This window comes from Streptomyces sp. NPDC047072, from assembly GCF_040643855.1.
Taxonomy (GTDB): Bacteria; Actinomycetota; Actinomycetes; order Streptomycetales; family Streptomycetaceae; genus Streptomyces.
Genome location: NZ_JBEYVC010000020.1, coordinates 57,672 through 103,613 on the forward strand (window position 1 = coordinate 57,672; position 45,942 = coordinate 103,613).

The 45,942-nt window shown below is 70.8% G+C and carries 44 protein-coding genes, 2 pseudogenes and 1 riboswitch; of the genes and pseudogenes, 27 read left to right on the forward strand and 19 right to left on the reverse strand.

The genetic code is table 11. The features are described 5' to 3' along the window. The first annotated feature begins 62 nt into the window (after positions 1–62). The 6 genes from sdhC (at position 63) to ABZ896_RS12015 (ending at position 4,575) form a co-directional block, all read left to right on the forward strand. Positions 63–443, forward strand: coding sequence for a succinate dehydrogenase, cytochrome b556 subunit (gene sdhC / locus ABZ896_RS11990; RefSeq protein WP_007384241.1), 381 nt, complete (start codon positions 63–65; stop codon positions 441–443). A 5-nt stretch (positions 444–448) separates the two neighbouring features. Next, the gene (locus ABZ896_RS11995) at positions 449–931 is read left to right on the forward strand and encodes a succinate dehydrogenase hydrophobic membrane anchor subunit (protein ID WP_360925919.1); all 483 of its coding nucleotides are present in this window, start codon (positions 449–451) and stop codon (positions 929–931) included. A gap of 23 nt (positions 932–954) precedes the next feature. Continuing rightward, on the forward strand, positions 955–2,709 hold the full coding sequence (gene sdhA / locus ABZ896_RS12000; protein WP_360925922.1) for a succinate dehydrogenase flavoprotein subunit: 1,755 nt from the start codon (positions 955–957) through the stop codon (positions 2,707–2,709). Beyond that, positions 2,709–3,470, forward strand: a complete 762-nt coding sequence (locus tag ABZ896_RS12005) for a succinate dehydrogenase iron-sulfur subunit (protein WP_360925925.1) — start codon at positions 2,709–2,711, stop codon at positions 3,468–3,470. Before sdhA ends, ABZ896_RS12005 begins: the two co-directional genes overlap by 1 nt. Before the next feature lie 232 nt (positions 3,471–3,702). Then, complete coding sequence (locus ABZ896_RS12010) at positions 3,703–4,242, forward strand: hypothetical protein (RefSeq protein WP_360925928.1); 540 nt, start codon at positions 3,703–3,705, stop codon at positions 4,240–4,242. A gap of 3 nt (positions 4,243–4,245) precedes the next feature. Beyond that, a complete protein-coding gene (locus tag ABZ896_RS12015; RefSeq protein WP_360925931.1) occupies positions 4,246–4,575 on the forward strand; it encodes a hypothetical protein in 330 nt (109 codons plus the stop codon). Between the two features lie 10 nt (positions 4,576–4,585). Here the strand turns inward: ABZ896_RS12015 and ABZ896_RS12020 are convergent, their stop codons facing one another. Next, a complete protein-coding gene (locus tag ABZ896_RS12020; RefSeq protein WP_360925935.1) occupies positions 4,586–5,491 on the reverse strand; it encodes a hypothetical protein in 906 nt (301 codons plus the stop codon). Between the two features lie 146 nt (positions 5,492–5,637). On the opposite strand from ABZ896_RS12020, the gene ABZ896_RS12025 reads away from it, so the two are divergent. Next, positions 5,638–6,921, forward strand: a complete 1,284-nt coding sequence (locus ABZ896_RS12025) for a M48 family metallopeptidase (RefSeq protein ID WP_360925938.1) — start codon at positions 5,638–5,640, stop codon at positions 6,919–6,921. 9 nt (positions 6,922–6,930) lie between these two features. Here the strand turns inward: ABZ896_RS12025 and ABZ896_RS12030 are convergent, their stop codons facing one another. From ABZ896_RS12030 to ABZ896_RS12040, 3 genes are read right to left on the reverse strand one after another with little or no spacing between them, the layout of a single operon-like run. Then, positions 6,931–9,402 carry a DUF4132 domain-containing protein gene (locus tag ABZ896_RS12030; protein WP_360925941.1) on the reverse strand — a complete coding sequence of 824 codons (2,472 nt, stop codon included), beginning with the start codon at positions 9,400–9,402 and terminating at the stop codon, positions 6,931–6,933. Positions 9,403–9,406: 4 nt separating this feature from the next. Next, a complete protein-coding gene (locus ABZ896_RS12035) occupies positions 9,407–9,799 on the reverse strand; it encodes a hypothetical protein (RefSeq protein ID WP_360925944.1) in 393 nt (130 codons plus the stop codon). Positions 9,800–9,856: 57 nt separating this feature from the next. Beyond that, complete coding sequence (locus tag ABZ896_RS12040; protein ID WP_360925947.1) at positions 9,857–10,288, reverse strand: DUF2752 domain-containing protein; 432 nt, start codon at positions 10,286–10,288, stop codon at positions 9,857–9,859. 48 nt (positions 10,289–10,336) lie between these two features. On the opposite strand from ABZ896_RS12040, the gene ABZ896_RS12045 reads away from it, so the two are divergent. Next, positions 10,337–10,471 carry a hypothetical protein gene (locus ABZ896_RS12045; protein WP_360925950.1) on the forward strand — a complete coding sequence of 45 codons (135 nt, stop codon included), beginning with the start codon at positions 10,337–10,339 and terminating at the stop codon, positions 10,469–10,471. Positions 10,472–10,505: 34 nt separating this feature from the next. On the opposite strand, the gene ABZ896_RS12050 is transcribed toward ABZ896_RS12045, so the two are convergent. After that, positions 10,506–10,922 carry a TM2 domain-containing protein gene (locus tag ABZ896_RS12050; protein ID WP_360925952.1) on the reverse strand — a complete coding sequence of 139 codons (417 nt, stop codon included), beginning with the start codon at positions 10,920–10,922 and terminating at the stop codon, positions 10,506–10,508. A 126-nt stretch (positions 10,923–11,048) separates the two neighbouring features. Between ABZ896_RS12050 and ABZ896_RS12055 the strand changes: the two genes are divergently transcribed. The 4 genes from ABZ896_RS12055 (at position 11,049) to ABZ896_RS12070 (ending at position 13,217) form a co-directional block, all read left to right on the forward strand. After that, entirely contained in the window at positions 11,049–11,459 is a 411-nt protein-coding gene (locus ABZ896_RS12055) for a VOC family protein (RefSeq protein WP_360925955.1), read from the forward strand. A gap of 107 nt (positions 11,460–11,566) precedes the next feature. Continuing rightward, positions 11,567–11,962 carry a hypothetical protein gene (locus tag ABZ896_RS12060; protein WP_360925958.1) on the forward strand — a complete coding sequence of 132 codons (396 nt, stop codon included), beginning with the start codon at positions 11,567–11,569 and terminating at the stop codon, positions 11,960–11,962. Next, on the forward strand, positions 11,959–12,468 hold the full coding sequence (locus ABZ896_RS12065) for a DCC1-like thiol-disulfide oxidoreductase family protein (protein WP_360925961.1): 510 nt from the start codon (positions 11,959–11,961) through the stop codon (positions 12,466–12,468). Before ABZ896_RS12060 ends, ABZ896_RS12065 begins: the two co-directional genes overlap by 4 nt. Before the next feature lie 11 nt (positions 12,469–12,479). Continuing rightward, positions 12,480–13,217: a TetR family transcriptional regulator gene (locus tag ABZ896_RS12070; RefSeq protein ID WP_360925964.1), complete on the forward strand. Its 738-nt coding sequence runs from the start codon at positions 12,480–12,482 to the stop codon at positions 13,215–13,217. Positions 13,218–13,235: 18 nt separating this feature from the next. Here the strand turns inward: ABZ896_RS12070 and ABZ896_RS12075 are convergent, their stop codons facing one another. Beyond that, entirely contained in the window at positions 13,236–15,644 is a 2,409-nt protein-coding gene (locus tag ABZ896_RS12075; protein ID WP_360926048.1) for an MMPL family transporter, read from the reverse strand. A gap of 166 nt (positions 15,645–15,810) precedes the next feature. Between ABZ896_RS12075 and ABZ896_RS12080 the strand changes: the two genes are divergently transcribed. Further along, the gene (locus tag ABZ896_RS12080; RefSeq protein WP_360925966.1) at positions 15,811–16,509 is read left to right on the forward strand and encodes a response regulator transcription factor; all 699 of its coding nucleotides are present in this window, start codon (positions 15,811–15,813) and stop codon (positions 16,507–16,509) included. Beyond that, a complete protein-coding gene (locus tag ABZ896_RS12085; protein ID WP_360925969.1) occupies positions 16,506–17,966 on the forward strand; it encodes a HAMP domain-containing sensor histidine kinase in 1,461 nt (486 codons plus the stop codon). Before ABZ896_RS12080 ends, ABZ896_RS12085 begins: the two co-directional genes overlap by 4 nt. Before the next feature lie 30 nt (positions 17,967–17,996). Here the strand turns inward: ABZ896_RS12085 and ABZ896_RS12090 are convergent, their stop codons facing one another. The 4 genes and pseudogenes from ABZ896_RS12090 to ABZ896_RS12105 form a co-directional block, all read right to left on the reverse strand. After that, on the reverse strand, positions 17,997–18,398 hold the full coding sequence (locus ABZ896_RS12090) for an ATP-binding protein (protein WP_360925972.1): 402 nt from the start codon (positions 18,396–18,398) through the stop codon (positions 17,997–17,999). Between the two features lie 122 nt (positions 18,399–18,520). Then, entirely contained in the window at positions 18,521–20,077 is a 1,557-nt protein-coding gene (locus ABZ896_RS12095) for an ABC transporter substrate-binding protein (protein ID WP_360925974.1), read from the reverse strand. Between the two features lie 222 nt (positions 20,078–20,299). Continuing rightward, positions 20,300–21,624, reverse strand: a pseudogene (locus ABZ896_RS12100) (metallophosphoesterase). Between the two features lie 15 nt (positions 21,625–21,639). Beyond that, the gene (locus ABZ896_RS12105) at positions 21,640–21,882 is read right to left on the reverse strand and encodes a hypothetical protein (protein WP_360925977.1); all 243 of its coding nucleotides are present in this window, start codon (positions 21,880–21,882) and stop codon (positions 21,640–21,642) included. 91 nt (positions 21,883–21,973) lie between these two features. On the opposite strand from ABZ896_RS12105, the gene ABZ896_RS12110 reads away from it, so the two are divergent. Beyond that, a complete protein-coding gene (locus ABZ896_RS12110; RefSeq protein ID WP_360925980.1) occupies positions 21,974–23,335 on the forward strand; it encodes a D-alanyl-D-alanine carboxypeptidase in 1,362 nt (453 codons plus the stop codon). Here ABZ896_RS12110 and ABZ896_RS12115 read toward each other — a convergent pair. Further along, positions 23,283–24,191, reverse strand: coding sequence for a YihY/virulence factor BrkB family protein (locus tag ABZ896_RS12115; protein ID WP_360925983.1), 909 nt, complete (start codon positions 24,189–24,191; stop codon positions 23,283–23,285). The genes ABZ896_RS12110 and ABZ896_RS12115 overlap by 53 nt on opposite strands. Positions 24,192–24,371: 180 nt before the next feature. Between ABZ896_RS12115 and ABZ896_RS12120 the strand changes: the two genes are divergently transcribed. After that, a complete protein-coding gene (locus ABZ896_RS12120; RefSeq protein WP_360925986.1) occupies positions 24,372–25,127 on the forward strand; it encodes a decaprenylphospho-beta-D-erythro-pentofuranosid-2-ulose 2-reductase in 756 nt (251 codons plus the stop codon). Between the two features lie 86 nt (positions 25,128–25,213). Here the strand turns inward: ABZ896_RS12120 and ABZ896_RS12125 are convergent, their stop codons facing one another. The 3 genes from ABZ896_RS12125 to trpS all read right to left on the reverse strand — a co-directional run bounded on the left by ABZ896_RS12125 (position 25,214) and on the right by trpS (position 27,729). Then, positions 25,214–25,843, reverse strand: coding sequence for a DUF6518 family protein (locus ABZ896_RS12125; protein ID WP_360925989.1), 630 nt, complete (start codon positions 25,841–25,843; stop codon positions 25,214–25,216). Between the two features lie 115 nt (positions 25,844–25,958). Next, the gene (locus ABZ896_RS12130) at positions 25,959–26,537 is read right to left on the reverse strand and encodes a 2'-5' RNA ligase family protein (RefSeq protein WP_360925992.1); all 579 of its coding nucleotides are present in this window, start codon (positions 26,535–26,537) and stop codon (positions 25,959–25,961) included. Positions 26,538–26,715: 178 nt separating this feature from the next. Continuing rightward, the gene (gene trpS / locus ABZ896_RS12135) at positions 26,716–27,729 is read right to left on the reverse strand and encodes a tryptophan--tRNA ligase (RefSeq protein ID WP_360925995.1); all 1,014 of its coding nucleotides are present in this window, start codon (positions 27,727–27,729) and stop codon (positions 26,716–26,718) included. Between the two features lie 142 nt (positions 27,730–27,871). On the opposite strand from trpS, the gene ABZ896_RS12140 reads away from it, so the two are divergent. From ABZ896_RS12140 to ABZ896_RS12155, 4 genes are all read left to right on the forward strand, one after another. Next, the gene (locus ABZ896_RS12140) at positions 27,872–28,432 is read left to right on the forward strand and encodes an RNA polymerase sigma factor (protein WP_360925998.1); all 561 of its coding nucleotides are present in this window, start codon (positions 27,872–27,874) and stop codon (positions 28,430–28,432) included. Further along, positions 28,425–29,366 (forward strand): hypothetical protein, encoded by a 942-nt coding sequence (locus tag ABZ896_RS12145; RefSeq protein ID WP_360926001.1) that lies wholly within the window; start codon positions 28,425–28,427, stop codon positions 29,364–29,366. The genes ABZ896_RS12140 and ABZ896_RS12145 overlap by 8 nt, the downstream gene beginning before the upstream one ends. 97 nt (positions 29,367–29,463) lie before the next feature. Beyond that, positions 29,464–30,213: a hypothetical protein gene (locus ABZ896_RS12150; protein ID WP_360926004.1), complete on the forward strand. Its 750-nt coding sequence runs from the start codon at positions 29,464–29,466 to the stop codon at positions 30,211–30,213. Positions 30,214–30,409: 196 nt separating this feature from the next. Next, positions 30,410–31,009 carry a hypothetical protein gene (locus ABZ896_RS12155; RefSeq protein ID WP_360926051.1) on the forward strand — a complete coding sequence of 200 codons (600 nt, stop codon included), beginning with the start codon at positions 30,410–30,412 and terminating at the stop codon, positions 31,007–31,009. A gap of 39 nt (positions 31,010–31,048) precedes the next feature. Here ABZ896_RS12155 and ABZ896_RS12160 read toward each other — a convergent pair whose 3' ends face one another. The 4 genes from ABZ896_RS12160 to ABZ896_RS12175 form a co-directional block, all read right to left on the reverse strand. After that, on the reverse strand, positions 31,049–32,500 hold the full coding sequence (locus ABZ896_RS12160) for a glycine hydroxymethyltransferase (protein ID WP_360926007.1): 1,452 nt from the start codon (positions 32,498–32,500) through the stop codon (positions 31,049–31,051). A gap of 41 nt (positions 32,501–32,541) precedes the next feature. Continuing rightward, a riboswitch (ZMP/ZTP riboswitch) is annotated at positions 32,542–32,631 on the reverse strand. Positions 32,632–32,741: 110 nt separating this feature from the next. Continuing rightward, positions 32,742–33,593 carry an LLM class flavin-dependent oxidoreductase gene (locus tag ABZ896_RS12165; RefSeq protein ID WP_360926010.1) on the reverse strand — a complete coding sequence of 284 codons (852 nt, stop codon included), beginning with the start codon at positions 33,591–33,593 and terminating at the stop codon, positions 32,742–32,744. Between the two features lie 246 nt (positions 33,594–33,839). Continuing rightward, positions 33,840–35,024 carry a glutathionylspermidine synthase family protein gene (locus tag ABZ896_RS12170; RefSeq protein ID WP_360926013.1) on the reverse strand — a complete coding sequence of 395 codons (1,185 nt, stop codon included), beginning with the start codon at positions 35,022–35,024 and terminating at the stop codon, positions 33,840–33,842. Positions 35,025–35,083: 59 nt separating this feature from the next. Beyond that, positions 35,084–35,470 (reverse strand): hypothetical protein, encoded by a 387-nt coding sequence (locus ABZ896_RS12175; protein WP_360926016.1) that lies wholly within the window; start codon positions 35,468–35,470, stop codon positions 35,084–35,086. 138 nt (positions 35,471–35,608) lie between these two features. Here ABZ896_RS12175 and ABZ896_RS12180 point away from each other — a divergent pair, with 138 nt between their 5' ends. After that, positions 35,609–36,499: a hypothetical protein gene (locus ABZ896_RS12180; RefSeq protein ID WP_360926054.1), complete on the forward strand. Its 891-nt coding sequence runs from the start codon at positions 35,609–35,611 to the stop codon at positions 36,497–36,499. Positions 36,500–36,981: 482 nt separating this feature from the next. On the opposite strand, the gene ABZ896_RS12185 is transcribed toward ABZ896_RS12180, so the two are convergent. Next, positions 36,982–37,761: a DUF3050 domain-containing protein gene (locus ABZ896_RS12185; RefSeq protein ID WP_360926019.1), complete on the reverse strand. Its 780-nt coding sequence runs from the start codon at positions 37,759–37,761 to the stop codon at positions 36,982–36,984. A gap of 228 nt (positions 37,762–37,989) precedes the next feature. Between ABZ896_RS12185 and ABZ896_RS12190 the strand changes: the two genes are divergently transcribed. The 6 genes and pseudogenes from ABZ896_RS12190 to ABZ896_RS12215 all read left to right on the forward strand — a co-directional run. Then, entirely contained in the window at positions 37,990–38,568 is a 579-nt protein-coding gene (locus tag ABZ896_RS12190; protein ID WP_360926057.1) for a hypothetical protein, read from the forward strand. 29 nt (positions 38,569–38,597) lie between these two features. Continuing rightward, positions 38,598–41,150: an aminodeoxychorismate synthase component I gene (pabB, locus tag ABZ896_RS12195; RefSeq protein WP_360926022.1), complete on the forward strand. Its 2,553-nt coding sequence runs from the start codon at positions 38,598–38,600 to the stop codon at positions 41,148–41,150. After that, positions 41,147–42,778, forward strand: a complete 1,632-nt coding sequence (locus tag ABZ896_RS12200; protein WP_360926025.1) for an AMP-binding protein — start codon at positions 41,147–41,149, stop codon at positions 42,776–42,778. Before pabB ends, ABZ896_RS12200 begins: the two co-directional genes overlap by 4 nt. A gap of 23 nt (positions 42,779–42,801) precedes the next feature. Next, the gene (locus ABZ896_RS12205) at positions 42,802–44,394 is read left to right on the forward strand and encodes a class I adenylate-forming enzyme family protein (RefSeq protein WP_360926028.1); all 1,593 of its coding nucleotides are present in this window, start codon (positions 42,802–42,804) and stop codon (positions 44,392–44,394) included. Then, entirely contained in the window at positions 44,391–45,560 is a 1,170-nt protein-coding gene (locus ABZ896_RS12210; RefSeq protein ID WP_360926031.1) for an FAD-dependent oxidoreductase, read from the forward strand. The genes ABZ896_RS12205 and ABZ896_RS12210 overlap by 4 nt, the downstream gene beginning before the upstream one ends. A 22-nt stretch (positions 45,561–45,582) precedes the next feature. Beyond that, a pseudogene (locus ABZ896_RS12215) lies at positions 45,583–45,942 on the forward strand (hypothetical protein); the annotation flags it as partial.

Genomic DNA, 45,942 nt, shown 5'->3' on the forward strand with positions numbered 1-45,942 from the left:
GCCGGGCCCACCGACCGCACAAGCCGGCGCGGCCCCGACACCCCGCTCCCGGAGGGACTTCCGTGCCGGCTGGAACGCTGTACCGCGGCCGGGAAGGAATGTGGTCCTGGGTGGCTCACCGAGTCACCGGCGTCCTCATCTTCTTCTTCCTGTTCGTTCACGTGCTGGACACCGCTCTCGTCCGTGTCTCCCCCGAGGACTACGACAAGGTCGTAGCCACGTACAAGACCCCACTCGTCGCGTGCCTGGAGTACGGCCTCGTCGCCGCCATCCTCTTCCACGCGCTCAACGGCCTGCGTGTCATCGCCGTCGACTTCTGGTCGAAGGGCCCGCGCTACCAGAAGCAGATGCTCTGGTCCGTCGTAGGCCTGTGGGTCGTACTCATGATCGGGGCGATCTACCCCGTCCTCGGCCACGCCGCTCGTGAACTGTTCGGGAGCTGAGACTGATGGCGACCACTGAAACCACCGCGTCCGGCATCGGCCCCGTCGAGGGCGGTTCCGGCTACGGCGTCGACAACCCGGCGCCCCTCATCGAGGCCCCGCGCAAGCGCACCAAGAAGACCCCCAAGTCCACCCGGGGCAACTTCGAGATGGTCGCGTGGCTGTTCATGCGGCTGTCCGGCATCGTGCTGGTCGTCCTGGTCATCGGGCACCTGCTGATCCAGCTCGTCCTCGACGGCGGCGTCTCCAAGATCGGCTTCGCCTTCGTGGCCGGCCGCTGGGCGTCCCCGTTCTGGCAGGTCTGGGACCTGCTGATGCTGTGGCTCGCGATGCTGCACGGTGCCAACGGCCTGCGCACGGTCATCAACGACTACGCGGAGCGCGCGAACACCCGGCTGTGGCTGAAGGGCCTGCTCTACATCGCCACGGTGTTCACCATCCTGCTGGGCACGCTGGTGATCTTCACCTTCGACCCGAACATCCGCTAGGCACGGGGCTGAGGAATTTCCTGATGAAGATCCACAAGTACGACACCGTCATCGTCGGCGCGGGCGGCGCCGGCATGCGCGCCGCGATCGAGTCGACGAAGCGCAGCCGTACCGCCGTGCTGACCAAGCTCTACCCCACCCGCTCCCACACGGGCGCCGCGCAGGGCGGCATGGCCGCCGCGCTGGCCAACGTGGAGGAGGACAACTGGGAGTGGCACACCTTCGACACCGTCAAGGGCGGTGACTACCTGGTCGACCAGGACGCCGCCGAGATCCTGGCGAAGGAGGCCATCGACTCGGTCCTCGACCTGGAGAAGATGGGCCTGCCGTTCAACCGCACGCCGAACGGCACGATCGACCAGCGCCGCTTCGGTGGGCATTCGAGGAACCATGGTGAGGCGCCGGTCCGCCGGTCCTGCTACGCGGCCGACCGCACCGGCCACATGATCCTCCAGACGCTGTACCAGAACTGCGTGAAGGAGGGCGTGGAGTTCTTCAACGAGTTCTACGTCCTGGACCAGCTGATCACCGAGGTCGACGGCGTCAAGAAGTCGGCCGGTGTCGTGGCGTACGAGCTGGCGACCGGCGAGATCCACGTCTTCCAGGCGAAGGCCGTGATCTACGCGTCCGGCGGCTGCGGCAAGTTCTTCAAGGTGACGTCGAACGCGCACACGCTGACCGGTGACGGCCAGGCCGCGGTCTACCGTCGCGGGCTGCCGCTGGAGGACATGGAGTTCTTCCAGTTCCATCCGACCGGCATCTGGCGCATGGGCATCCTGCTGACGGAGGGTGCCCGCGGTGAGGGCGGCATCCTCCGCAACAAGGACGGCGAGCGCTTCATGGAGAAGTACGCGCCGGTCATGAAGGACCTCGCGTCCCGTGACGTCGTGTCCCGCTCCATCTACACGGAGATCCGTGAGGGCCGCGGCTGCGGTCCCGAGGGCGACCACGTCTACCTGGACCTCACGCACCTCCCGCCGGAGCAGCTGGACGCCAAGCTGCCCGACATCACGGAGTTCGCGCGGACGTACCTCGGTATCGAGCCGTACACGGACCCGATCCCGATCCAGCCCACCGCGCACTACGCGATGGGCGGCATCCCGACGAACGTCGAGGGTGAGGTCCTCAGCGACAACACGACGGTCGTGCCGGGCCTGTACGCGGCGGGAGAGGTCGCGTGCGTTTCCGTCCACGGCGCGAACCGTCTCGGCACCAACTCACTGCTGGACATCAACGTGTTCGGTCGCCGGGCGGGCATCGCGGCGGCGGAGTACTCGCAGAAGGCCTCGTACGTCGAGCTGCCGGAGGACCCCGCTTCGCTGGTCGTCTCCCAGGTGGAGGCGCTGCGTACGTCCACGGGCAGCGAGCGCGTGGCGGTCCTGCGCCGCGAGCTGCAGGAGACCATGGACGCCAACGTCATGGTGTTCCGCACCGAGCAGACGATCAAGACGGCGGTCGAGAAGATCGCCGAGCTGCGCGAGCGCTACAAGAACGTGTCGATCCAGGACAAGGGCCGGCGTTTCAACACCGACCTCCTGGAGGCGATCGAGCTCGGCAACCTGCTCGACCTCGCCGAGGTCATGGCGGTCTCCGCGCTGGCCCGCAAGGAGTCCCGCGGCGGTCACTACCGCGAGGACTACCCCAACCGCGACGACGTCAACTTCATGCGCCACACCATGGCGTACCGCGAGGTGGGCGACGACGGCACCGAGTCCATCCGTCTCGACTACAAGCCGGTCGTCCAGACCCGCTACCAGCCGATGGAGCGTAAGTACTGATGGCTACCCCTGTTCTGGACAAGGTGGAGGCAGAGTCCGCCGCGTCCCCCTACATCACGGTCACGTTCCGGGTCCGCCGCTTCAACCCGGAGGTCTCGGCCGAGGCGGTCTGGGAAGACTTCCAGCTGGAGATCGACCCCAAGGAGCGGGTGCTCGACGGCCTCCACAAGATCAAGTGGGACGTCGACGGCACGCTGACCTTCCGCCGGTCGTGCGCGCACGGCATCTGCGGCTCGGACGCGATGCGGATCAACGGCAAGAACCGCCTGGCCTGCAAGACGCTGATCAAGGACATCAACCCCGAGAAGCCGATCACGGTCGAGCCCATCAAGGGCCTGACGGTCCTGAAGGACCTGGTCGTCGACATGGAGCCGTTCTTCCAGGCGTACCGGGACGTGATGCCCTTCCTGATCACGAAGGACACGAACGAGCCGACGCGGGAACGCTTCCAGACGGCGGAGGACCGCGAGCGCTTCGACGACACGACGAAGTGCATCCTCTGCGCGGCCTGCACCTCCTCGTGCCCGGTCTTCTGGAACGACGGCCAGTACTTCGGCCCGGCGGCGATCGTGAACGCCCACCGCTTCATCTTCGATTCGCGTGACGAGGCCGGCGAGCAGCGCCTGGAAATCCTGAACGACCGCGACGGCGTCTGGCGCTGCCGCACCACGTTCAACTGCACGGACGCCTGCCCCCGAGGCATCGAGGTCACCAAGGCGATCCAGGAAGTGAAGAGGGCGCTGATCACCCGCCGCTTCTGACCTTCCCCACTTGACCTCAGGCCCCCGTTTCCGTCACTTCGGAAACGGGGGTCTCTGGTGTTTTTGGCGTGTTCGCGCCACTACTGAAGGAGGCATTCCGCCGTCACACTCCGAACCACCTGGTCCGAAACCTTCGGGAGGGGGAGGCGTGGCGGAGGAGTTCAAACCCCCGGAGCAGGGGGACATCCCTTGGATTGCGCCGACACCTCTCGGATACGGACCAGCCGACTCCATGGCGCTCTTCGTCGCCGCCCCGCTACTGACGGCCGCAGCGCTCTCCCTGGCCGGGGTGGTCGGTGGAGCCGACGACCATTTCCGCTGGCCCGGGCCGATTCTGCTGCTGCTCGTGATCTCGGCGCTCCTGCTCATCGCAAGCATTCAGCTCAGTTACCACTCAAGGCTCTACCTGTATTCGTATGCGGATCTAGTCGACTGGCTGTCCGAAGGCTACGTCGGCAAGAACTTCGCCTCGCTCCACGCCAAGCAGGAACGGGACCACGCCAAGTGGAAGACATACGCCCGCGCGGCCGTGTGGTGTTTCAATCTGGGCACCGTGCTCCTGGGGTTCGGAGTGGCCGCGGCACTCGTCCCACCGCCCGGGGCCGTGCAGTCCCCCTGGCGTTGGGCCGCCGCGATCGTCGCCTTTGTGGCGACCGCCCTGGACACGGTCTGGATCGCGCGTCTCTACCGCAAGGCGACCTCCGATCCCGTCGGCGTGAATCTCCGCCGCTCCGCCGCCCGCATCCGTCGCTTCATCAGCAGAGGGAGCTGATCGATGATCACCCAGTTCGAACTTCCAGGATTCCCCTTTCCGCTTGACGCCCCTCTCTGCCCTGGTTGCCGGGTGGAGGTTCCCACGGGAACCGGTAATGGCTACAAGGAGCGCTACACGGAGGCCGAACGAGCCGCGTGGCTGGACGGCATCCGACCGTACGAAGCTCCCACAGAGGCTGCGCTCAGAGATCCTCGCGGATTCGCCTTCGTCCACGACCGGGACGACTGCCGCTACCTCGAACTCCCTCCGGTCGTCCTCCAAGACGGATTCCAACCCGCGGAAGAGGCTCTGAAGAAGGTGTGGCTCGCCAGGCAGCAGCGGCCCTCGTAGGTCCCACCGATCAGTCCCCGCCCCCTTCCCGCCGTTGTCGATGCGTCCTGGCGCCGTGGTCGTATCGCACGTCGGCACCCCCTCTTCCGGTGACCAGGTCCGAGATCCCGGCGAACAACTCCAGTTCCTCTCCCCGGTCGTCAGGCAGCCGATGGTGCAGCGCCTCCGCCAGGTCGAACCGGTGCAGGTCGTACACGACATGCATCAGACCGGAGTACGACTGGGCGGCGATGACTGCCCCTTTGTAGGCCACCCCGGCCGACACCAGGGTGGCCCCGCACAGCCACCAGGCGGACGGCTCGTCGTACAGGGCCACCGCCCCTGCCCCGGTGAGTGCCAGGAAGGACCAGCAGAGATTGACCGCGGTGTCCAGCGCATCCCTGGTGGAGCGCAATGCCTCGCCCAACCGGTCCGACACCTGCGGATAGATCCGCGGCCAGGAGGAGAGGGTGGTCAGTCCGTAGCGCTCACCCGCGCTCAGCTCACCCGCGCGCAGGGCGTTTCCGAGCGCGGTGGGCAGAAGAGCCTCGGCCGGCGGCCGGGCCGCAAGACGGCGCCGGGCATCTGCCCGCATCCGGAGGGCGGTATCACCACGGACCGCCCTCTCTGCCTTCTTCCGCAACACCTGCCACCGCCTGCGTTGCACTCGGACCAGCAACCCGGCGAAGCTTGCCGTGAGGGCCCATCGGTCCCAGTAACCTTCGAGGACCCTCACCGCCCGTACCTGAAACGGATCTAGCAGCAGGCCGAGCAGGGAGGCGAAGACAACGACCGACGTGGTCAGGCTGAAGGCTGCTTCCGGGCGCTGCGGCCACACCGCACCCCAGGCGCTCCGCCCCGTGAAACTCCCCGCCCGTACCAGCGCGAGCACCCCCGCGACGAACAGCGCGCACGGCGCGAAATGCACCGTCAGCACCCGTCGCACGATGCCCGCCCTCCCCGTACGTCACTTGAGTGCTGTTCAGTATGGGGTTTACCCGGCCGATCCCGTATCGTCCACTGCGTCGATCATGTACACAACGACTTCTGGGGAGAGGTCGTCGCAAGGGGGGAACGCGGCCGATGCATGCCGTAGGGGAGCAGACACGGCAACCGTGTCCGGAGTGCGGGGCGGAGATCCGTACGGACCGCCGTTTCACCACGTGGTGCGCGGTCTGCGACTGGAACGTGGATCCGCAGCGGCCGGACGAGCCCGCGCGCGGTCTGAAGAGCATGCGGCGCAAGGTCGCACAGCGCTACGGCGAGCGGCTGTTCGGTGAGTTGAGTTCCACCGACGCTCCGGAGCCGACGGGGCGGACGGCCGTCGGCCTCGCGGCCTCTGCGGTCGCGCTCGCCGTGCACGGACTGACCGCCGCCCTCGCCGCCGCCGGCATCGGCCTGCTGGCCAGCGGCTGGGGTGGCCCCAGCGTGCTGCTCGGGCTGGTCCTGCTGGCACTGGCGTGGTCGCTCCGCCCCCGGCTGAACCGGCTGCCCAAGGACGCCCGCGTCCTGCTGCGGCACGACGCGCCCGAACTGTACGCGCTCATCGACGAGATCGCCGCCGCCATGGGCACCCGTGGCGTGGACGCCGTCGTCGTCGACGACGAGCCCAACGCGAGCGTGACGCACCTCGGTGTCCGCCGCCGGATGCTGACGCTGGGGCTGCCGTTGTGGGAGGTGCTGACCCCGCAGCAGCGGGTCGCGCTCCTGGGCCACGAGCTCGGCCACTTCACCCACGGGGACACCCGGCGCGGGATGGTGGTGGGCACCGCCTACCGGTCGCTGTCGACCTGGTACTACTACGTCTCCCCCATCCGGCATCCGAAGCCCCTCGAAGTCATCGCCAACCTGTTCTACATCCTGCCCCGCACCCTGATCACCGGCGTGGTCGCGCTGCTCGACCTGCTCACCGCCCGGGCCTCCCAGCGCGGCGAGTACCTGGCCGACACGGCGGCCGCCCGTGCCGGCTCCACCGAGGCCGCGACCGGGCTGATGGACCGTCTCCTCGCGGCCGACTCGATCACCACCGTTCTGACCCGCGAGGCCAACAGCCGCCGCATACGCGGCCGGAGCCGGATCTCCGAAAGCGACGCCGACGGTCTGTGGGAGACGCTCGCCGCCCACATGGACTCCATCCCGGAGTCCGAGCGGGAACGCCTTCGCCGGGTCGGTGCGCTCCGCGGCCACAGCGTCGACGCGAGCCACCCGCCGACCCATCTGCGCCTGAGGCTCCTGCTCGACAGCAAGCCCGCGGACGCCTCGGTCACTCTCGGCGCCGACCGCTCCGAGCGAATCGCCGGTGAACTGGCCGATGCCCGCAGAGCGGTGGCGAAGGAGATCGTCAGGGACGGGTTCGTGCACCTCTGACGGCTCGCGTCACAGCTGGCTCAGGATCGTCGGGTCCGTGATCTTCGTGTCGTTCGCCAGCATCATCGCCTTGCTCAGGATCACCGCCAGCCCCCGGTCCCCCTCGAAGGGGAGGTAACCCGCCTGGGGAGTCGTGGGGTTGGCGGTCGGGACTATGCAGAGGTACTGGTCGTTCGGGGTGCGGAGGATGTTCGTCGAGCCGAGGTGGATCCTGTACGTGTGGCGGTCGCCCTTCACCTGGAGGAAGCGGCCCTCCAGGGTGCAGCGGTCGGCTATCGCGAGGCGGGGGATCAGGCGGGTCAGCAGGGTGCGGCGGGTTTCGGCGGTGGCGCTCAGGTCGCCGAAGCCGTACGACGTCCAGTACTCGCGGAAGCGGCCTTCGGGGCCGCCGTCCTGCCAGGTGGGGTCGTTGCCGATGCTCGCGACGCCCACGAACAGGTCGACGTCGCGCAGGACTTCGGAGAGGACCAGGGGCGGGACCGAGGCGAGCGGGACGGGGTCCACCGGGGCCGCGCCGTCGCGGAGCCACATGTGGTACTCGCCGCCGGAGCAGTGCGCCGAGTTCTCCGGGGCGTCGATCGGGTAGAAGCGGACCTGGTCGGTGCGCAGGCGCAGGAAGCTGCCGGAGTCGGTGCTGTCCACGCCGTAGTGCTCGCCGTCGCCCTCGATCCAGTACTCGGCGCGCAGTCCCCAGCGCGGCAGTTCGCGCACGGCCGGCGGTGCCGTGTCGTCGACCATCAGGCGGAGCCGGTTGCGCCAGCCCCTCGCCGCGGCCAGGGAGTGGAACTGGTGCTGGCGCAGGATGTGGGCCGCGAAGCGGTTGGAGTAGGTGCCGGTGGTGCGTTCGGCGTCCGTCAGCAGGTAGACCTCGCGGTGGGCCTGCTTGAACGGCTGCGTGACGCCATGGCGTTCCAGCCAGTCGCGCCAGGCGACGATCTCGGCGGGTTCGTGGTCGACGGGGTGCCAGAGACGGACCTTCGCGCCGTCGCTCACAGGGTCGTCGGCGAGGGTGCGCAGCGTCCCGTCGGCGTACCCGACCGTGGTGCCGTCGACCGTCCACAGGAGACGGCGGGCCAGGGTGCCGACCAGGGGGTGGTCCACGTAGCGCTCGCGCCAGGTGTCGTAGGACCAGGTGCGGTCCGCGAGGAACTGGCGGTCCAGGCGCTCGCTCTGCGCCGAGAGCATCTTGTCGATGTCCTTGACGGCCGCCTTGAGGTCCTTGAGGGCGTCGGGGTGGTCGCGCCTGACCGACGCCGGGACGCTCTTCACCGCCTTCCCGGTGGCGTTGTTCCAGGTCAACTGGGCTTTCGTACCCCGTACTTCGAGTACGGCGGTCGCCTCGCCGAGCTGCTGTCGCGACCGGCCGACCTCCGTCAGGCCGTAGGCGGGCACGGCCAGTTCCTCGATCTCCTCGCGGCCGAGGCCCATCGCCGCCGCCCGGGCGTCCAGGCTCGTCTCGAGGAGCTTGAGCGTGCCCTTGAAGGTGACGCGGGTGGCGAGGCGGGCCAGTTCCGCAAGGGCCGCTTCGCTGTCGATGCGGGCCAGGGCGTTGACGCCGGCGTTGGCGACCTTCGGGTTGCGCGGGCCGACGCCGGGGACCTTCTTGAGGGACGTCTCGACGAGGGCGCCGAGCACGCGGGCCGTGTCCGGGTGGGGCGGGAGGAGGGAGAGCAGCCAGGTCAGACCGCGCAGGGCGTTCGCGTTGTACGGGTCGTAGACGCTGTTGACGTGCGGGTCGTACGGGCCACTCTCCAGCTCGAAGGTGCGGGGCCGGCCGACGAGGGCGAGCCAGCCGGTCACCGCCTCGCGGACCCGGTCGGGACCGAGCGTCCCGGCCAGCGCGGCGGCCCGCTGGTCCCACTTGGCGGAGGGCTTGGCGGCGGTGGCGGTCGCGGCGAGCGTGAACAGCTCGTGCCAGGCGGGGTGGCCGGACTCCGTGTCCCTCAGGGCCTGTTCGGCCCACTCCTCGCCGACGTTGAGCGCCGGCTCGGTCAGTTTCTTCGCCGTCCTGGGGAGGTCCTCGTTCTGGTAGGCGTGCAGGACGGAGCGACGGACGGTGGCGACGACACCGGGCGCGATCGGGCGGCCCGCGGCCAGCTCGGCCTCGATGAGGTTCTCGTAGCGGGCGCCGTACCAGAAGGAGTGCTGCCCGGCTACCCGGTCGAGCAGGGCGAGGCGTTCCGCGAGGAGGCGGTCGTGGGGCGGCAGGTCCCGGGAGACGATACCCAGCAGGACCAGCGCGTTCTCCCGGGCGATCGGGCCCGCCTGTTGCGAGTGGTACTGGGTCACCAGGCCGTCGGCGACCCTGGACCGCGCCTCCGGCGGCAGTTCGAGCAGCCGGGCGAGCACGCCGTCCCACAGGCCGGTCCAGTTGCCGTCGTTGACGGCGGCCGCCTTGAGCAGGTCGACGGCGAGTTCTTCGAGTTCGTCGTCGGCGCTCCGTTGCCGGATCAGGTCCTTGAATCGCTGGATCTGGCCCATGTCGTCATCCCCCCACCAGTGGTACGAGCTTCAGGAACGTGACCTCCGTGCCGAGCGGCAGATCTATCTGCTCGTCGAGGTCGGTGACCTGGCGGTCGCCCACCAGCACGAGGAAGCCGTTGCCTGTGAAGGCCTTGAGGGCCAGGGCCGTCTGGGTCTCGGGGTCGATGGGGCGGGGAGTACGCAGCGCGTAGCCGTTCAGCACCCGCTCCGTGTCCTCGGGCTGGACCAGGCCCTGGAACACGGCGGGTGTGCGCGCGTTGAACTCGGCGGCCTCCTGGAACACCCGGCGGCGGATCAACTCCCGTACCGCAAGGCGCTCCTCGGCGATCTCCAGACCCCAGCCGTCGCTGCGGCCACCGCTTGTCGTCTCGTCGACGAACGTCACGATTCCCATGCCGAGACAGTACGGGGCACCACTGACAACGGGGTGGGGCAGGCGCTCCACGGTCCGTCAGAAGACGTTGCGTACGACCGTCCAGGCCACGGCGAGCGCGAGGACGACGATCTGGGCGCGGGGGCCGAGCGCCGGGTGCCAGCGGCGGCCGTGCAGGCCCTCCCAGGCCCATCGGCCCAGCAGGGCGAGGGCGTACGGGGACGCCAGCAGCAGGGCCCGGTTGTCCAGCCAGGCCTCGGTGAAGTGGCCGTGCATCAGGTCGTACACCATGCGGGTGCCGCCGCAGGCCGGGCAGAGCAGACCGGTGACCATCCGGAACGGGCAGCGGGGCAGCAGGTGCCCGGGCTCGTGCGGATCGGCACCGTAGAGATAACCGGCCCCGACCGCTCCCGCGACGAGTACGGCCGCGGGTCCGGCGGCGGGGTGCCGCAGCGGGGACAGCAGCCGGGACAGCGGGCCGGGCGCCGACGCCGGGCTCCGGCCGTGCACCGGCTGCCCACCGGAAGCCGACACGGAACCGGCCGGCGGCTGCTTCCGATGCTCGAACTCAGACCACGGCTGCGGCTGCGGCTGCGGCTGCGGCTGCGGCTGCGGCTGCGGCTGCGGCTGCGGCTGCGGGGCGAACGGTGGCCCGTCCGCAGAGACTCCGCCGCCGCTCTCCCCGTCGCCTGAACCCCGACGCACTTCGGCTCGACGCCCCCCGCCCCTAACTCCGAAGAACCCGGCCCTGCGCATCGGTGTGGTCGTTCCCGGTGAGGAGGAGGATGCCGTCGATCAGGGCCCAGATGCCGAAGCCGCCGCACGTGAACAGCTGGGCGAGGCCCAGGCCGACGTCACCCAGGTAGAAGCGGCCGACGCCGAACGTGCCGAGGGTGAGCTGGAGGATGCCCGCGATGACCTTCGACTTGTCGGAGTACGGACGCCCGTAGGGGTCGTAGCCGTAGGGCGCGTTCGGGTCGCCGGTGTACATCCCGGGAGGGAGGTAGCCGGGCGGCGGGTAGCCCTGGTACCCCGGCGGCGGATACCCGGGGCCCGGCGGCGGGTGTCCCGGCTGCTGCGCACCCGGCGGCTGGTTCGGATAGCCGTACCCGGAAGGGTCGGGCTGCGGCGGCTGCTCGCTCAAGGGGAACTGCTCCTGGGGACCGAAGCGGGAGGACCCGCGAAAAGACGACAATGAGCCCGGTCATCATGCACGACGGACCCCGCGTCGCAGAAGCCCGTTTCGCCGGGACCGCTCTAATCTGACGACATGTCAGATGACCAGTCGTACGAACTGCTCGGCTTCGACAACGTCCTGCTCCCCGTCGGCGACCTCGGCGAGGCCGTCGCCTTCTACGAGCGCGCGGGCTTCACCGTGGGGTTCCGCCTCGACGAGGCCGGCATCGCCCTGCTGCGGGTCGGCGGCGAGACGCCCGGGATCCTGCTGCGCCAGGAGGACGCATGCGGGCACCGTCCGCCGCCGTGGCCCGCCACGCGCGTGTGGCTGGAGGTGCCGGACGCGCGGGCAGCCGCCCGCAGGTTGCACACCGCGGGCGTTCCCCTGCTGGACGCACCGTTCTCCGTGGCCACCGGCTGGACCGTCGAGGTCGCCGACCTCTGGGGCAACGTCATCGGATTCACCGACTACACCAAGCGCCCGGAACTGGCCCGCAGGACATGACGGCGAGAGTGATCCAGACCTCACTCCCATCGAGTTGAACACGTTCAAAAGCAGGTCTAGAGTCTCTCCCGTCAGCGTTTTGAACGCGTTCAAGAAGGGGGAGGCGCATGGACCGCACGGTCGTCGCCTACGTCATCTACCTGCTCGTCAGCGTCGCGCTCACCATCTGGGTGGCCCGCACGCTCAGCCGCAACGGGCGGATCTTCCTCGCCGACGTCCTCAAGGGCAACGAGCAGCTCGCCGAGGCCGTCAACCACCTCCTGGTGGTCGGCTTCTACCTGGTGAACCTCGGATTCGTCGCCCTCTACCTGAGCGGTGACGACACGATCGAGGACACCCGCGGCATCTTCGAGGCCCTGTCGACGAAGCTGGGCGTGGTCCTGCTGGTGCTGGGAGCGATGCACCTCGCAAACGTTTACGTGCTCAACCGGATCCGGCGCCGGGGCGCCCTGGAGCGGGAGCAGGTGCCGCCGGTCGCGCCGCAGGACTGGGTCCGGGCATGACGGCGAACGCCGCTCCGGCGGACCGGACACCCCCGGTCCGCCGGCTCACCGTCCTCTACGACGACCGGTGCGCGCTCTGCACCTTCCTGCGCGACTGGCTCGTACGGCAGCCGCAGTTGGTGCCGCTGGACCTGGTGCCCGCGGCCTCCGAGGAGGCCCGGCGGCGGTTCCCCGGACTCGACCACCGGGCCACGCTCGACGAGATCACCGTGGTCGGCGACTCGGGGCAGGTCTACCGCTCCGCCGCCGCCTGGATCGTCACGCTGTGGGCGCTGCGCGAGCACAGGGGACTCGCGCATCGCCTCAGCACACCGTCCGGGGCGCGGCTCGCCAAGGGGGCCGTGCTCGCCGCGGCGAAGTGGCGCGGGGCCCAATGGGGCGGAACACCCCAAGGGGCACAGGGTGGACGGACCTACCGACGGGCGGACGGATGGTCGTACGACCCGAGTACGGGCTGGACCTACAGTCCACCGGGCTGCGGCGGCGACGCCTGCGCCACTGGTTAGGCTCTCTTGCTGTGCCCGCCAAGAACGAAGGCCCCGAAGAGGGCTCCGCGCCGTCCACCAAGTCCGAGCAGACCCGTGCGCTGATCCTGGAGACGGCGATGCGGCTCTTCCAGGAGCGGGGCTACGACAAGACCACCATGCGGGCCATCGCCAAGGAGGCCGGGGTCTCGGTCGGCAACGCGTACTACTACTTCGAGGGCAAGGAGCACCTGGTCCAGGGCTTCTACGACCGGCTCGCCGCCGAGCACCGGGTGGCGATCCGGGACGTCCTGGCCCACGAGAAGGACCTGGAGGCGCGTCTCGCGGGCGTGCTGAAGGTGTGGCTGGACATCGCACGGCCGTACCACGAGTTCGCGGTGCAGTTCTTCAAGAACGCCGCCGACCCCGACAGCCCGCTCAGCCCCTTCTCCGCCGAGTCGGAGCACGCGCGCGAGGAGGCCATCTCGGTCCACCGGGAGGTGCTGCGGGGGGCGACGAAGACGAAGGTCCCGGAGGAGCTGCGGGACATCCTTCCGGAGCTCATGTGGCTCTCCCAGATGGGGCTCGTCCTCTACTGGGTCTTCGACCGCACGGAGGGACGGGAGCGCAGCTACCGGCTCGCGGAGCGAGGCGCCAGGCTCACCGCGAGGGGGGTGTCCCTGGCCCGCTTCCGGGTGCTGCGCCCCCTCGTACGGGAGGTGCACGAGCTGTTCACGGACTTCCTGCCGGGCATGACGAACGCCCTGCCGGATCCGTCGAAGAAGAGGTGACTCCCAACGGGTCGACGTCTAGTTGACGGCGTCCACCTCACCCTCGGCGAGCTCCACGTCGTACACCAATGGGCCCTCCGCCACGACGACGTGCCCCGCGCGTGAGCCGTACGACGACGCGGTCGCCGCCAGGAGGTACGTGCCCGGGCCCGGGACCGAGACGATGTAGGAGCCGTCGGCCAGGGAGACGACGCGGTCGAGCTGGCGGCCGCCCTTGGAGAGCAGGGTGACGGCGGCGCCCTCCAAGGGCTCCCCCTCGGTCGTACGGACGAAGCCGTGGACCACCGTCGAGGGGCCCTCGGTGGCGGCGGGCGGCTCCGTGAGCGCCTCTTCCTTCGGCTCGACCGCCAGGTGCGGCAGCCGCTTCTCCAGCCACTGCGGCAGCCACCAGTTGGACTTGCCGAGCAGGTGCATGGCGGCCGGCACCAGGGCCGTACGCAGGACGAAGGCGTCCAGGGCGACCGCCGCGGCCAGGCCGACGCCCGCCATGGCCGCGCCCGAGTCGCCGCTGAGGACGAAGGCGAGGAAGACGCAGACCATGATGAGGGCCGCGGAGTTGATGACCCGGCTGGTCTCCGCCAGGCCGACGCGTACCGCGCGCGCGTTGTCGCGCGTGTGGACCCACTCCTCGTGCATACGGCTCACCAGGAACACCTGGTAGTCCATCGACAGACCGAAGAGCAGGGACAGCATGATGACCGGCAGGAAGGCGTTGATCGGGCCCTCCTTGCCGAGGCCGAGCGCCTCCAGTCCCCAGCCCCATTGGAAGACCGCCACGAGGACGCCGAAGGAGGCGGCCGCGGCGATCAGGTTCATCAGGGCGGCCGTCAGCGGGACGACCAGGGAGCGGAAGGCGACCAGCAGGAGCAGGAAGCCGAGGCCGATGATGGTCGCGATGAACAGCGGCAGACGGTCGCCCGTGACCGACGCGAAGTCCTTTGAGACCGCCGTCACGCCGCCGACATGGGCCTGCGCGCCCGCCTGCGGGATCACCTTGTCGCGCAGGGTGTCGATCAGTTCGTCCGTCTCCTTGGACTGCGGTGACGTCGTCGGGACGACCTGGATCACCGTCACGCCCTGGGCGGGCGGCAGCGCGGCGACCCGCGCGACCCCGGGGGTCGACTCGATGCCCTGGACGAGGGTGGCCGTGTCACCGCCGTCGGCGACCACCTGGAGGGGGCCGTTGAAGCCGGGGCCGAAGCCCTCGGCGAGCAGGTCGTAGGCCTTCCTGGTGGTCGTCGAGGCGTCGTCGTTGCCCTGGTCGGTGGCGCCGAGGCGGAGCGAGAGGACGGGGATCGCGAGGACGGCCATGACGACCAGGGCGAGCGCGGCGATCCGGCGGGGGCGCTTCTCGACGTTCACCGACCAGCGGGCGGCGAGACCGCTCGCCCCCTCCGGCGCGGGCCCATTGGCGGCCAGCCGGCGCCGCTGGCGGCGGCTGAGCACACGCGGGCCCAGGAAGCCCAGCAGGGCCGGGAGCAGGGTCGCGGCGGCCAGGACGCTCAGCACGACGGTGAGGGACGTGCCGATGACCACGCCGTCCAGGAAGCGCAGTTGGGTCACGAGCATGCCGGCGAGCGCGATGCAGACCGTGCCGCCCGCGAACAGCACCGCGCGGCCCGAGGTGTTGAGGGCGGTGACCGCCGCCTCCTCGGGGTCGAGGCCGCGTTCGATGCCGCGCCGGTGCCGGGTGACGATGAACAGGGCGTAGTCGATGCCGACGCCGAGGCCGATCAGGGAGGCCAGCAGCGGGGCGATGTCGGGGATGTCGGTGGTGTGGCTGAGCAGCTGCGTGGAGAACAGGCCCATGCCGACGCCGAAGACCGCGATGGCGATCGGCAGCGTCATCGCGAAGAAGGACCCGAAGGCCAGGAAGAGCACCAGGGCCGCCGCGCCGATGCCGACTATCTCCGACAGGCCCTGGGGCGGCTCCTGGACGCGCTGGATGGCCTGCCCGCCCAGCTCCACCTGGAGGCCGCCGCGTTCGGCGCCCTGGGCGGCGTCCACGACGTCCTCGACGAGCTTCTTGGGCACCTCGTTGGCCCGCTGGGTGAAGGTCAGCTGGGCGTAGGCGATCGTGCCGTCCCGGCTGATCTGGGCCGCGCCCCGCGGGCCGTAGGGACTGGTGACCGCGCCCACGCCGGGCATCTTCGCGATCCCGTCGAGGACCGGCCGGATCCGGTCCTGGACCGCCTGGTCCTTCACCGAGCCCTCGTCGACCTTCCACACCACGGTGTCGGTGTCGCCCGAGGTGGCCGGGAAGGCCTTCTCCATCAGGTCGTACGCGCTCTTGGAGTCCGTGTCGGGGAGGGAGAACACGTTCGCGTAGTTCGTGCCCGCCGTCGAGGCCGAGAAGCCCAGCCCGAACAACGCCCCCACCCACAGCAACAGGACCACCAGCCGGTGCCGATAGCACCAACGTGCCAATGCCGCCACGCTCAACTCCCCTTTGATCGGTCGGAAGGTCCCCCAGGTCCTGCGCAGCAGAATGGGCGACGCCGCCCCGCGCGTGACACAGCTCGCCCATGACTCTCAAGGAACTCCAAAGCTCGGACCGGGCCCGTTGTCAGTGGTCGCCCCGATACTGAGGAACATGACTGGGGGAACGACGGGTCCGGGGACCGTGCTGGTGGTGGAGGACGAGGAGAGCATCGCCGACGTCCTCGCGATCGCCCTGCGCTACCACCGCTTCGAGGTGATGGTCGCGGGCAGCGTGCGCGAGGCGCTCGTACTCGCCGGGCAGACCCGGCCGGACGCGGCGCTGCTCGACGTCATGCTGCCCGACGGCGACGGCCGCGCCCTCGGCAGGCAGCTGCGCGCGGAGCGGCCCGACCTGGCGCTGGTCTTCCTCACCGCCCGCGACTCCCCCGCCGAGATCGTCGGCGCCCTCGGCTTCGGCGACGACTACATCACCAAGCCGTTCAACATCGACGAGGTCGTCGCCCGCATCACCGCGGTGCTGCGCCGCACCCGCCCGGCCGACGTCCTGCCGCAGCGACCGCCCCTGCGCTACGGCGACCTGGAGCTGGACGAGACCACGTACTGCGTCCACCGCGACGGCCGCTCGGTCGAGCTGACCCCCACCGAGTACGCCCTGCTGCGCTTCCTGGTGAGAAACGGCGGCCGGATCGTCCCCAAGGAGCAGCTGCTGCGCCATGTCTGGCAGTACGAGCACACCCCACCCGAGTCGACCGTCGTGGAGACCTACATCAGCTATCTGCGGCGCAAGCTGGACACCCTGGGAGCGCCGGTGATCACCACCCGGCGGGGTGTGGGATACGGGCTCGCATGAGGATCGGGGGGCCGCTGGAGCGACTGTGCCGGACGCGCGGCGTCCGCTCCCTGCGCGGCAAGCTGACGCTCGCCAATGTCGTGCTGCTCGCGATCGGCATCGTCGCGGCGACCGTCGTGAGCGTGATGGGCATGCGGTACTACCTGCTGGACCAGATCGACAGCCAGCTCATCAAGACCCGTGACTCCCTGGGCGGTTCCCAGCTCACCCTGCGCCAGATCGACTCGCTGAGCGCCCTGAGCTTCGTCCGGGACCGCCTCGTACCGGAGGACGAGGACCACGCCCCGGAGACGGTCTTCGCCGCGGTGGACTCCCGGGGCGCCCCGATGGAGATCCTCGGCTTCGCGCCGACCGGCACCCAAAGGGCGCTGGCCGAGGCGATCGGCGACCCGCGCGGGCTCGCCGCCGACTCCGAGCCGCACGACCTCTCCCTGGACGGCTCCGCCTACCGCGTCACGGCGACCCGGCTCGGCGACGGCAACTACGCCCTCATGGCCGCCCCCACCGACGTGCTCCACCAGGGCGTCGCCAAGGCCATCCGGCTCGACCTCGCCATCGGCACCCTGCTGCTCGCGCTGCTGGCGTGTCTGACGATGGTCAGCGTCCGGCGCCGGATGCGGCCGCTGGAGGACATGGTGGAGACCTCCTCCGCGATCGCCGAGGGGGATCTGACCCGGCGGGTGCCGTCCAGCCGGGAGGCCACCCTGGAGGTCGAGCAGCTGCGCCTGGCCCTCAACTCCATGCTCCATCAGGTCGAGTCGGCGTACCGCACGCGCGAGCGCAGCGCGGCCCAGCTGCGCAGCTTCGTCGCCGACGCCTCGCACGAACTGCGCACGCCCCTGTCCGCGATACGCGGCTATCTCCAGCTGTACGACAAGGGGATGCTGAGCGACCCCGACGAGCGCAGACGGACCTGGGGGCGGATGATGGCGGAGGCCGACCGGATGGGCCGGCTCGTGGACGAACTGCTCACCCTGGCCCGCCTCGACCAGCAGCCCGAACTGCGCTTCCGCAACGTCGACCTGAGCCGTCTGGTGCGCGACGCCGCCGAGGACCTGCGGGCGCAGCAGCCCGAGCGGCCGGTCACCGTCGGCGCGCAGGGCGCGCTGCTGGTGCGGGCCGACGAGTCGGGGCTGCGCAAGGTCCTCGGCAACCTGGTGGGCAACGTCCGCACGCACACGCCGGCCGAGGTGCCGGTGCGGCTGCAGGTGGAGCGGGAGGACGGGGTCGTACGGCTCTGTGTCGCCGACGAGGGGCCCGGGCTGTGCGAGGAGGACGCGGCCCGTGTCTTCGACCGCTTCTTCCGTGCCGGCGGCGGCGCGGGCAGCGGCCTGGGCCTCGCGATCGTGCAGGGCGTGGTGCGGGCCCACGGGGGCGAAGTGGCGGTGCGCACGGCGCCGGGCGAGGGGCTGGCGGTGACGGTCACGCTTCCGGCGCGGGCGGGGGCGGTGCCGTAACCCCTGGCGTGGCGGCAGTGGTCGTACGCCTCAGGCGTTGGCGAGCACCAGGGCCCATACGGTCTTGCCGTGGATGCCGCGGCTCCAGACCCCCCACGCGGCGGCGATGTTCTCCACCAGGTGCAGGCCGCGGCCGGTCTCCTCCAGGTCGCCGACGACCCGCAGGCGGGGTTCGAGCCGGCCCTCGTCGGAGACCTCTATGAGGCAGGAGCCGTCGGCGAGGGCGGTCACCGCGACCTCGAACTCACGCTCAAGGAGCGGCCCGTGGCGCACCACGTTGGTGGCCAGTTCCGACACCAGCAGCACCGCGTCGGCCAACGCCGGATCGTCCGGCCCGTGCCCCCAGTCGGCCAGATGGTCCCGGACCCGCCGCCTGGCCAGACCGACGGAAGCCGGATGCCGGGGCAGCCGGAAGGAGTTGCGTCTCAACACGTTTGCTCCTCACCGCGCACACACCTCCGTCACATGGTGCTGCGTTGAGTGGCTGCCCGGCGTCACTCGGGCGAATGTCAGTTCCATGAAAACGCGTCAGATACGGCGCAATCGCATCGGTTCTAGATCCAGTCGAGGCGCCAGAGCCGGAAGACCCCGGTGCCGTCCGAGAGATACTGGCCGCCGCCGACGTCCTCGCTGGTCACGACGTACTCCTTCGCCTGCCACAGGGGGATGACCGGGACGTCCTGGGCGACCGCCGCCTGGAGCCGCTTGAAGTCCTGGTCGGTGTCGCTGCGATCGGCGTACTGCTGGCTGGCCTGAATCAGCCGGTCGACCGTGGCGCTGCTGTAGCCGGTGTTCATGGTGCCGTCGGTGCCGACGAGCGGGGAGCCGTAGGTGTCCGGGTCGGGGTAGTCGGCCACCCAGCCGACCGCGTACGCGTCCAACTTCCCGGTCGCCCACTGCTTCTGGAACTTGGTCCACTCGTAGCCCTTGAGCGTCACCTTGAACAGGCCGCTCGCCTCCAGCTGCTTCTTGATCTCCTTGGCCTCGGCCTCGGCGCTGCCGCTGCCCTCGCCATAGCCGTAGGTGAAGCTCACCGGGGTGCTCACGCCGGCCTTTTCGAGCAGGGCGCGCGCCTTCTTGACGCTCGGCTCGGGGTAGTCGTCGAAGAACGACGTGGTGTGGCCGGTGATGCCGGTCGGGATCAGCGAGTACAGCGGGTCCACGGTGCCCTCGTAGACGTCGGCGGCCAGCTGCTCGCGGTTGATCAGCCAGGCCAGGGCCTGGCGCACCTGGGTGTCGTGCAGCGGCTTTCCGGCGCGGGTGTTGAGGTAGAGGTTGCGGACCTCGGAGCTGTCGGCCTCCGAGACGCGCTGGCCGGGGTCGCTCGGGTTCAGGTCGGCGAGCACCTTGGGCGGCAGCTGGCGGTAGGCGACGTCGACCTGCTTCGCCTTCCAGGCGCTGTTCAGCTTGGTCGAGTCGGCGTAGTAGAGAAGCTCGATCGGGCGGCGGGAGCCGCTGACGGCGCCCTTGTAGTCGCCGTTGGGCGACAGGACCGCCTTCTTCTCCTTGGTGTACGTCGACAGCTCGTACGGGCCGGTGCCGTCGACGCCGGGGCTGGTGCGCAGCCCGTCGGCCGGGTACTCCGTGTGGTCGACGATCGCGCCGGCTCCGGTGGCCACCTTGAACGGGAAGGTGGCGTCCGGCGAGGAGAGGTGGAAGGTGACCGCGCGGCCGGCGGTGGTGACCGACTTGAGGGTGTCCAGCAGGGAGGCCGGGCCCACGTCGGAGTTGATCTTCTTGACGCGGTCGAAGGAGTACTTCACGTCCTCGGCGGTCATCTCGCGCCCGCTCGGGAACTTGATGCCCTCGCGCAGCTCGCACCGGTACGTGCGCAGATCGCTGCCCTGGAAGCCGCAACTCTCGGCGGCGTCCGGCACGGGGGAGGCGCTGCCCGGCTCGAAGGCCAGCAGTGACTGGAAGACGTTGTTGAACAACGCCCAGGAACCGGCGTCATAGGCTCCGGCCGGATCGAGTGAGGTGATGACGTCCGTCGTCCCCACCTTGATGGTCTTGCCGGCGTCCTCCTGCGACGGCAGCAGCTGCCAGCCGCCGACTCCGACCACGCCCAGCACGAGCAGTGTCGCGAGAATCCGCATGCGAACCGATCGCATCGGGTTTGCCCTCCCCGGACCCCTTCGGGTCCCAGTGCACATGCCACCCCCTAGTGGCGCGGTCACCTAATCACAGGTGTTTCACCTGGGGGAAGAGGGATTTTCCGAGTTTGACAAGCCGTTACCGCAAGGAGTTTCAGCCATGTTTCACAGAGCTCGCACAGGATCCCCCGCGAACTGCGACGCAACGCACCCCTTTGGCCGTACGGCGGCCCGGCGTCCTCACGCCTGTGTCGACGCCAGTTCGATCACCGTGACGTCCGAGGGCGCTCCCACGCGCGTGGGCGGGCCCCAGGCGCCGGCGCCTCGGCTGACGTAGAGCTGGGTGTCGCCGTAGCGCTCCAGGCCGGCGACGGTCGGGTTCGCGGCGGCCGCGAGGAAGTTGCCGGGGAAGAGCTGGCCGCCGTGGGTGTGGCCGGAGAGCTGGAGGTCGACGCCGTGGTCGACGGCGTCGTGGATCTGCACGGGCTGGTGGGCGAGGAGCACGCACGCACGCGTGGTGTCCCGGTCGCCGAGCGCCTTGGTGAAGTCGGGTCCCTGTCCCTCGCTCTCGCCCGCGATGTCGTTGACCCCGGCGAGGTCGAACCACGCCAGTTCCGTACGGTCGTTCTCCAGCGGGCGCAGTCCGAGGCGCCGTACCTCCTCGACCCACTGCTCGGCGCCGGAGAAGTACTCGTGGTTGCCGGTGACGAAGAAGCTGCCGTGGCGGGCCCGCAGCTGGGCGAGGGGGCCGCGGCCGCGCCCAGGTCCTTGACGCTGCCGTCCACCAGGTCGCCGACGACCGCGACGAGGTCGGGCTGCGTGGAGTTGATGGTGTCGACGACCGTCTGCGCGAAGCCGCGGCCGAGGACCGGGCCCAGGTGGATGTCGCTGACCACGGCGATCCGGTAGCCGTGCGCCGCGCGCGGGAGCTTGGCCAGGGGGACGGTGACCCGCTTGACCTTCGGCCCGCGCAGGACGCCGTAGGTGCCGTAGCCGACGGTCCCCGCGGCGGCCACGGCGGCGGCTCCGGCGACGACCCGGGAGACGAAGAGACGGCGGGAGGGGGCGGGGGCGGGCGTGGCGGCGGGGGTGGTCGGTGCGGGCTGCTCGGGGAACGGCTGGGACTCCGGCTCCGTGTGCGCGGGCTCGGACGCGGGCGGTTCCCCGGCCGGCACCGGCGCCTTCCGCGGCTCCTCGCGCGGCAGCTGTCGTACGGCCGTCTCGGCGGGCTCCCGCTGCCGGTCCCGGCGGTCGAGGAAACGGCGCAGCAGGGGCCGTACGACCTCGCCCGCGACCACGGCCAGCAGCAGGTAGATCGACAGCGCGAGCCACAGGAAGCCGGGCCAGGCCAGGACCTGCTGGAGCCAGAAGGGCGCGCCCGCGCGCTCCGCGACCAGGGCGCCGACCGCGAGCACCCAGCCGCCGGCGACGACCGCCGCGCCGATGCGACGGACGGGGCCGGGGCCGCTGGTGGTGTCGCGGAACAGTCGGCGCCACAGGTACCAGTTGGCCGTCACCAGGACGCCAACGGCGAGCAGCGCGAAGAGAATGATCACGCTCTGCAAACTCCTGAGGACCGGCTATGAGTTCCCACGCAGTGCGCGCACTCCGCGCAACCCGATGACGCCCACGACAGTCCCCAATACGAAGGAAACGACCGCCAGCAGCAGGTGCACCCAGAAATACCCCGTCGGGTCACCCGCGTCGTCGAACGCGAGACCGCTGGCGTCCTTGACCAGGTTCTTGACGAAAGTGATCCAGATGATCCAGCTCCACACCCCGAAAGCGAGCAGGAACCAGGAGACGGGGCGGCTGAGCTTCATGCGTTCAGTATCGCCGTCGGCTGTCCGGTTCCGTGGCCGGGGTGGGGAGGCGGGCGGGACTTCACGCTCAGCGCCATGTACGTTCCTGAGCGTGTTCGCTCTTCAGAAGACCACCGGGCGATCCCTGGTGGTCACCTCCGCCGCAGTCCTGTCGTCCCTCGCGTTGACCGCCGTACCCGCCTTCGCCGCGCCTTCGCCGTCGCCGTCACCCTCGGCGTCCGCTTCGGGTTCGGCGTCACCTTCGGCTTCGGCTTCGGCTTCGGCGAGTCCGTCGGTCACTCCCCCGGCGAAGATGTCGACCGTGGGCGGCGCCCGGCTCGGTACGGCGGGTGCGCAGGTCTCTCTGGCGGCCGGGGTCCCGGTGCTGCCCAAGGGGCTGACGGCGCGCTCGTGGATCGTCGCCGACGCGGAGAGCGGTGACGTGCTCGCCGCGAACAACGCCCATTGGCGGCTTCCTCCGGCGAGCACCCTGAAGATGCTGTTCGCGGACACCGTGCTCCCGAAGTTCCCCAGCGCGGAGAAGCACAAGGTGGTCCCCTCGGACCTGGCGGGCATCGGCGCCGGCTCCAGCATGGTCGGCATAAAGGAGAACGAGACCTACACGGTCCACGACCTGTGGCTCGGCGTCTTCCTGCGCTCCGGCAACGACGCCGTGCACGTCCTGTCGGCGATGAACGGCGGCGTCGCCGAGACCGTCAAGGAGATGAACGCGCACGCGGAGGAGCTCCAGGCCCTCGACACGCAGGTGATCAGCCCCGACGGCTACGACGCCCCCGGCCAGGTCTCCTCCGCCTACGACCTGACCCTGATCGCCCGCTCCGGACTCCAGAAGAAGGACTTCCGCGAGTACTGCTCGACGGTCACCGCGAAGTTCCCGGGCGAGACGAAGAAGAACAAGAAGGGCAAGACCGTCCGCAAGTCCTTCGAGATCCAGAACACCAACCGGCTCCTGAGCGGCGACACGGACATCGCGCAGTACCAGGGCATCGCGGGCGTCAAGAACGGCAACACCACCAACGCGGGCGCCACCTTCACCGGCGTCGCCGAGCGCAACGGCAAGGTGCTGCTCGTCACCGTCATGAACCCCTCCAAGGAAGAGCACAACGAGATCTACAAGGAGGCCGCCAAGCTCTTCGACTGGGGCTTCCAGGCGACCGGCAAGGTCCAGCCGGTGGGCGAGCTGGTGGCGCCCAAGGGGGCGCAGACCGGCGCCCAGCCGGGGGCCTCCGGCGAGGCCGGGCAGGCGGGCGGCGGCTCCGGTGACTCCGGCGGTTCCGGCGCGTCCGGGGCCGCGACGCCGGTCACGAGCGCCACGGCCGAGGGCGGCTCGGGCGGCGTGGGCACCGCCCTTGCGATCACCGGCGGGGTGCTGGTGCTGCTCGCGGGCGCCGCGTTCCTGGTCAACCGCCGTTGGCCGCTGCCGGATCTGGTACGTCGTCGTCCTCGCCAGTGACCTCCGTCTCCTTGCTCTGCGTCGCCGTCCAGGCGGCACAGAACAGGACGAGTTTCGCCGTGAAGTTGATCCACAGCAGCAGGGCGACGGGAACGCCGAACGCGCCGTACATGCTCTTCGTCGCGACACCCTGCATATAGCCGCTCAACAGCAGCTTGAGCAGTTCGAAGCCGACCGCGCCGGTCAGCGCGGCGACGACCAGACGGCGGCGCCTCGGCTCGACGCCGGGCAGCAGGGTCAGGACGTAGAGCAGCAGCAGGAAGTCGGCGAGTACGGCGACCACGAAGGCGGCGATCCGCAGCAGGACGCTGCCCCAGCCGGCCCGGTCGATGCCGAGTTCGTCGGTGATCCAGCCCACCAGCGCGGAGGCGACGGTGGAGATGGCGAGGGTGGCGAGCACGGCGCCGCCCAGCCCGACCAGGATGCCCAGGTCCTTCCCCTTGCGCAGGACCGGGTTCTCCTCCTCGTCGGGCAGCTCCCAGACCGCGCGCAGGCACTCGCGCATCGAGCCGGCCCAGCCGATGCCGGTGAACAGCAGGGCGGCACCTGCGATCAGGCCGATGGTCCCGGCGTTCTGCACCAGGCCGTCGATGTCCAACTGCTCGGAGATCCCGGGCACCTGGTCGGCGATCTTGTTCTGGAGGTCGGCCTGCTGCTTGCCGCTCAGGGTGGCCGCGGCGATCGCCGCGGCCACGGTCAGCAGCGGGAAGAGCGCCACGAAACTGGTGAAGGTCATCGCGGCGGCGAGCCGCGTCCACTTCACCCGGTCCAGCCTCTCGTACGACCGCCACGCGTGCGTGGCCGTCAGGCGCACCCAGAGGGGGCCGACGACGGGGAGCTTCTTCAGCCAGTCCATGATCCGACTCTGCCCTTCGTCCTGAAGCGCCATGTGCGCCTGCCCCGGCGGTATGGAGCGACGTCCCATTAATCACCCATTTCGGCGAGAGCGTTGACGTTTCAAAGCCGATCTCTCGCAGAGGGGCGATACGTTCACCGCCGCCGACCCACTCTCTAGCGATCTTCAGGAGCTGCTGTCGTGAAGGACGCCTTCGGTCTTCCCCGGTCCCTGCTCGTCCTCGGCGGTACCTCCGAGATCGCGCTGGCCACCGCGCGCCGTCTCGTCGCCCGCCGCGCCCGTACGGTGTGGCTCGCGGGGCGCCCCTCTCCGGCCCTGGACGCGGCCGCGTCGCACCTGCGCGTGCTGGGGGCCGAGGTGCACACGGTCGCCTTCGACGCGCTGGACCCCGAGTCCCACGAGGCGGTGCTCGGCAAGGTCTTCGCCGAGGGTGACATCGACATGGTGCTGCTCGCGTTCGGGATCCTCGGCGACCAGGCGCACGACGAGCGCGAGCCGGTCGCCGCGGTCCGGGTCGCGCAGACCAACTACACGGGCGCGGTCTCGGCCGGTCTCGTCTCCGCGCGCGCGTTGCAGGCGCAGGGGCACGGCTCACTGGTGGTGCTCTCCTCGGTCGCGGGCGAGCGCGCCCGTCGCGCCGACTTCATCTACGGCTCCAGCAAGGCGGGCCTCGACGTCTTCGCCCAGGGGCTGGGCGACGCGCTGCACGGCACGGGCGTGCACGTCATGGTCGTACGCCCCGGGTTCGTACGCTCGAAGATGACGGCGGGGCTGCCGGAGGCTCCGCTCACGACCACACCGGAGGCCGTTGCCACGGCGATCGAACTGGGGCTGCGGCGGCGCTCCGAGACGGTGTGGGTGCCGGGGGCGCTCCGCGCGGTGATGTCGGCGCTGCGGCATGTGCCGCGGGGGGTGTTCCGGCGGTTGCCTGTCTAGGGCGATGGTCGCTGCGGGTGTGGGTGACGGTCGGTGCGGGGCCGGGGTGACGGTCGCTGTCGGTGCGGTGTCAGGGCCCCTGTCGGTCACATCGAGACATGCTGGAGGGGGAGTTCGATCACGGCGTAGGCGACTGGTGAGAAGACCAGGGCCGTCAGCAGGGTCAGCGCGCGTTCCTTGTGCCTACGGGCCATCGCCAGCGGCACGAGGACGAGCAGGACGACGCAGCCCCATGCCTGGCCCTCGTAGTGCAGCACCAGGGCCGCCAGGAGGGCCTCCATGCCGAACACCCCGGCGAGCGCGGCCAGTCCGACGACCCGTCGGCTCGGGGTGCGCCCCTGCCGCCACCACGCCCCCGCCACACCGAACAGCGGCCCGCTGACGACGGCCATCGCCAGCCACACCAGGGGCCAGGCCAGGCTGCCCATGCCGGACCGGCCCAACTCGGCGTAGCCGTAGTAGCCGACGACCAGACCAATGGTGGTGCACAGGCCGGCGAGCGCCGATGACCGTACGGCCGCCTTCTCGGCGACCAGCGCGCCGGCGGCGAACGCGGGCACGCACCACACCGCCCCCGAGTTCGCGATCTGGTTGAACGTGCCGGGCAGCCAGCCCTGGGCGAGGTTGGTGAGGACACCGAGGGCGATGCCGGCCGCCGACGCCGACAGCCACCATTGGTTGGTCCTCGCGACGGGGAGGGAGGCACTGACCATCATGTGGATCCTTACGCGTCTATACACAGTGACTATACGCAACGACTATACATGCCGTGTATAGATGGGCATGGGCGAGCACTGAGTGAGGTCGACGGACAGGACGCGCGTGAGCGCCCTAGGCGGTGGGAAGGGAGCCGCGCTCGACGTGCGCAGCCTGTGGAGGCACGGTCGAGCCGCCGAAGGTGAACTCGCGCAGCTTGCGCCACACGCCGTCGGCGCCCTGCTCGTAGAGCGCGAAGCCGGTGCAGGGCCACTCGGCCTCGAACTCGGCGAGTTCCTCGAAGGCGCGGTCCATGGCCGCCTCTTCAATGCCGTGCGCCACCGTGACATGCGGGTGGTACGGGAACTGGAGTTCGCGGGCGACCGGCCCGGAGGCGTCGCGGACCTGCTTCTGGAGCCAGGTGCACGCCTCGGCGCCCTGGGCCACCTGGACGTATACGACCGGCGACAGCGGCCTGAAGGTGCCCGTGCCGGCGAGCTTCATCGGGAAGGGGCGGCCCGCGGCGGCGACCTCGGTGAGGTGTGCCTCGATGGCGGGCAGCGCGCCGGCCTCGACCTCCGTCGGCGGCAGCAGCGTGACATGCGTGGGGATGCCGTGAGCCGCGGCGTCGCCGAAGCCCGCACGCCGCTCCTGGAGCTGGCTGCCATGGGGCTCCGGGACCGCGATCGACACACCGATCGTTACGGTCCCCACTTCGTCTCCTGTCGTCCTGTCGCGCCTTGTCGGGTTCGTTACCGGCCGTCCGGCTATCGACTGTACGGCCACGGCTGTGGTGTGGGCAGGCGCAGCCGTAGTGATGTGCAGCGCTCTGCCCCGTGTTGCTCGTGTGCGGTGGTACGCCCCCGTGCCCGGCGGGGCGGGTGCCGCGCGGTCAGTGCTTGGCGGGCAGGAAGCCCACCCGCTCGTACGCGTGGGCGAGGGTCTCCGCGGCGACGGCACGCGCCTTCTCCGCGCCCTTGGCCAGGATCGAGTCCAGCGTCTCCGGGTCGTCGAGGTACTGCTGGGTGCGCTCCCGGAAGGGCGTCACGAACTCGACGACGACCTCGGCGAGGTCCGTCTTGAGTGCGCCGTAGAGCTTGCCCTCGTACTGCTGCTCCAGCTCGGCGACGCCCGTGCCGGTGAGCGTCGAGTAGATGGTGAGCAGGTTGCTGACGCCCGGCTTGTTCTCGGTGTCGTAGCGGATGACCGTGTCGGTGTCCGTGACCGCGCTCTTGACCTTCTTGGCGGTGGCCTTCGGCTCGTCGAGGAGGTTGATGAGGCCCTTCGGCGTGGACGCCGACTTGCTCATCTTGATCGACGGGTCCTGGAGGTCGTAGATCTTCGCCGTCTCCCTGAGGATGTACGGCTTCGGGATCGTGAAGGTCTCGCCGAACCGGCCGTTGAAGCGCTCGGCGAGGTCGCGGGTCAGCTCGATGTGCTGGCGCTGGTCCTCGCCGACCGGGACCTCGTGGGCCTGGTAGAGCAGGATGTCCGCGACCTGGAGGATCGGGTACGTGAACAGGCCGACGCTCGCGCTCTCGGCGCCCTGCCGGGCCGACTTGTCCTTGAACTGGGTCATGCGGGAGGCCTCGCCGAAGCCGGTGAGGCAGTTCATGACCCAGGCCAGCTGGGCGTGCTCGGGGACATGGCTCTGGACGAAGAGGGTGCAGCGCTCCGGGTCGAGACCGGCCGCGAGGAGCTGGGCGACGGCCAGGCGGGTGTTGGCCGTGAGTTCCTTCGGGTCCTGCGGGATCGTGATCGCGTGCAGGTCGACGACCATGTAGAACGCGTCGTGGGACTCCTGCAGGGCCACCCACTGGCGGACGGCGCCGAGGTAGTTGCCGAGGTGGAACGAGCCTGCGGTGGGCTGGATTCCGGAGAGCACGCGGGGTCGATCAGAGGCCATGTTCACCATTCTCTCAGGTGCGGGGGCCCGATCCGGAACCGGTCGGAAACAGATGTGCCACGGGTGGGAACCGATTCGGTCCGGGCGGTGTACCAATCCTGTGAAGACGCGGGAGGGGGGCCGCATCGTCGATGAGGCCGCGGTGATCGCACGCGTACGCGCCGGGGACCAGGAGGCGTACGCGGACCTGGTGCGGGCCCACACGGGCATCGCGCTGAGGGCGGCCGCGGCGCTCGGGGCGGGAGCGGACGCGGAGGACGTGGTGCAGCAGGCCTTCGTCAAGGCGTACTGCGCGCTGGGCCGGTTCCGGGACGGCGCGTCGTTCAAGCCGTGGCTGCTGTCGATCGTGGCCAATGAGACGAGAAACACAGTGCGGACGGCGGCGCGTCAGCGCACGCTCGCCGGCCGTGAGGCGGCCCTCGCGGAGGCCGAGCCGCTGATACCGGACGCGGCGGATCCGGCGGTGGCGGCCGTGGAGATAGAGCGCCGCGCCGCGCTGGGAGCGGCTCTGGAGAAGCTGGGCGAGGAGCACCGCCTGGTCGTCACCTACCGCTATCTGCTGGAAATGGACGAGTCCGAGACGGCCCAGGCACTGGGCTGGCCCCGGGGCACGGTGAAGTCCCGGCTGAACCGCGCCCTGCGCAAGCTCGGCAAGCTGCTGCCGGAGTTCGAGCCTCGGGAAGGGGGTGATGAGCATGAGTGACGGGAGGAAGTCCTACGACGGTGAGGGCGCCCGGGGCGGCGACCGGGGCCCGTCCGCGCGGGGGCGCGAAGAGGATGCTGCTTCCCGGCTGCCGGAGGAACTGCGGGCGCTGGGGCGGTCGTTGGACGGGGGCGAGGGGTCCCTCGGCTCGGAGACGATGGTCGAGCGGGTGCTGGGCCAGATACTGGCCGATCAGATGCCGGTACCGGTGGCCGGGCCCAGGGGCGCCTCGGAGCGGCTGCGCGCGGTCCGGCGTTGGACTCGGCTGCGGTGGCGTTCTCTGACGGCCGCCCTGTGCGGGGTGCTGACGGTGCTCGCGCTCACTCCCCCGGTGCGGGCGGCGGTCCTGGACTGGTTCGACTTCGGCGGGGTCGAGGTGCGGTACGACCCGTCGGCGGTGCCTTCGCCGGGTGCCGAGGTGCCCGGTTGCGGGCGTTCGGTGACGCTGGGACAGGCCGGGCGGCGGGCAGGGTTCGCGCCGCTGGTGCCGAGGGCGCTCGGCACTCCGGGCGCGGTCACGGTTACGGCCGAGCCGCAGGGCCTGTTCCTGATGAGCCTGTGCTGGCGCGAGGGCGGGCACACGATCCGGCTGGACGAGTTCCCCCAGCAGCTCGACCCCTCCTTCACCAAGACCCTGCGCGAGCCGCCGGAGTGGATCGCGTTGAGCGGCTCGGCGTCGGCCGACGGCGTCCGGGACTACGCCCTGTGGTTCCCGCACCCCCACCTGCTCGGCTTCCTGCTGATCGACGAGGACGGAGACCGCTTCACCCGCACGGAGCGGACCGCGGGACCGACGCTGCTGTGGATCCACCGCGGCGGCGGGACGAGCGTGACCCTGCGGCTGGAGGGCGTGGCGTCGAAGGAGCGCGCACTGGACATCGCGAAGTCCGTCGATGCCCCGGCGGACGACGGCTCCGGGAAGTCCTCGAAATAGTGCGCGCGGGGTGGGAACCCCGCTCGGTCGGGCGGTGTACCAGAAGTGACAAGCGGCTCGCGGACGGGCCGCACGGGGATCGTCACTTGGGGGTCGGATGCGTGGGGTTCGGATCGAGCGGAGCGGCCGATGTCGTGAACTGACGGCGTCGGCGGGGGTGTTGGCGGCGACGCTGACCCTGCTGATGTGGGGTGCGCCCGCCGCGTCGGCCGGCGGACCGACGAGCGTGCTCGTGGTCTCGCCGGAGAGCGGGGAGACGGCGGCGCTGTACTACTCCGACGAGAAGTACAGCGAGTTGCAGCGGTGGCTGGACCCTGCGACCACGGGCATGCGAGACAAGCCTCCAGAGGCGAACCTGCTCGCGGCCCGGCAGATCAACGTCACGTGGATGGCTCACGACGTCTCGCCCTGGCGGCTGGACCGCGTCTTCCCGATGGCCGACGGGAAGGAGGTGTGGATACATACCGCGGAGCATGTGCCGGAGTCGGTGAACGGCCAGTGGCGTCGCGCCGATCACCCCGCCCGCTTACGCGCCCTGCTCACGAACCTGGGCGTGATGGGCGAGACCACCGGGGAGGGGCACGGCATATTTCCGGCGCCCGAGCCAGAGGCGGGGGATGACTCGGGGGCGGTGAGCGCGGAGACCGGGGCGTCTGCCGCGCCAGCCTCTACCTCGGCTTCGGCTTCGGCTTCGGTGGGGGACGACGGGGTCGACTGGTGGTGGGGGCTGCCGGGCCTGGGGGCCGGAGCCGGACTGGCCCTGGGTTTGCGGCCGTTCGTGTTGCGGCTCCCTTGGGAGCGACTGCGTCGGGAGCGGGGGCCGCGGCAGGAGCTGCGCGATGTGTGAGGGGTGACGGGGCCAAGGGCTGAGGGGAGATCGGAGGGGGATGGCGGTGCGGAGGAGGCACGGGGGCCCGTGGACAGGGCCGCTCAGGGTTCTCGCGGCTCTCGGGTCGATGACAGTGACGGTGGTCGGGGGCGGGCTCGGGTTGGGTGTCGGACTCGCGCTCGGGGCGCCGGCGGCCGAAGCGGTCGCGCGGCCGATGTACGGGTCGGAGGACGACGCGCCCGACCTGGCCATGGTGGTCGTCGGTGAGTCGGGCAGGACCACGGCCGTGCGCTCCGGCCGGCCGTACTTCATCCGGCTGTGGCAACTGCTGGAACCTGCGTACACAGGCACGGAGCGGGTGCCCGAGGCCTGGGAGGAGGGCCGGTATCCGCCGGTGCGGATCACCGTCGTGTGGGGGCTGACGGGGATCGGCGGCTGGCCGCAGACGGACGCGCCGCCGGGAGGCGATGTGGCGGTCGAACGCCAGGATCAGCTGTTCCTGGCGCAGGACGGCACGCCCTGGGTGCGAACGGATCCGGCACCGGAGCGGGAGGACGACGACATCCGCTGGCACCGGGCGCCCCGGGCGCTCTTCGATCGGCTGGACCGGGAGGGAGTGCTCGGTGCGGCCGCCGGAGTCGAGAAGGGCTCGTGGGACGGCGGCCCGGAGAAGGCCCTCTGGTGGACGTTGCCGGGGCTCGCCGTGGGGTTCGCCGCTGGGGCGGGCGGCACCCGTCTGATACGCCTCGCGGCGGCCCGGCCGGGTGCCGGACCGCCGCGAGGCGAGCAACGTCAGGAACTCATCGATCTCTGAGAGTCGTCGATCTTTGAGAACTCAACAGTGGGTGTGGGGTCAGCCGAGGTCGATCTCCGGGTAGAGCGGGAAACCGGAGACGAGGTCGGTGGCCCGGCGGGAGATCTCGTCCGCGATCTTCGCGTCGAGGATGTGCTGGGCCTTGGAGGGGGCGCCCGACTTGGTGGTGCCCGGCTCCGCGGTGGTCAGGACGCGGTCGATGAGGCCGGCGACCTCGTCCATCTCGGCGGTGCCCAGACCGCGGGTGGTCAGGGCGGGGGTGCCGATGCGGATGCCGGAGGTGTACCACGCGCCGTTGGGGTCGGCCGGGATCGCGTTGCGGTTGGTGACGATCCCGGACTCCAGCAGGGCAGCCTCGGCCTGGCGGCCGCTGAGCCCGTAGGAGGAGGCGACGTCGATCAGGTTGAGGTGGTTGTCGGTGCCGCCGGTGACGAGGGTGGCGCCGCGCCGCATCAAGCCCTCGGCGAGGGCGCGGGAGTTGTCGACGATGCGCTGGGCGTAGTCCTGGAAGGCGGGCTGCCGCGCCTCGGCGAGGGCGACGGCCTTGGCGGCCATGACGTGCGGGAGCGGGCCGCCGAGGACCATCGGGCAGCCGCGGTCGACCTGGTCCTTGAGGGAGTCGTCGCACAGGACCATGCCGCCGCGCGGGCCGCGCAGGGACTTGTGCGTGGTGGTGGTGACGATCTGGGCGTGCGGGACCGGGTCGAAGTCGCCGGTGAGGACCTTGCCGGCGACGAGACCGGCGAAGTGCGCCATGTCGACCATGAGCGTGGCACCGACCTCGTCGGCGATCTCGCGCATGATCCGGAAGTTCACCAGCCGCGGATAGGCCGAGTAGCCGGCGACGATGATCAGCGGCTTGAACTCGCGGGCGGAGACGCGCAGGGCCTCGTAGTCGATGAGGCCGGTGGCGGGGTCGGTGCCGTAGGAGCGCTGGTCGAACATCTTGCCGGAGATGTTCGGGCGGAAGCCGTGGGTGAGGTGGCCGCCGGCGTCCAGGGACATGCCGAGCATGCGCTGGTTGCCGAAGGCCTGGCGCAGCTCGGCCCAGTCGGCGTCGGAGAGGTCGTTGACCTGGCGGACGCCGGCCTTCTCCAGGGCGGGCACCTCGACGCGCTGGGCGAGGACCGACCAGAAGGCGACGAGGTTGGCGTCGATGCCGGAGTGCGGCTGGACGTAGGCGTGGCGGGCGCCGAAGAGTTCCTTGGCGTGCTCGGCGGCGAGGGACTCGACGGTGTCGACGTTGCGGCAGCCGGCGTAGAAGCGGCGGCCGACGGTGCCCTCGGCGTACTTGTCGCTGAACCAGTTGCCCATCGCGAGGAGGGTGGCCGGGGAGGCGTAGTTCTCGGAGGCGATCAGCTTGAGCATCTCGCGCTGGTCGGCCACCTCCTGGCCGATGGCGTCGGCGACACGCGGTTCGACGGCACGGATCACGTCGAGGGCGGCGCGGAAGGCCGTGGTCTGGGTGGACAGGGGCTGCTGCTCTGACATGGCGGCCTCCGGGCGGCGTGGCTTGAAGCGGTCACGGTTCACGGTTCGGCCCAGGCGCACGGCACTTGGTCACTCGCAGGCCGCTCCCTGATGGTCCGTCCCATCCCAGCGCGCCAGTCACGGCCTGTCGGCCAGCCTACCGGGCACGTCGCAGGGCCTCTGCGCGGCGTCCACCATGCGAGCGACGGCTTCGAGGCCCGCTCGCAGGTCGCGGGCCTCGAAGCCGTGAGGGTGGACGGCGTCAGAACAGCGCGTCGGCGAGGCGGTCGACCTGGTCGGTGTCCGGGGCCCAGCAGTAGAGCATCACCTCGTCGGCGCCGATGCCGAAGTAGGCGTTGCCGGCCTCGCGGATCTGCTGCGGGGTGGTGAGCAGCCCGGCCTCCATGTACTCCACGTGGCCGCTGAAGGCGTAGTAGTCGCGGAGGCTGCGGCGGGCCAGGTCCAAGGTGCTGTCAGGGCCGAGGGCGACGTTCGCCTGGGCGACCAGGCGAGGGCGGCCGGGGCGGTCGTGTTTCTGCCAGGCCGTGGTGGCGTCGCGGAACAGGTTGGCCATGAAGGCCGGCGGCAGGGCGGCGCCGAGGAAGCCGTCGCCGAAGCGGCCGACCCGGTCGAGGGCGGCGGGGGCGAAGCCGCCGAACAGCACCTCGGGGCCGCCGGGAGTCACGGGCGCGGGGCCGATGGGGCCCACGCCCTCGCCGTAGGGCTCGCCCGACCAGATACGGCGCAGCAACGTCATCTGCTCGTCGAGGCGGCGGCCCCGGCGGTGGAGGTCGATGCCGGCGGCGCGGCAGTCGTCCTCGCGGCCGCCGACGCCGATGCCGAGGGTGAAGCGGCCGTCAGAGAGGCGGTCGAGGGTGGCGGTCTGCTTGGCGAGCAGGGCGGTGTTGTGGTGGGGCGCGATCAGCACCTCGGTCTGGACGCGGATGCGGGACGTGGCACCGGCGAGGACCGCGAGGGTGACCAAGGGCTCGGGGTTGTCGTAGACGAGCCGGTCGAGCAGGCCGAGGGTGTTGAAGGGGCCCTCGTCGGCACGCCGGGCCCAGGTCAGCAGCTGGGCGGGGTCGTCGATGGGCAGGCCGAGGCCGATGTTCATGGGAGTGTCCTCCGGAGGGCAGGGGGGATCGGCCGGTCGGCCGGATCCGGTGCCGCCCCTCCGTTGTGCCGTGCGCTGTGCGCGGACCTGCTCCCGTACTGCGGCGTTCGTTCCAGAGAGCGTGTGCGTCAGAGTGCGGTGACCGTAACGCGGTGGGTTGGGCGTGAGCAACGCGTTTTCGGTGCCGTCGATGCTGCCGGCGACCTCGGATGTCCCGGGTTCATGGCACCCTCGGCCGTCCCGCGGTCAGAGGATCACGTGGGGCAGGAAGCGGGCGTATTCGTCGGTCACCAGGCCCGAGGACTCGCGGATGCCCAGGCCGGCCGACTCCTCGCCGACGACCCAGGCGCCGAGGACGACACGGTTGCCGTCGAAGTCGGGGAGGGGGGCGAGTTCCTGGTAGCAGCAGGGTTCGTCGCGCGGGACGGGCGGGGCGCCCGGCTCGTGGACCGTCACACCGGCGCCCTCGCGGCCGAGCAGCGGTTTGGCGACATAGCCGGTCGTCGTCGCCAGTTCGCGGGGGCCGTCCACGTAGGCGGGGAGCAGGTTCGGGTGGCCGGGATACAGCTCCCAGAGGACGGCGAGGAGAGCCTTGTTGCTCAGGAGCATCTTCCAGGCCGGTTCGATCCACAGGGTGGTGCCCGTGCCGCCGCCGTTGTCGAGGGTGTCGAGGACGTGTCCGGCGAAGCGGTCGGTGGTGAGCCACTCCCAGGGGTAGAGCTTGAAGCAGCTGCGGATGAAGCGGAGTTGGTTGTCGACGAAGCGGCCGGAGAGGGGGTCCCAGCCGATCTCTTCCATGGAGATCCAGTCGGTGGCGAGGCCTGCCTGCTCGGCGGTCTCCTTGAGGTAGGCGACCGTCATGAGGTCCTCGCCGAGTTCGTCGGCGGCGGAGTGGGCGAAGTAGAGGGGGCTCCCGGGCGGGAGGAGGACGGCCTGCTTCTTCCAGGCGTCGACCAGGCGTTCGTGGAGGGAGTTCCACTGGTCGGCGCCGGGGAAGCGCTCCTCCATCCAGAACCACTGGGGTGAGGCGGCCTCGACGAGGGAGGTGGGGGTGTCGGCGTTGTACTCCAGGAGCTTGGCCGGCCCGGTGCCGTCGTAGCGGAGGTCGAAGCGGCCGTAGACGGAAGGGAGTTCGGCGCGCCGGTGCCAGGCCTCGGTGACGGCTTCGACGATCCGGGGGTCGGTGATGCCGAGGTCGGTGAAGCGGTTCGCGGTGACGATGTGGTCGGCGGCCGCGAGGCACATGCGGTGGAGTTCCTCGACGACGTCCTCCAGCGCCTCCACCTCGTCGAGGGTGAAGGCGTAGTAGGCGCTCTCGTCCCAGTAGGGGCGCAGGGAGTCGTCGGGGTGCCGGGTGAGCGGGTAGATGAGGCCCTGCGCCTCGACGGTCTGCTGCCAGCCGGGGCGCGGGGTGAGGGTGTGGCGACGCATGGGTGTCTCGGAAGCCTGTCTCAGGGGTGATCAGCGGTTCACGGCCGTTCTCGCCGGGCTCAGCTGCCGGAACTGCCCTTGCTGATGCCGCTTCCGCCGTCGCCGTCCCCGCCGCTGCCGAAGCCGCCGCGGTCGACCTTGCTGCTGCTTCCGCTGCCGCCGCTGCCGCTCGAACTGCCGGAACCCTTGCTCGACTTGGTGAAGGAGCCGCCCGAGACCCAGGTGCCCTTCTTCTTGCCGCCGTAGTAGTAGGCGCCGTTGAGGGTGGTGGCGGACTTGCAGTTCTTGTCGCCGACGATCTGGTAGCCCTTGCCGAGGGTGTAGCTGTCGCGGTCGACGCATCGCTTGTCGGGGTCCGAGGAGCAGGCGGTGAGAGCCATGGCGAGCAGTCCCACGCCGCCCAGTGCGACTGTTCCCGAGCGAAGTTGCCGACGTGCGTCCGCCATGTTCGTGTCTCCCCGTTGGTCAGGCTGTTGGGCCTGGTCTGCACATGTCCGGCGGACAGCTTAGAGATCGGTAAGAGCGGACGCCGAGTCAGGTCTCCTGCGGGCCTCCCCCTCTAAGGTCACTTTGTGCTCTTTGGAATGGTGTGTGCGCTCGGCGCGTCGGTCTGTTTCGGTACGGCCACCGTGTGGCAGGCGATGGCGGCCCGGGCGGCGGGCGCGGTCGAGGGCGGGGGCGGACGTGGAGGTGGAGGTCGCGGCGAGGCGGCGCTGTTGCTGCGGGCGGTGCGGCAGTGGCGGTATGTGGCGGGGCTGGCGCTGGACGGGCTGGGGTTCCTGTTCCAGATCGCCGCGTTGCGGTCGGTCCCGATCTACGCGGTCGGCGCGGCGCTGGCGTCGAGTCTCGCGGTGACCGCGGTGGTCTCGGCGCGGTTGTTGCGGGTCCGGTTGAGCGGGGGCGAGTGGGGCGCGGTCGGCGTGGTCTGCGCGGGACTGGCGCTGCTGGGGATCGCGTCCGGCACGGAGGGCGACAGGGCGGGGTCGGCGGCGCTGAAGTTCGCGATGCTCGGTGCGGCGGTGGCCGTGCTGGGGCTGGGGCTGCTGGGCGGGCGGCTGCCGGAGCGGGGGCGGGCGTTGACGCTGGGGCTTGGGGCGGGGTTTGGGTTCGGGGTGGTCGAGGTGGCGGTGCGGCTGATCGACTCGCTCGCGCCGGTGGAGCTGTTGGCCAACCCGGCGACGTACGCCCTTCTCGTCGGCGGCGGCTCGGCGTTCCTGTCGTTGACCTCGGCGCTGCAGCGGGGTTCGGTGACGACGGCGACGGCCGGGATGGTGATCGGGGAGACGATCGGCCCGGCGGCGGTGGGGGTCGTGTGGCTCGGAGACCGCACCCGCGAGGGGCTGGCATGGGTGGCCGTTCTGGGCTTCGCCGTCGCGGTGGCGGGCGCGCTGGCACTGGCACGGTTCGGCGAGGCACCGGCCGAGGAGGACGGGCCGACCGCGACTCCGTCACGGGCGGACACGCGGCACCCCTGAGACCGCCCACTCAGGAAGCCGGCCCCCGGAACCAGGGCAGCACATCACAGGAGCAGCAGCGCGACAGGGCATCACCGCAGCCGACATCTCCCCCCTGCCCACCAAGCCCAGCAGGGTCCCATCGCGCAGCCTTACCCCGGCCGGCAGCACTTCCCCCCATGCCCAGCGCCGCCCCCGCGCCCCAGGCACTCCGAACCCCGGCGGGAGCCGTCGGGGCCGTGCCCATCACGAGGAGCGGGCGCGCGTCGGGGACCACGGGCGAGCCGACCTCAGCGCCTACGCCCGACACGACTGACGCCTCCGCCCTCACACCGAGCCCCGCGCCACTCCAACGCCCCTGCTCACCGCGCCTCGACGCCGAGCCGCCCGAGGTCGCGCTCCCGGCCAACCGCCACCCGCCCGTCACTACGCCCTCCGAGCCCCTCGACCGGCCTAGCCGGCCCCCCGACCGACCCCCGTCGGCCCTCCCCTCCCCTCTCCCCTCACCCCATCGCGCCCAAGATCCCGTCCCACAACCGCACGCGTGCCTCCAGGGCGGTGATCGCCGTCTCGACCGCCTCCTCCCAGCGGTGGTCGTCCGTGCCGCAGAGGTCCGCGAGCATCTGCATGGCCATGGGGGTGTGTTCCTCGCCGTCGACCTCGATGTGGCGAGCGAGGTAGTCGCGGAAGAGGGGGAAGCGCTCGGTGCCCTCCTGGTGGATGACCTGGTCGAACATGTCGGGGATGAGGTCCTCGCGGGAGAAGGCGAAGGCGGCGGCCCGGCAGTGCAGGGGGCGTTCCTCGATGAGGGAGAAGGTCGTGCGGACGAAGTCGTTGGCGGGGGCGGGGACTTGGGCGCCGCGCAGGGCCGCCGGGACGCCGTGGCCCTCGACCAGCAGCGCGAGGAACGTGTCGACGCGGGTGACGTCGGCCCCCGCCTCCTCCATGGCCGCCCGGTAGAGCTCGAAGTGGCTGGTGAAGCCGCCGTTCAGCTCGTCGCTCTCCTCGACCAGCACGATGTCGTTGATGAGCCGTCGGCTCACCGACGTGCCACGCGGCACCCAGGGGACGTCGACACAGGTCAGCTCGCGTTGCAGCGACTTCAGCAGGGACATGAAGTCCCACACGGCGAAGACGTGGTGGGACATGAACGTCGCCAGGTCCTCACGGGTGTTTATCCGCCGGTAAATGGGATGCGCGGTCACTTCTTTCCGTGCGGATTCGATCACGGACCGCGCCCGGTCAATTCCCTCGTGATCGACGTCCCAGTCGTACCTGGACATGGTTCTCCTTCGGTCCGGGAAATTCAGAGAAAGCCGGAGAGGCGATCGTGCAGCCATGAAGACTGACCCGGCAAGCGGTTCATGGAATTCGGGAAAAGTTACTCCGAGTACAGCAGGGCAGAAGACTCCAAGGCACCCGAAAGGCCAATAAAGAGTCACGATACGGACACCGGAAAAAAGTTCGTTGAATATTTGAACGTGCTGTGTAGATCGTGCGTACTGGATCCCGTGAGCAGTAATCCCGTCACCGTGACCGTGGCCTATCGCGTGGTGCCGGGCCGTGAGGCCGACTTCCACTCGTGGGGGTGGGCGATGCTCGGTGCGAGCTCACAGCAGCCGGGTTTCATGGGAGGTGGCGTTCTTGTCGACCAAGGTGCGGAGTGGCACGTGGTCTATCGCTTCGCCAGCGAGGGGACGGCCCGTGCCTGGGAGGACTCGGCCGCGAGGGTCCAGTGGGACGTCCGGGCGGCCGGCTTCGCCCGGCAGTCGGAGCGCCGCAGCGTCCGGGGGTCCAAGCTGTGGTTCGACTCCCAGACGACCACGCCGAAGGCGCCCGCCCCACCGGCGAAATGGAAGCTGTGGTTCGTGAACATGAGCGCGGTCTTTCCGCCGGTGCTCCTGTTCAATCTGATTGTTCTTCCTTATCTCGGCGGAATCAATCCGCTCATCCGCACACTGCTGTTGTGCCTGTGTGTGACGGCTCTCGTCACCTGGATTCTCATGCCTCGGCTCCAGCGTTTCTTCAAGAAATGGCTGTATCCGCCGCTGCAGGCACTCCGCGGCCGGCACAAAAGACGGACCGCATAGGTCCGGAGCGAAAAAAGGGAGGTGGGCGGGTGAAGACCCTGCTCATCGACAATTACGACTCGTACACGTACAACCTGTTCCAGCTGATTTCCGAGGTCAACGGCGAGGAACCGGTTGTGGTGCCGAACGACGGGGCCGCCGGAATTCCCGATCTTGTGGAATACCTGGCGGCGTTCGAGAACGTCGTGGTGTCGCCGGGACCGGGGCATCCGGCCGAGCCGCGCGACTTCGGTCTCAGTGCGGCCGTGATCGCCGAGTCCACGATCCCCGTCCTCGGTGTCTGCCTGGGCCACCAGGGCATCGCGCTCGGTGAGGGGGCCGAGGTGGTGCCGGCGCCGGAGCCACGGCACGGGCATCTGTCGTCGGTCCGGCACGACGGGCGGGACCTCTTCCAGGGGCTGCCGCAGGGCTTCACCGCGGTCCGCTACCACTCGCTGGCGGTGCCCGAGCCGCTCCCGGACACGTTGGAGGGCACCGCGTGGTCCGAGGACGGCGTGCTGATGGGGCTGCGGCACCGGAACCGGCCGCTGTGGGGCGTGCAGTTCCATCCGGAGTCCGTGCTCACCGAGTACGGCCACCGGATGCTCGTCAACTTCCGCAATCTGACGGCGGAACGGGCCCGTAAGACACGGACGAAGAACACCGCCGTCACCCCGGCCGCGGCCGCGATCCCCCCGATCCCCCGGGCCACGCCGGCTGCGCAAGCCTCCGCGACGACACCGACCGCACGGACCGAGCGGACCGCGTCGACCACGCCGACAATGCCGACCACGCGGAACGCATCAACCGCGCCGCCCGCCCCGGCCGCCCCCGTCGTCCCCCACCCCCGGCGCCCCGCCCCCGCTACCTCCGCCTACCGTCTGCACACCCGTCGTGTGGCGGGTGCGGTCGACGCCGAGGCGGCCTTCACTCGGATGTTCGCCGCCTCGCCGCGGTCGTTCTGGCTGGACAGTGCCCTGGTCGAGGAGGGGCTCTCGCGGTTCTCGTTCTTCGGGGACGACAGCGGGCCGCTGGCGGAGTTCGTGCGGTACGACGTCGAGAGCGGCCGGTGCGAGGTCGAGCGGGCCGGGCGGCCGACGCGCAAGGTCGCGGCGAGCGTGTTCGACTACCTCAGGCGGCAGTTGACGAGCCGTCGGGTGGACGCGGCCGGGCTGCCCTTCGACTTCACCGGCGGTTATGTCGGCTGGTTCGGCTATGAGTTGAAGGCCGACTGCGGCTCCCCGAACCGGCATGTCTCCGACGTCCCGGACGCCTGCTGGCTGTTCGCGGACCGGCTGGTGGCCGTGGACCACCTCAAGGGGTTCACCTACGCGGTCTGCCTCGCGGAGGACACCCCGCAGGCCGCGCGGGAGGCGGAGGACTGGCTCGACGGCACGCTGGCCGAGCTGTCCTTCGTGGCCACGGAGACCCCGGGGGCCGCAAAGACCGTAAAGACCACAGGGGCCACAGGAGCCACAGGAGCCACGGCAACCGGCAGGTCGGCCCCCGCCCGGCGGCACGAGCCCGATCTCGGGGCCGCCGAGCCCTGGCTGGTGCGGGACCGTACGACGTACCTCGCCGACATAGCCGCGTGCCAGGACGCGCTGCACGCGGGCACCAGCTACGAGGTCTGCCTGACGGACATGGCCCGGTTACCCGCTCCGCCGGACGCGTTCGGGTTCTACCGCACGCTGCGCCGGGTCAATCCGGCGCCGTACGGGGCCTTTCTGCGGTTCGGGGAGGTGGAGGTGGCGGGTTCCTCTCCGGAGCGGTTCCTGCGGATCGGCCGGGACGGCGTCGCCGAGGCGCGGCCCATCAAGGGCACCGCGCCGCGTGGGCAGAACCCCGAGGAGGACGTCCGGCTGCGGGACGCGCTGGCGGCGGACGCCAAGACGCGTGCGGAGAACCTGATGATCGTCGACCTGCTCCGCAACGACCTGGGGAAGGTGTGCCGGACCGGTTCGGTGCGGGTGCCGCGGCTGATGGCCACCGAGAGCTACGCGACCGTGCACCAGCTCGTCTCCACCGTCGAGGGACGGCTGCGGGAGGGCACGGAGGCGGTGGACTGCGTGCGGGCCTGCTTCCCCGGCGGGTCGATGACCGGGGCGCCGAAACTGCGCACGATGGAGATCATCGACTCCCTGGAGACCGAGGCCCGCGGGATCTACTCCGGGGCGCTGGGATATCTGGGGTGCAGCGGGGGCGCGGACCTCAACGTCGTCATCCGTACGGCGGTGTTCGCGGACGGGGTGATGCGGTTGGGGGCCGGCGGGGCGATCGTCCTGGACTCCGACGCGGAGGCCGAGTACGACGAGATGCTGCTGAAGACGGCGGCCCAGATGCGGGCCCTGCACCTGCACACCGCGGACCGGTTGCGGGAGGAACGGCAGGGGGCGGGCGCCCGGCGGGCGGGCGGGGCCGCCGCCACCGGAACCGCCACGGCCACGGCCACTGGAACGGCCACGGCCACAGCCACGGCCACCGGAACGGCCACCGCCTCGGCCCTCGCCAGCGGAACAGCCACAACCCTCGTCAACGGCACTGGCACCGGCACCGGCACCGGTAAGCGCACAGCCACCCCCACCGAGGAGCCCGTCCGATGACGTCTCCGCAGACCACCCTCACGCCGGCCGACACCGAGGCCCCCGGCAACCTCGCCGCCCAGCTCGCGGACCTCAGTGAGCGGCGTGGGTGGACGGCTCGGCCCGCCTTCCACCAGGGTCACCGGGTCTGGACCCACGGCGAGGTGCACGCGCTCGCGGCGCGGGCGGCGAGCGTGCTCGCGGAGTGCGGCACCAAGGCGGGCGACCGGGTGCTGCTGGCGCTGCCGGACGGGATCGCGTGGGTGACGGCGTTTCTGGCCACCGCCCGGCTGGGCGCGGTGGCGGTGCTGGTCAATCCCGAACTGCCCGCGGCCGACCACGCGTTCATCGCCCGGGACGCCGATCCGGTGCTGTGTGTGACGGGGCCGGGGCTGGAAGACCGGTTCGCCGAGGACCGGGCCCGGATCGGCGCCGACCAGTTGCTCGCGCTCACCGCGGTGGCGGAGCCGGCCGCCGCCCGGCCGGTCGACGCGCACACGCCGCTGTATGTGCAGTACACCTCGGGGACCACGGGCCGGCCCAAGGGGGTCGTGCACACGCACGGCGACCCGAAGACGTACCACGATCTCATCGGGCGGCGGCTGCTGCGGATCACCCCGGACGACGTCACCCTGTCGGTGTCGAAGCTGTACTTCGCCTACGGGTTCGGCAACGCCTTCGTCTTCCCGCTGTTCTCGGGCTCCTCTGCCGTCCTGGTCGACCGGCGCCCGAACCCGGCCGCGGTGGACGAGCTGGTGGCCCGGCACCGGGTGACGGTCCTGTACTCGGTGCCGTCGGCGTACGCGGCGCTGGTGGCCGACCGGGGCAGCGGGCACGGGGCGTGTTTCGCCTCGGTGCGGGCCGCGGTTTCGGCGGGCGAGGGGCTGCCGGCGGGGCTCGGGGCGCAGATCACCGAACTGCTGGGCGCGTCCGTGCTGGAGCAGATCGGCTCCACGGAGGCCGGTCACGCGTTCTGCGCGAACAGCTTCGAGCACAACCACCCGGGCACGGTGGGCCGTCCCGTCCCCGGCTTCGAGGTGGAGCTGCGCGACCGCGCGGGCCACCCGGTGCCGGACGGCGAGGAGGGCGAGCTGTGGGTGCGCGGGCCGACGGTGACGCCGGGCTACCTGAACCTGCCCGAGGAGACCGGGCGCGCTCTGGTCGGCGGCTGGCTCGCCACGCACGACCTGGCGGTCCGTGAACCCGACGGCGCGTACCGGCACTTGGGCCGCGCCGACGACATGGAGATGGTCGGCGGGATCACCGTCTCACCGCTGGAGGTGGAGGCCGTGCTGCGGACCCATCCGGCGGTGAAGGAGGTCGCGGTGGTGGCCGTCACCGACGCGAGCGGGACCAGCCGACTGCGCGCGTTCGTCGTCCCCCACGCACAGGACCGCGCACCACAGGGCCGAGTACCACAGGACCGCGCACCGGAGGACCGCACACCCCAGGACCGAGTACCGCAGGACCGCACACCGCAGGGCCACGCACCGCACACCCTCGCCGACCTCCAGGAAGAGCTCCTGAAGCTCGCCCGCGAACACCTCGCCGCCTTCAAGGTGCCCCGCAGTGTGAGTCTCGTCCCCTCCCTCCCCCGTACCCCCACCGGCAAGCTCCGCCGCCATCTGGTCCGCCAGGGCGCCTGGTGAGCACCATGGAAAGGAATCTCCCCATGCGAGAGCAGCAACCCCCCTTCGCCGACCGGGGGTTCTACCTGGGCCCGGTCTTCCGTGACGCCGCCGACCGGCACGGAGCCGTCTTCGTCACGCTCGACCGGCCCCTGGACACCCACCCCGACCTCGGTGTCGACCTCACCTACCCGGTCCTCGCGGACGCCGTCGAGGATCTGTCGGGGCGGCTGTGGGAGGCGGGGGTACGGCCTTCCGAGCAGGTCGTGGTCCACAAGACGGACAACGTCGACATCGTGCTGCTGACCTGCGCGGTCGCCCGGATCGGGGCGGTGCCGGTGCTGCTCTCCCCCGCACTGGCGGGCGAGGTGGTCGCGGAGCTGATCGAGCGGCTGCGGATGCCGTGGCTGGTGACCGACCGGGCCAAGCTGACAGGCCCCCTGAAGAACACGGGCCTGCGCGTACGGCGCGTGCTGTCCGTGGACGAGGCGCCGGGCGCGGACCCGCTGGCGAAGTTCGCCGGAGCCGAGCGTCCCGCCGCGGTGCGGCTGCATCCGCGGGAACCCGCCCTGATCACCCACAGTTCGGGGACCACGGGCCTGCCGAAGCTGGCGGTGCACTGCGCGAACACCATGTGGAACCGGCTGGTTCCACAGAAGGCGATGGGCTGGCCGACGCGCGGCGAGACGGCGGCGCTGCACATGTCGTTCGTGCACTCGCGCTTCTACCATCTGCTGGGCGTGCTGCTGCACTTCGGCAGCCCACTGCTCCTCATCACCGACCCGGACCCGGCGAAGGTGGGCCCGCTGCTCGTCCGGCACCGGCCCGGCATCGTGGAGACGCACCCCAACACCTTCGTGCTGTGGGAGGAGTTGGCTGACGCGCCCGGGGCGCCGCTGTCGCGGGTGCGGTCGTACGGCTCGACGTTCGACGCGATCCATCCGCGGACGGTACGGCGGCTGCTGGACGCCTCGAAGCGCCGTACGCCCTGGCTCGTCCAGCTGTACGGGCAGAGCGAGACCGGGCCGGTGGCCTTCCAGTGGTTCACCCGGCGCAGTGCGGCGCGGGCGGACGGGCGGCGGGTCGGCAGGGGGATACCCGGCTTCACCCGGATCCGGGTCACCGGGGCCGACGGACGGCCCACCGCGCCCGGGACGCCCGGCCGGATCGAGGCCCGTACCCGGGGCCGGATCCTCACCTACCTCGGCATGCAGGACCGCTACGACCGTCAACTCACCGAAGGATGGTGGGAGATGGGCGACATGGGTTACCGCAGCCGCCTCGGCACCCTGCATCTGATCGACCGGGAGATCGATCAGATCGACTCGGTGCACAGCAATCTGGAGATCGAGGACGTCCTGATGGAGCGGCTGGAGGAGCTGCGTGAGGTCGTCATCGTGCCGGGGGCGGACCGGGAGCCGGTGCCGGTGGTGTGCGTACGCGGCGAGCAGCCGCTGGACCGGGAGCGGTGGCGGGAGGCGACCGCCGATCTGCCGGCGATGGCGGAACCCCGGCAGTGGCGGTTCGACGAGCTGCCGATGACCGCGACCTGGAAGGTCAAGCGGGTCGAGATCACCCGGATGCTGACCGAAACCGAAGCCCATACCGCCGCCGGAACCGAGAGCGCCCGCGCGTGACCGCCGTCGTGGTGGTCGGCGCCGGCCCCGTGGGCCTGTCCGCGGCGCTCGCGCTGCGGGCCCGCGGGCTGCCGGTCGTCCTGCTGGAGGCGGACCCGAAGGACCGGGCGCGACCCGGCAGCCGGGCCCTGTTCGTGCACCGCGAGACCCTCGCGCTGCTCGACGGGATGCAGCCGGGGCTGGCCGGGGAGATCACGTCGTACGGCCGCACCTGGCAGACCAAGCGGACCCTGTACCGGGGGCGCGAGGTGTACGCCCGCACCTTCCCGGCGCCCAAAGGTCCGCCGCCCTTCACCAGCCTGCGCCAGGTGGACACCGAGCGCTTCCTGCGGGCCGCCTGCGAGCGGGCCGGGGTGGAGTTCGTGTGGGAGGCGCGGGTGACGGAGGTGCGGACCACCGCCAGAGGTGCCCGCCTCACCTGCGCGGACGGCCGGAAGTGGAACTGTTCCTACGCCGTCGCCGCCGACGGGGCCCACTCCGCGGTCCGGCGGGCGCTCGGCATCTCCATGGAGGGCGAGCGGGGCGAGGGTTTCCATGTGGTCGTGGACGTCGCCGACACGCCGGGCGCCGAGCTGCCGCCGGAGCGGGTCTTCCACTACGAGCACCCCGGGGTCGGCGGCCGCAGTGTGATGCGGGTGCCCTTCACCGGCGGGTTCCAGGTGGACCTGCAGTGCCGGGACGGGGACCTCCAGGAGGAGTTCGGGACCGAGGAGGCCGTACGGCGGTGGCTGCCGGCGGTGGTGGGCGAGGGGCACGGCGACCGCATCCTGTGGGTGTCGACGTACCACTTCCTGCGCAAGGTCGCGGCCTCCTTCACCGACCCGCACCGGCGGGTGCTGCTCGTCGGCGAGGCGGCGCACCTCTTCCCGCCCTTCGGGGCGCGCGGGATGAACAGCGGGATCGCGGACGCGGCGGCCGCGGCGGACGCCGTGGTCTCCGGGGTGGTGGAGCCGTTCGCGGACGTACGGCGTTCCGCGGCGCTGTTCAACAGCGAGGCGGCCGGTACCGCGCTGGACCATCTGCGGCCCCGGCGCCGGACCGTACGGCTGAGACAGCGGGCGGCGGCGGCGCTGTCGCCGGTGCTGCCGTGGTGCGGGGAGTGGCTGGAGCACGCGCCGTACGGGCCCCGGCACGGGGCGCCGGTGGTGGCCGGCGGAAAGTACTGACCGGCGTGGGGAAGGAGCGGCAGTGACACAACCGGCCATCACGGAGGGCCTGTTGACGTGGACCCCGGCGAGCGGACTGACCCCTGGAGCCCCTGCGCACCCGGCGGGCGGACTGACCCCGAGTGCCCCTGCGACACCGTCCGTCGGCCCCCTCCTCGTCGCCGACTCCTGGCTCGTCAGGGACGGTCAGGTCCGCGCCCTGGAACGGCACCGGGAGCGGTTCCTGCGGGCCTGCGGCGAGTGCGACGGGCCGCCGCTGCGCCGTCTCCTGGAGTTCTGGCAGGACATGACGGCCGCGCTGCCGCGCACCGGGGAGTGGTTTCCGCGGGTCGAACTCGGCGCGGACGCCAAGGAGTTGCGGCTGCTGATACGGCAGGCACCG

Coding starts and splice junctions, on each gene's coding strand:
- ABZ896_RS12005 (WP_360925925.1), top strand. CDS start 2,709: ATGGCTACCCCTGTTCTGGACAAGGTGGAGGCAGAGTCCGCCGCGTCC.
- ABZ896_RS11995 (WP_360925919.1), top strand. CDS start 449: ATGGCGACCACTGAAACCACCGCGTCCGGCATCGGCCCCGTCGAGGGC.
- ABZ896_RS12170 (WP_360926013.1), bottom strand. CDS start 35,024: ATGCGTCGCCACACCCTCACCCCGCGCCCCGGCTGGCAGCAGACCGTC.
- ABZ896_RS12025 (WP_360925938.1), top strand. CDS start 5,638: ATGCATGCCGTAGGGGAGCAGACACGGCAACCGTGTCCGGAGTGCGGG.
- ABZ896_RS12060 (WP_360925958.1), top strand. CDS start 11,567: ATGGACCGCACGGTCGTCGCCTACGTCATCTACCTGCTCGTCAGCGTC.
- ABZ896_RS12200 (WP_360926025.1), top strand. CDS start 41,147: ATGACGTCTCCGCAGACCACCCTCACGCCGGCCGACACCGAGGCCCCC.
- trpS (WP_360925995.1), bottom strand. CDS start 27,729: ATGGCCTCTGATCGACCCCGCGTGCTCTCCGGAATCCAGCCCACCGCA.
- ABZ896_RS12010 (WP_360925928.1), top strand. CDS start 3,703: ATGGCGCTCTTCGTCGCCGCCCCGCTACTGACGGCCGCAGCGCTCTCC.
- ABZ896_RS12030 (WP_360925941.1), bottom strand. CDS start 9,402: ATGGGCCAGATCCAGCGATTCAAGGACCTGATCCGGCAACGGAGCGCC.
- ABZ896_RS12145 (WP_360926001.1), top strand. CDS start 28,425: ATGAGTGACGGGAGGAAGTCCTACGACGGTGAGGGCGCCCGGGGCGGC.
- ABZ896_RS12165 (WP_360926010.1), bottom strand. CDS start 33,593: ATGAACATCGGCCTCGGCCTGCCCATCGACGACCCCGCCCAGCTGCTG.
- ABZ896_RS12155 (WP_360926051.1), top strand. CDS start 30,410: ATGTACGGGTCGGAGGACGACGCGCCCGACCTGGCCATGGTGGTCGTC.
- ABZ896_RS12055 (WP_360925955.1), top strand. CDS start 11,049: ATGTCAGATGACCAGTCGTACGAACTGCTCGGCTTCGACAACGTCCTG.
- ABZ896_RS12065 (WP_360925961.1), top strand. CDS start 11,959: ATGACGGCGAACGCCGCTCCGGCGGACCGGACACCCCCGGTCCGCCGG.
- ABZ896_RS12125 (WP_360925989.1), bottom strand. CDS start 25,843: ATGATGGTCAGTGCCTCCCTCCCCGTCGCGAGGACCAACCAATGGTGG.
- ABZ896_RS12105 (WP_360925977.1), bottom strand. CDS start 21,882: ATGAAGCTCAGCCGCCCCGTCTCCTGGTTCCTGCTCGCTTTCGGGGTG.
- ABZ896_RS12175 (WP_360926016.1), bottom strand. CDS start 35,470: ATGGCGGACGCACGTCGGCAACTTCGCTCGGGAACAGTCGCACTGGGC.
- ABZ896_RS12095 (WP_360925974.1), bottom strand. CDS start 20,077: ATGCGATCGGTTCGCATGCGGATTCTCGCGACACTGCTCGTGCTGGGC.
- ABZ896_RS12045 (WP_360925950.1), top strand. CDS start 10,337: ATGCTCGAACTCAGACCACGGCTGCGGCTGCGGCTGCGGCTGCGGCTG.
- ABZ896_RS12035 (WP_360925944.1), bottom strand. CDS start 9,799: ATGGGAATCGTGACGTTCGTCGACGAGACGACAAGCGGTGGCCGCAGC.
- ABZ896_RS12115 (WP_360925983.1), bottom strand. CDS start 24,191: ATGGACTGGCTGAAGAAGCTCCCCGTCGTCGGCCCCCTCTGGGTGCGC.
- ABZ896_RS12160 (WP_360926007.1), bottom strand. CDS start 32,500: ATGTCAGAGCAGCAGCCCCTGTCCACCCAGACCACGGCCTTCCGCGCC.
- ABZ896_RS12150 (WP_360926004.1), top strand. CDS start 29,464: ATGCGTGGGGTTCGGATCGAGCGGAGCGGCCGATGTCGTGAACTGACG.
- ABZ896_RS12185 (WP_360926019.1), bottom strand. CDS start 37,761: ATGTCCAGGTACGACTGGGACGTCGATCACGAGGGAATTGACCGGGCG.
- ABZ896_RS12080 (WP_360925966.1), top strand. CDS start 15,811: ATGACTGGGGGAACGACGGGTCCGGGGACCGTGCTGGTGGTGGAGGAC.
- ABZ896_RS12205 (WP_360926028.1), top strand. CDS start 42,802: ATGCGAGAGCAGCAACCCCCCTTCGCCGACCGGGGGTTCTACCTGGGC.
- ABZ896_RS12015 (WP_360925931.1), top strand. CDS start 4,246: ATGATCACCCAGTTCGAACTTCCAGGATTCCCCTTTCCGCTTGACGCC.
- ABZ896_RS12085 (WP_360925969.1), top strand. CDS start 16,506: ATGAGGATCGGGGGGCCGCTGGAGCGACTGTGCCGGACGCGCGGCGTC.
- sdhA (WP_360925922.1), top strand. CDS start 955: ATGAAGATCCACAAGTACGACACCGTCATCGTCGGCGCGGGCGGCGCC.
- ABZ896_RS12180 (WP_360926054.1), top strand. CDS start 35,609: ATGGTGTGTGCGCTCGGCGCGTCGGTCTGTTTCGGTACGGCCACCGTG.